Annotated in this window: 57 protein-coding genes (2 of these 57 only partly in view); 46 read left to right on the top strand and 11 right to left on the bottom strand. The window is 57.1% G+C overall.

The genetic code is table 11. The annotated features are described in order from the left end of the window. From rbsC to kup, 4 genes are all read right to left on the bottom strand, one after another. Positions 1-507, bottom strand: partial view of a ribose ABC transporter permease gene (gene rbsC, locus AFK63_RS18580; protein ID WP_038866443.1) — the 5' portion only. It extends 459 nt beyond the left edge of the window; 507 of the gene's 966 nt are visible here — the first part of the coding sequence; the start codon lies at positions 505-507; its stop codon lies off the left edge, out of view. Between the two features lie 7 nt (positions 508-514). Further along, positions 515-2,020, bottom strand: coding sequence for a ribose ABC transporter ATP-binding protein RbsA (gene rbsA, locus AFK63_RS18575; protein ID WP_038866440.1), 1,506 nt, complete (start codon positions 2,018-2,020; stop codon positions 515-517). A gap of 7 nt (positions 2,021-2,027) precedes the next feature. Further along, a complete protein-coding gene (rbsD, locus tag AFK63_RS18570) occupies positions 2,028-2,447 on the bottom strand; it encodes a D-ribose pyranase (RefSeq protein WP_038866439.1) in 420 nt (139 codons plus the stop codon). 182 nt (positions 2,448-2,629) lie between these two features. Beyond that, positions 2,630-4,501 carry a low affinity potassium transporter Kup gene (gene kup, locus AFK63_RS18565; protein ID WP_038866437.1) on the bottom strand — a complete coding sequence of 624 codons (1,872 nt, stop codon included), beginning with the start codon at positions 4,499-4,501 and terminating at the stop codon, positions 2,630-2,632. A gap of 220 nt (positions 4,502-4,721) precedes the next feature. Between kup and ravA the strand changes: the two genes are divergently transcribed. Then, positions 4,722-6,221: an ATPase RavA gene (gene ravA / locus AFK63_RS18560; protein WP_038866434.1), complete on the top strand. Its 1,500-nt coding sequence runs from the start codon at positions 4,722-4,724 to the stop codon at positions 6,219-6,221. Continuing rightward, a complete protein-coding gene (viaA, locus tag AFK63_RS18555; RefSeq protein ID WP_038866432.1) occupies positions 6,215-7,666 on the top strand; it encodes an ATPase RavA stimulator ViaA in 1,452 nt (483 codons plus the stop codon). Before ravA ends, viaA begins: the two co-directional genes overlap by 7 nt. 2 nt (positions 7,667-7,668) lie before the next feature. On the opposite strand, the gene asnA is transcribed toward viaA, so the two are convergent. After that, the gene (gene asnA / locus AFK63_RS18550) at positions 7,669-8,661 is read right to left on the bottom strand and encodes an aspartate--ammonia ligase (protein ID WP_038866430.1); all 993 of its coding nucleotides are present in this window, start codon (positions 8,659-8,661) and stop codon (positions 7,669-7,671) included. A 153-nt stretch (positions 8,662-8,814) separates the two neighbouring features. Between asnA and asnC the strand changes: the two genes are divergently transcribed. The 22 genes from asnC to AFK63_RS18440 all read left to right on the top strand — a co-directional run bounded on the left by asnC (position 8,815) and on the right by AFK63_RS18440 (position 31,209). Continuing rightward, positions 8,815-9,273: a transcriptional regulator AsnC gene (gene asnC / locus AFK63_RS18545; RefSeq protein WP_004386178.1), complete on the top strand. Its 459-nt coding sequence runs from the start codon at positions 8,815-8,817 to the stop codon at positions 9,271-9,273. Between the two features lie 89 nt (positions 9,274-9,362). Then, positions 9,363-9,803 carry an FMN-binding protein MioC gene (gene mioC / locus AFK63_RS18540; RefSeq protein WP_038866428.1) on the top strand — a complete coding sequence of 147 codons (441 nt, stop codon included), beginning with the start codon at positions 9,363-9,365 and terminating at the stop codon, positions 9,801-9,803. Between the two features lie 380 nt (positions 9,804-10,183). Beyond that, complete coding sequence (mnmG, locus tag AFK63_RS18535; RefSeq protein ID WP_038866425.1) at positions 10,184-12,073, top strand: tRNA uridine-5-carboxymethylaminomethyl(34) synthesis enzyme MnmG; 1,890 nt, start codon at positions 10,184-10,186, stop codon at positions 12,071-12,073. Positions 12,074-12,130: 57 nt separating this feature from the next. Next, the gene (gene rsmG, locus AFK63_RS18530) at positions 12,131-12,754 is read left to right on the top strand and encodes a 16S rRNA (guanine(527)-N(7))-methyltransferase RsmG (RefSeq protein ID WP_038866423.1); all 624 of its coding nucleotides are present in this window, start codon (positions 12,131-12,133) and stop codon (positions 12,752-12,754) included. A 611-nt stretch (positions 12,755-13,365) separates the two neighbouring features. Next, positions 13,366-13,746 (top strand): F0F1 ATP synthase subunit I, encoded by a 381-nt coding sequence (gene atpI / locus AFK63_RS18525; RefSeq protein WP_038866421.1) that lies wholly within the window; start codon positions 13,366-13,368, stop codon positions 13,744-13,746. Between the two features lie 8 nt (positions 13,747-13,754). Next, positions 13,755-14,573 (top strand): F0F1 ATP synthase subunit A, encoded by an 819-nt coding sequence (gene atpB, locus AFK63_RS18520; protein ID WP_038866419.1) that lies wholly within the window; start codon positions 13,755-13,757, stop codon positions 14,571-14,573. 50 nt (positions 14,574-14,623) lie between these two features. After that, positions 14,624-14,863, top strand: a complete 240-nt coding sequence (gene atpE / locus AFK63_RS18515; protein WP_000429386.1) for a F0F1 ATP synthase subunit C — start codon at positions 14,624-14,626, stop codon at positions 14,861-14,863. A 64-nt stretch (positions 14,864-14,927) separates the two neighbouring features. Then, a complete protein-coding gene (atpF, locus tag AFK63_RS18510) occupies positions 14,928-15,398 on the top strand; it encodes a F0F1 ATP synthase subunit B (protein ID WP_004386171.1) in 471 nt (156 codons plus the stop codon). A 14-nt stretch (positions 15,399-15,412) separates the two neighbouring features. Then, positions 15,413-15,946 (top strand): F0F1 ATP synthase subunit delta, encoded by a 534-nt coding sequence (gene atpH, locus AFK63_RS18505; protein WP_038866416.1) that lies wholly within the window; start codon positions 15,413-15,415, stop codon positions 15,944-15,946. A 12-nt stretch (positions 15,947-15,958) separates the two neighbouring features. After that, positions 15,959-17,500, top strand: coding sequence for a F0F1 ATP synthase subunit alpha (atpA, locus tag AFK63_RS18500; protein ID WP_024551308.1), 1,542 nt, complete (start codon positions 15,959-15,961; stop codon positions 17,498-17,500). 50 nt (positions 17,501-17,550) lie between these two features. After that, complete coding sequence (gene atpG / locus AFK63_RS18495; RefSeq protein ID WP_004386168.1) at positions 17,551-18,414, top strand: F0F1 ATP synthase subunit gamma; 864 nt, start codon at positions 17,551-17,553, stop codon at positions 18,412-18,414. Between the two features lie 26 nt (positions 18,415-18,440). Continuing rightward, the gene (gene atpD, locus AFK63_RS18490; protein ID WP_007677766.1) at positions 18,441-19,823 is read left to right on the top strand and encodes a F0F1 ATP synthase subunit beta; all 1,383 of its coding nucleotides are present in this window, start codon (positions 18,441-18,443) and stop codon (positions 19,821-19,823) included. A gap of 20 nt (positions 19,824-19,843) precedes the next feature. After that, the gene (locus AFK63_RS18485; RefSeq protein WP_038866414.1) at positions 19,844-20,263 is read left to right on the top strand and encodes a F0F1 ATP synthase subunit epsilon; all 420 of its coding nucleotides are present in this window, start codon (positions 19,844-19,846) and stop codon (positions 20,261-20,263) included. Between the two features lie 645 nt (positions 20,264-20,908). Then, entirely contained in the window at positions 20,909-22,279 is a 1,371-nt protein-coding gene (glmU, locus tag AFK63_RS18480) for a bifunctional UDP-N-acetylglucosamine diphosphorylase/glucosamine-1-phosphate N-acetyltransferase GlmU (RefSeq protein WP_038866411.1), read from the top strand. Positions 22,280-22,502: 223 nt separating this feature from the next. Continuing rightward, positions 22,503-24,332: a glutamine--fructose-6-phosphate transaminase (isomerizing) gene (glmS, locus tag AFK63_RS18475; RefSeq protein WP_038866409.1), complete on the top strand. Its 1,830-nt coding sequence runs from the start codon at positions 22,503-22,505 to the stop codon at positions 24,330-24,332. Positions 24,333-24,415: 83 nt separating this feature from the next. Further along, positions 24,416-25,033 carry a hypothetical protein gene (locus AFK63_RS18470; RefSeq protein ID WP_038866406.1) on the top strand — a complete coding sequence of 206 codons (618 nt, stop codon included), beginning with the start codon at positions 24,416-24,418 and terminating at the stop codon, positions 25,031-25,033. 252 nt (positions 25,034-25,285) lie between these two features. Beyond that, positions 25,286-26,326 (top strand): phosphate ABC transporter substrate-binding protein PstS, encoded by a 1,041-nt coding sequence (pstS, locus tag AFK63_RS18465; protein WP_038866405.1) that lies wholly within the window; start codon positions 25,286-25,288, stop codon positions 26,324-26,326. A 139-nt stretch (positions 26,327-26,465) separates the two neighbouring features. Next, positions 26,466-27,425, top strand: a complete 960-nt coding sequence (gene pstC / locus AFK63_RS18460; RefSeq protein ID WP_038866403.1) for a phosphate ABC transporter permease PstC — start codon at positions 26,466-26,468, stop codon at positions 27,423-27,425. Continuing rightward, a complete protein-coding gene (gene pstA / locus AFK63_RS18455; RefSeq protein ID WP_038866400.1) occupies positions 27,425-28,315 on the top strand; it encodes a phosphate ABC transporter permease PstA in 891 nt (296 codons plus the stop codon). The genes pstC and pstA overlap by 1 nt, the downstream gene beginning before the upstream one ends. 50 nt (positions 28,316-28,365) lie before the next feature. After that, a complete protein-coding gene (gene pstB / locus AFK63_RS18450) occupies positions 28,366-29,139 on the top strand; it encodes a phosphate ABC transporter ATP-binding protein PstB (RefSeq protein WP_007734335.1) in 774 nt (257 codons plus the stop codon). A 58-nt stretch (positions 29,140-29,197) separates the two neighbouring features. Then, positions 29,198-29,923: a phosphate signaling complex protein PhoU gene (gene phoU / locus AFK63_RS18445; protein ID WP_007754112.1), complete on the top strand. Its 726-nt coding sequence runs from the start codon at positions 29,198-29,200 to the stop codon at positions 29,921-29,923. Positions 29,924-30,066: 143 nt separating this feature from the next. Continuing rightward, positions 30,067-31,209: an alpha/beta hydrolase-fold protein gene (locus tag AFK63_RS18440; RefSeq protein ID WP_404825878.1), complete on the top strand. Its 1,143-nt coding sequence runs from the start codon at positions 30,067-30,069 to the stop codon at positions 31,207-31,209. A 137-nt stretch (positions 31,210-31,346) separates the two neighbouring features. Here AFK63_RS18440 and yieH read toward each other — a convergent pair whose 3' ends face one another. Beyond that, the gene (yieH, locus tag AFK63_RS18435; protein WP_038866388.1) at positions 31,347-32,012 is read right to left on the bottom strand and encodes a 6-phosphogluconate phosphatase; all 666 of its coding nucleotides are present in this window, start codon (positions 32,010-32,012) and stop codon (positions 31,347-31,349) included. 169 nt (positions 32,013-32,181) lie between these two features. Here yieH and AFK63_RS18430 point away from each other — a divergent pair, with 169 nt between their 5' ends. Continuing rightward, positions 32,182-33,519, top strand: a complete 1,338-nt coding sequence (locus AFK63_RS18430; protein ID WP_038866386.1) for an NCS2 family permease — start codon at positions 32,182-32,184, stop codon at positions 33,517-33,519. Positions 33,520-33,554: 35 nt separating this feature from the next. On the opposite strand, the gene AFK63_RS18425 is transcribed toward AFK63_RS18430, so the two are convergent. The 3 genes from AFK63_RS18425 to AFK63_RS18415 form a co-directional block, all read right to left on the bottom strand. Further along, positions 33,555-34,121 (bottom strand): NADPH-dependent FMN reductase, encoded by a 567-nt coding sequence (locus tag AFK63_RS18425; protein ID WP_038866384.1) that lies wholly within the window; start codon positions 34,119-34,121, stop codon positions 33,555-33,557. A gap of 29 nt (positions 34,122-34,150) precedes the next feature. Continuing rightward, a complete protein-coding gene (locus AFK63_RS18420) occupies positions 34,151-34,900 on the bottom strand; it encodes a 4'-phosphopantetheinyl transferase family protein (protein ID WP_038866382.1) in 750 nt (249 codons plus the stop codon). 228 nt (positions 34,901-35,128) lie between these two features. Then, on the bottom strand, positions 35,129-35,989 hold the full coding sequence (locus tag AFK63_RS18415) for a LysR family transcriptional regulator (protein ID WP_038866379.1): 861 nt from the start codon (positions 35,987-35,989) through the stop codon (positions 35,129-35,131). Positions 35,990-36,230: 241 nt separating this feature from the next. Between AFK63_RS18415 and AFK63_RS18410 the strand changes: the two genes are divergently transcribed. The 21 genes from AFK63_RS18410 to AFK63_RS18310 all read left to right on the top strand — a co-directional run bounded on the left by AFK63_RS18410 (position 36,231) and on the right by AFK63_RS18310 (position 54,531). Continuing rightward, positions 36,231-36,977, top strand: a complete 747-nt coding sequence (locus tag AFK63_RS18410) for a 2OG-Fe dioxygenase family protein (protein WP_038866377.1) — start codon at positions 36,231-36,233, stop codon at positions 36,975-36,977. After that, positions 36,961-37,443 (top strand): GNAT family N-acetyltransferase, encoded by a 483-nt coding sequence (locus AFK63_RS18405; protein ID WP_038866369.1) that lies wholly within the window; start codon positions 36,961-36,963, stop codon positions 37,441-37,443. Before AFK63_RS18410 ends, AFK63_RS18405 begins: the two co-directional genes overlap by 17 nt. Then, positions 37,425-38,147, top strand: a complete 723-nt coding sequence (locus tag AFK63_RS18400; protein WP_038866366.1) for an AzlC family ABC transporter permease — start codon at positions 37,425-37,427, stop codon at positions 38,145-38,147. The genes AFK63_RS18405 and AFK63_RS18400 overlap by 19 nt, the downstream gene beginning before the upstream one ends. After that, the gene (locus AFK63_RS18395; RefSeq protein WP_038866364.1) at positions 38,123-38,449 is read left to right on the top strand and encodes an AzlD domain-containing protein; all 327 of its coding nucleotides are present in this window, start codon (positions 38,123-38,125) and stop codon (positions 38,447-38,449) included. Before AFK63_RS18400 ends, AFK63_RS18395 begins: the two co-directional genes overlap by 25 nt. A gap of 94 nt (positions 38,450-38,543) precedes the next feature. Further along, a complete protein-coding gene (locus AFK63_RS18390; RefSeq protein ID WP_038866362.1) occupies positions 38,544-39,980 on the top strand; it encodes a methionine--tRNA ligase in 1,437 nt (478 codons plus the stop codon). Then, a complete protein-coding gene (locus tag AFK63_RS18385; RefSeq protein ID WP_038866358.1) occupies positions 39,977-40,441 on the top strand; it encodes a hypothetical protein in 465 nt (154 codons plus the stop codon). The genes AFK63_RS18390 and AFK63_RS18385 overlap by 4 nt, the downstream gene beginning before the upstream one ends. Continuing rightward, positions 40,432-40,902 carry a GNAT family N-acetyltransferase gene (locus AFK63_RS18380; RefSeq protein ID WP_038866356.1) on the top strand — a complete coding sequence of 157 codons (471 nt, stop codon included), beginning with the start codon at positions 40,432-40,434 and terminating at the stop codon, positions 40,900-40,902. The genes AFK63_RS18385 and AFK63_RS18380 overlap by 10 nt, the downstream gene beginning before the upstream one ends. Then, complete coding sequence (locus AFK63_RS18375) at positions 40,890-42,143, top strand: alpha/beta hydrolase (RefSeq protein WP_038866354.1); 1,254 nt, start codon at positions 40,890-40,892, stop codon at positions 42,141-42,143. Before AFK63_RS18380 ends, AFK63_RS18375 begins: the two co-directional genes overlap by 13 nt. 4 nt (positions 42,144-42,147) lie before the next feature. Further along, positions 42,148-43,785, top strand: a complete 1,638-nt coding sequence (locus AFK63_RS18370; RefSeq protein WP_038866351.1) for an amino acid adenylation domain-containing protein — start codon at positions 42,148-42,150, stop codon at positions 43,783-43,785. Beyond that, entirely contained in the window at positions 43,763-44,410 is a 648-nt protein-coding gene (locus AFK63_RS18365) for a cupin domain-containing protein (protein WP_050568189.1), read from the top strand. The genes AFK63_RS18370 and AFK63_RS18365 overlap by 23 nt, the downstream gene beginning before the upstream one ends. After that, positions 44,410-45,459, top strand: a complete 1,050-nt coding sequence (locus AFK63_RS18360) for an NAD(P)/FAD-dependent oxidoreductase (protein WP_038866349.1) — start codon at positions 44,410-44,412, stop codon at positions 45,457-45,459. The genes AFK63_RS18365 and AFK63_RS18360 overlap by 1 nt, the downstream gene beginning before the upstream one ends. Then, on the top strand, positions 45,456-46,370 hold the full coding sequence (locus AFK63_RS18355; protein ID WP_038866347.1) for an ABC transporter substrate-binding protein: 915 nt from the start codon (positions 45,456-45,458) through the stop codon (positions 46,368-46,370). The genes AFK63_RS18360 and AFK63_RS18355 overlap by 4 nt, the downstream gene beginning before the upstream one ends. Next, a complete protein-coding gene (locus AFK63_RS18350) occupies positions 46,367-47,242 on the top strand; it encodes an alpha/beta hydrolase fold domain-containing protein (protein WP_038866345.1) in 876 nt (291 codons plus the stop codon). The genes AFK63_RS18355 and AFK63_RS18350 overlap by 4 nt, the downstream gene beginning before the upstream one ends. A gap of 7 nt (positions 47,243-47,249) precedes the next feature. Next, a complete protein-coding gene (locus AFK63_RS18345) occupies positions 47,250-47,648 on the top strand; it encodes a rhodanese-like domain-containing protein (RefSeq protein ID WP_007732908.1) in 399 nt (132 codons plus the stop codon). 94 nt (positions 47,649-47,742) lie between these two features. Beyond that, positions 47,743-48,120, top strand: a complete 378-nt coding sequence (locus AFK63_RS18340) for a nuclear transport factor 2 family protein (protein WP_038866342.1) — start codon at positions 47,743-47,745, stop codon at positions 48,118-48,120. 12 nt (positions 48,121-48,132) lie between these two features. Further along, on the top strand, positions 48,133-49,473 hold the full coding sequence (locus tag AFK63_RS18335) for a SidA/IucD/PvdA family monooxygenase (RefSeq protein ID WP_038866339.1): 1,341 nt from the start codon (positions 48,133-48,135) through the stop codon (positions 49,471-49,473). A gap of 33 nt (positions 49,474-49,506) precedes the next feature. After that, the gene (ectB, locus tag AFK63_RS18330) at positions 49,507-50,799 is read left to right on the top strand and encodes a diaminobutyrate--2-oxoglutarate transaminase (protein ID WP_038866337.1); all 1,293 of its coding nucleotides are present in this window, start codon (positions 49,507-49,509) and stop codon (positions 50,797-50,799) included. Between the two features lie 10 nt (positions 50,800-50,809). Next, on the top strand, positions 50,810-52,024 hold the full coding sequence (locus tag AFK63_RS18325; protein ID WP_038866335.1) for an NAD(P)/FAD-dependent oxidoreductase: 1,215 nt from the start codon (positions 50,810-50,812) through the stop codon (positions 52,022-52,024). Between the two features lie 9 nt (positions 52,025-52,033). Continuing rightward, positions 52,034-52,297, top strand: coding sequence for an acyl carrier protein (locus tag AFK63_RS18320; protein WP_038866334.1), 264 nt, complete (start codon positions 52,034-52,036; stop codon positions 52,295-52,297). A gap of 1 nt (position 52,298) precedes the next feature. Further along, the gene (locus tag AFK63_RS18315; RefSeq protein ID WP_038866332.1) at positions 52,299-53,252 is read left to right on the top strand and encodes a hypothetical protein; all 954 of its coding nucleotides are present in this window, start codon (positions 52,299-52,301) and stop codon (positions 53,250-53,252) included. Between the two features lies 1 nt (position 53,253). Then, positions 53,254-54,531 carry an MFS transporter gene (locus AFK63_RS18310; protein WP_038866330.1) on the top strand — a complete coding sequence of 426 codons (1,278 nt, stop codon included), beginning with the start codon at positions 53,254-53,256 and terminating at the stop codon, positions 54,529-54,531. An 86-nt stretch (positions 54,532-54,617) separates the two neighbouring features. Here AFK63_RS18310 and mnmE read toward each other — a convergent pair whose 3' ends face one another. Together mnmE and yidC are read right to left on the bottom strand one after the other, a co-directional pair. Next, the gene (gene mnmE / locus AFK63_RS18305) at positions 54,618-55,982 is read right to left on the bottom strand and encodes a tRNA uridine-5-carboxymethylaminomethyl(34) synthesis GTPase MnmE (RefSeq protein ID WP_038866327.1); all 1,365 of its coding nucleotides are present in this window, start codon (positions 55,980-55,982) and stop codon (positions 54,618-54,620) included. A 105-nt stretch (positions 55,983-56,087) separates the two neighbouring features. After that, a protein-coding gene (yidC, locus tag AFK63_RS18300; protein WP_038866325.1) for a membrane protein insertase YidC crosses the window boundary here: on the bottom strand, positions 56,088-56,578 show its final stretch. The gene runs 1,159 nt beyond the window's last position; only the last 491 of its 1,650 coding nucleotides appear in the window; the start codon falls outside the window, past its right edge; the stop codon is at positions 56,088-56,090.

Below are 56,578 nucleotides of genomic sequence, written 5' to 3'. Positions count from 1 at the left end.
CGGACGGCCAATGCCGAACCAGCCAAACAGGTCGCCATTTTCGTTAAAGCCGGTGCTGACAGGGCTGCCGTTGGTGTATTCAAGCGTCACCCCGCGCAGCAACAGCATCATCACCAGCGTGGCGATAAACGCCTGCACGCGGCCTTTCGCCACGATCGCGCCGGTTACCGCGCCGATAGCCGCGCCAAGCGCGAGGGCGGCGGCCACCGCCACCAGCGCGTTGACCTCAATACCGACGAGCGAGGCGGCAACCGCCCCGGTTAACGCCAGCAGGGAACCGACGGACAGATCGATACCCGAGGTGAGGATCACCAGCGTCATTCCGACCGCCATGATGGCGTTCACCGAGGTCTGCTGGAGAATGTTGAGCAGGTTATTAACGGTAAAGAAATTGGGGCTCAGGGTGGAGACAATCGCAATCAGCACCAGCAGGGCTATCAGCGACTTCTGCTCCATCAGCCACGCTTTTGTGAAAAAGCGACGAGTCGCAACGGTCTGGGTAGTCATACGTCTTTTACTCCTGGGTCACGCGATTGAGCTTGCCGACAGCCGCCGCCATCAGCAGTTCCTGGGTGGCCTGCTCGCGTGTGAATTCACCGCCGAGATGCCCTTCATGCATCACCATGATGCGATCGCTCATCCCCAGCACTTCCGGCATCTCCGAGGAGACCAGGATGATGCTCAGCCCTTCGGCTTTGAACTGGTTAATGAGCTGATAAATTTCTTTTTTGGCGCCGACGTCCACGCCGCGTGTCGGTTCATCAAGGATCAGCACTTTCGGGCGCGTCATTAATCCGCGGGCGATCGCCACTTTCTGCTGGTTACCGCCAGACAGCAGGCCTATAGCCTGATCCATTGAGGGCGTTTTCACGTTAAAAAGGCGGATAAAATCGCTGACGGCCTGCTGTTCATCTTTATGCTTCAGACTGCCGACATCGCGGCTGAAATAGCGCAGTGCGGTCAGCGACATGTTTTCTTTCACCGACATGCCGAGCACCAGCCCGTCGCGCTTACGATCCTCGGAAATATAAACGATGCCGTTCGCCAGACCATCCTGCGGCGAGCGCGTCACCACGTCGCGGTTATCCAGCGTGACGCTGCCGCCCGTGCGCGGCAGCGCGCCGTACAGCACTTTCATCAGTTCGGTTCGCCCGGCACCCATCAGCCCGGACACGCCCAGAATTTCTCCCCGGCGCAGCGTAAAGCTCACGCCGTTCACGCCAGGGCCGCTCAGGTTGTCGACTTTCAGGCGGATCTCGCCCGGCGCTTTGTCGAGATGGGGGTACTGATCTTCCAGCTTACGGCCGACCATCATTTCGATAAGCGTCTCTTCCGTCAGGGAACTGACTTCACGCTCGGCGATAAACTGGCCGTCACGCATGACCGTCACGTCATCGCAGATCTCAAAAATCTCTTTCATGCGGTGAGAGATATAAACGATGCCGCATCCCTGCGCTTTTAGCTCGCGGATGGCTCGGAACAGGGAATCCGTTTCGGTATCGGTCAGCGCGTCGGTCGGCTCATCCATGATGATGACTTTCGACTCAAAGCTCAGCACCTTAGCGATTTCCACCATCTGCTGATCGCCAATCGACAGTTCGCCCACCAGACGGCGGCTGTTAAAACGCAGGTTGAGCTTCGCCAGCAGTTTATCCGCCTCGGCATACATTCTTTTCCAGTCGATTTTGCCAAAGCGGCTGACAAACTCGCGCCCCAGAAAGATGTTCTCCGCAATGGAGAGTTGCGGGATCAGGTTTAACTCCTGATGAATGATGCCGATACCGGCTTCCTGGGAGGCTTTCGGGCCGCTGAAGGCGGTCTCCTGACCAAGCCAGACCAGCGAGCCGGCGTCACGGGTATAAATACCGGTGAGCACTTTCATCAGCGTGGATTTACCGGCGCCGTTTTCTCCCACCAGCGCCATAACGCGCCCGGCATAGACGTTCAGCGTCGCGCCAGAGAGCGCCTTAACGCCGGGGAAGGATTTATCGATGCCTTTAAGCTGGAGTAATGGTTGCATGACGGCCTCAGAACGTGACGCCGGCGCAGAGAATGATATTCGCAAACGGGGAACACTCCCCGCTGCGAATGACCGCCTGACTGTCTGCGGTTTTTTGTTTGAACTGTTCATGGGTAACGTAATGAACAGCGATGGTATTTCCCTGGTGCTGCTGCAGCTGCCCGATATGGCCGAGCAACGTTTCGTGGAGTTGCGGATTATGCTGTTTAATCTCTTCTGCAAGGATTGCCGCTTCTACCTGCATTTCACGTGTCACGACATCGACGACCTGTAAAAAACCCGGCACGCCCTGGGTCAGCGCGAGATCGATACGTTCAGTCGTGGACGGGATCGGCAACCCGGCGTCGCACACCACAATGGTGTCGGTGTGGCCAAGACGCGAGATGACGGATGAAATGCCGGAATGAAGAACGGTGCCTTTTTTCATTTTATGCTCCATTAGCGAAACGTTTCGCTGATGGGGAGTTTATCCGGCAGAAAGAACAATAAACAAACATCACGTAACGAAACTGTGATCGTCATCGAAACGTTTCGCTTAAGGTAAAAAAGCGCGCGCGTTCGCCCATAAAAAAACGCCTTCCGGTGGCCGGAAGGCGTTTCGCTTAAGGATTAAATCTCTACCTGCGTTCCCAGTTCGATAACACGGTTAGGCGGGATCTCAAACTGATCCGGCGCCCGAAGCGCGTTGCGCTGTAGCAGCAGGAATAGCTTGCCGCGCAGGCGTAAATACCAGGGCCGCTTGTCGCCGATAATGAGCGACTCATGCGACATAAAGAAGGAGGTTTCCATCATCCGGCAGCTTAATCCCTCAAGCCCGCAGCGGTGGAACACCTCTTCCACATTCGGCGTTTCACGCCAGCCGTAGCTCGCCACCACGCGCCAGAACGTCGGCGACAGCTGTTCGAGCGTCACGCGTTTGACGTTATGAACGTAAGGCGCGTCTTCGGTACGCAGCGTCAGGAGGATCACACGTTCGTGCAGCACTTTGTTGTGCTTGAGGTTATGCAACAGCGCGAACGGAATAACGTTCAGCGCGCGGGACATATACACTGCCGTGCCCGGCACGCGAACCGGCGGCGATTTTTCCAGCGAGGTAATCATTGCATCGAGCGAATTGCCATGCTCGTGCATCCGGCGCAGCAGGCGGAAACGCTCGCTTTTCCAGGTCGTCATAATGATGAACATTACCAGACCCAGGCTTAACGGCAGCCAGCCGCCGGAGAAGAGTTTTTCAAGGTTCGCCGAGAAAAGCGGCACATCGACGCACATAAACGCCACCAGCATCAGCCCCACCAGAATGCGGTTCCAGTGCCAGTTTTTACGCGCTACGGTAGTAAAGAGAATTGAGGTCAGCACCATCGTGCCGGTTACTGCGATACCGTAAGCCGCCGCAAGATTACTGGAGTGCTCGAAGCTGACGATAACAATCACCACGGCGAAATAGAGCATCCAGTTCACCACCGGAATATAGATCTGGCCCGATTCCATTTCCGATGTATGAATAATGCGCATCGGCGACAGATACCCCAGACGCACCGCCTGACGGGTCAGGGAAAAGACGCCGGAAATCACCGCCTGCGAAGCGATAACCGTCGCGAGCGTCGCAAGGATGAGCATCGGGATAAGCGCCCAGTCCGGCGCCAGCAGGAAGAACGGGTTCTTGATAGCCTCAGGCGTTTTGAGCAGCAGCGCGCCCTGGCCGAAGTAGTTCAGCACCAGCGACGGCAGCACCACGGAGAACCACGCCACGCGGATAGGCAGTTTGCCGAAGTGCCCCATATCGGCATACAGCGCTTCCACGCCGGTAATCGACAATACCACAGCCCCGAGTGCGGCAAACGAGACGGCTTTATATTCCAGGAAGAAATGCACCGCCCAGGCCGGGTTCAGCGCCTGTAGCACTTCCGGGTTGCCCATAATGCCCCGCGCGCCCAATACGGCCAGGATCAAAAACCAGGCGAGCATAATTGGCGCGAAGAGTTTCCCCACCATGCCGGTGCCGTGCTTCTGAATAATAAACAGCAGCGTCAGCACGACAATCGAGAGCGGAACGATATAAGGATCCAGCGAAGGCGCGGCGATTTCCAGACCTTCTATGGCCGACATCACTGAAATAGCAGGCGTAATCACCACCTCGCCATAAAAGAAACTGCCGCCGATAAGCCCGAGGATCACCAGCACCGACGTCATGCGCGCCGAGGTATTGCGACCGGCAAGCGACATCAGCGTCAGAATACCGCCTTCGCCGGCGTTATCCGCGCGCATCACGAACGTCAGGTATTTAAAGGAGACAACAAAAACCAACAGCCAGAAAATTAATGAAAGAAAGCCAAAAACAGCGTCCCGTTCCACGCCAAACCCAAACTGGCCGGAAAGACACTCTCGTAACGTATAAAGCGGACTGGTGCCGATATCGCCGTACACCACCCCGATGGCCGCCAGCGTAATCGCAGGCAACGATTGCTTATTCTCAGTGCTCATAGACTAGTCTTCGTTGAAATCCCGTGTGCGCTTAGTCCCTTGGCCCACAAAAAGCGCACAGTATGCACGATTCGTTAAAAAATCGTACCCCTCAATCACCGACTCTTTACCCAAATCAAGCCAAATAGATAATGGCATCAATCCATTATCAGCATGAATATGAAACGTCTATACTCGCACCAGAAACCAGGCGGCGTAGTCAGAATGCAGAGTAACTATTATGGCTCAACCCAATTTATTGGCGGAAAGAATTTCACGTCTCAGCGCAGCGCTGGAAAAAGGGCTGTTTGAACGCAGCCACGCTATCCGTATGTGCCTGCTGGCGGCGCTGAGCGGCGAGAGCGTCTTTTTACTCGGCCCGCCCGGCATTGCCAAAAGCCTGATAGCCCGACGGCTGAAATTCGCGTTCCAGCACGCCCGTGCTTTTGAATATCTGATGACGCGATTCTCCACGCCGGAAGAAGTGTTCGGGCCGCTCTCCATTCAGGCTTTAAAAGATGAAGGCCGTTATGAACGTCTGACGGCGGGTTATCTGCCGGAGGCGGAAATCGTGTTTCTGGATGAAATCTGGAAAGCTGGCCCGGCTATCCTGAACACCTTGCTGACCGCCATTAACGAACGTCGCTTTCGCAACGGCGCGCATGAGGAAAAAATCCCGATGCGCCTGCTGGTCACCGCCTCCAACGAACTGCCGGAAGCGGACAGCAGCCTTGAGGCGCTCTATGACCGTATGCTGATTCGCCTGTGGCTTGATCGGGTGCAGGAGAAAAACAGCTTTCGCGCGATGCTGGTCAGCCAGCAGGACGAAAATGAAAACCCGGTGCCGCCGGGGCTACAGGTCAGCGATGACGAGTATCAGCAATGGCAGACCAGTATCAGCAACGTCAAACTGCCGGACCCGGTGTTCGAGCTGATATTCACCCTGCGCCAGCAGCTTGATGCGCAGGCGAACGCGCCGTATGTCTCCGATCGTCGCTGGAAGAAAGCTATCCGCCTGTTGCAGGCCAGCGCCTTTTTCAGCGGTCGCGACGCCGTGGCACCCATCGACCTCATCCTGCTGAAAGATTGCCTGTGGCATGATGCCAGCGCGATGTCATTAATGCAGCAGCAAATAGCGTTGCTGATGACCTCCCATGCCTGGGGCCAGCATGCGATGCTCAACCGTCTGGGCGCTATTACCCAGCGCCGGATGCAGTTAGAGCAGCAGCACAGCGATAAAACGGCGCTGCGCCTTGAGAAGCAAAGCGGCATGTTCAGCCGCCGCCCGCAATACCAGTTGCCTGCGAACCTCACGGAGCCAACATTAACGCTGCTGCTGCAAAAGCCGCTTAAGCTGCATGATATCGACGTTATCCATGTGGCCTTTGCGAGAGAGGCGCTGGAAACGTGGCTGCAAAAAGGCGGCGAGATCCGCGGCAAGCTGAACGGTATCGGCTTCGCCCAGGCCCTGAATCTGGAAGTGGACGCCAGCCAGCATCTGGTGTTGCGCGACGTAAGCCTTCAGGGCACGCGGCTGTCGCTGCCGGGCGCGGCCTCAACGAGCGGCCTGCCGGAGGAGATTAAACAGCAGTTGGAAGAGCTGGATAACGAGTGGCATCTGCAACACTCGCGCTTCAGCGAACAGCAAAAATGCCTGTTTGTTGAAAGCGACTGGTTAGGGCGCATTGAGGCCAGCCTCCAGGATGTGGGCGAGCAGATTAAACAGGCGCGCCAATGCTGACAGCGGATTCACTGAATCTCATTCTGGCTATCAGTGAAGGCGAGATGATTGAAGAGATCGTGATTGCGCTGCTGGCCTCGCCGCAACTGGCGGTATTTTTTGAAAAGTTTCCCAGGCTTAAACATGCGCTGACGCAGGATATTCCGCGCTGGCGCGAACAGCTCAAAACCCGGCTGAAAGAGGCGCACGTGCCGCCGGAACTGGAAGAAGAGGTGATCGGCTATCAGAAAAGCCAGCTTCTCTCTACCAGCCAGTTTATCGTCCAGCTGCCGCAAATCAGCGCGCTGCTTAGCCGCCTCGGCTCGCCCTTTGCCGAGCAGGCTGCCCGCCTTATCGCCGATAACCCCCATTTCACACCTGCCCTGCATACGCTGTTTTTGCAACGCTGGCGGCTGAGCCTGGTCGTACAGGCCACCACTTTTAATCAGCAATTGCTGGAAGAGGAGCGGGAACAACTGCTGAGCGAAGTGCAGGAGCGTATGACCCTGAGCGGCCAGCTCGAACAGGTGCTGGTGGAGAACGAGCATTCCGCCGGGCGGCTCTGGGACATGAGCGACGGCAAGCTGCGGCGCGGCGATTATCAGCTCATCGTGAAATATGGGGACTTCCTGGCCAACCAGCCGGAGCTTTTACAACTCGCCGAACAACTGGGGCGCTCCCGCGAAGCGAAATCCGTACCGAAAAAAGAAGCGCCGCTGGAAACCTTCCGCACACTGGTACGTGAGCCCGCCTCGGTGCCGGAGCAGGTCGATGGCTTACAGCGCAGCGACGACATTCTGCGCCTGCTGCCGCCGGAGCTTGCGACGCTTGGCATTACCGAACTGGAGTATGAGTTTTACCGGCGGCTGGTGGAAAAACAGCTGCTGACCTACCGGCTACAGGGCGACGCCTGGCGCGAAAAGGTGATGCAGCGGCCGGTGACGCGACAGGATTACGACGAGCAGCCGCGCGGGCCGTTTATCGTCTGCGTCGACACCTCAGGCTCGATGGGCGGCTTTAACGAACAATGCGCCAAAGCGTTTTGCCTGGCGCTGATGCGCATTGCGCTCGCGGATAATCGTCGCTGCTTTATTATGCTGTTTTCGAGTGAAGTGGTGCGCTATGAACTGTGCGGGCGGGACGGGATCGAGCAGGCGATCCGCTTTCTGAGTCAGCGCTTTCGCGGCGGCACCGACCTGGCGAGCTGTTTTCGCGCCATCGCCGAAAAACTCCAGGGCGGCGAGTGGTTTGACGCCGATGCGGTGGTGGTTTCCGATTTCATCGCCCAGCGGCTGCCGGATGACGTGGTAAGCCAGGTCAAGACGTTACAGCAGATCCATCAGCACCGCTTTCATGCGGTGGCGATGTCTGCTCATGGCAAGCCCGGTATCATGCGCATTTTCGATCATATCTGGCGCTTTGATACCGGGATGCGCAGCCGTCTGGTGCGCCGGTTACGACGCTGACGTTACAGCAGTTCGGCAACCGCGGCCTGCACCTGCTCCGGCCATACGCCGCACTGCACCTGACCGATATGCGGCAGTTGCAACAACAGCATGGTCAGACGCGACTGCCCGATACCGCCGCCGATCGTCTGCGGCATCTCACCGTTGAGCAGCGCCTGATGCCACTCCAGCGCAAGGCGATCCTGATCGCCCGTGAGAGCAAGCTGACGTTTAAGCGCATCAGCATCCACGCGGATCCCCATTGAGGAGATCTCAAACGCGTCTTCCAGCTGCGGGTTCCAGACCAGAATATCGCCGTTAAGCCCCGCAAAACCGCCTTTGGTCGGCGTTGTCCAGTCATCATAATCCGGCGCGCGTACGTCGTGGCGTTTGCCGTCGGCGAGCTTACCGCCAATGCCAATCAGGAAGACCGCGCCAAGCTCCTTCGCTATCGCGCGCTCGCGACCTTTCGCATCCAGTTCAGGGAAACGGCGTTGCAGGGTTTCGCTGTGCACAAAGTGGATGGCGTCTGGCAGAAACGGCGTCAGGCCAAAGCGCTCCGCCGCCGCGAGCTCGGTCGCCTTGATAGCCGACCAGATGCTTTCCACCGTCTGCTTCAGCGTGCCGAGGTGACGCTCACCGTCGCCCATCACGCGCTCCCAGTCCCACTGATCCACATACACAGAGTGTACCGGCGAGAGCCTGTCTTCATCCGGGCGCAGCGCTTTCATATGCGTGTAAAGCCCTTCGCCAGCGCTGAAGTCGTGCTGGCCTAGCGTTTTACGCTTCCATTTCGCCAGCGAATGGACGACCTCAAACTGCGCCTGCGGCAGCGTTTTGACATTGACCTGTACCGCTTTCTCACAGCCGGAAAGGTTATCCTGCGTCCCGTCGCCGACACGGCTGAGGATCGGCGCCTGAACTTCAAGCAAGCCGAGTTTTTCCTCAAGCTGGCGGGAAAAGTGGGCTTTTACAAAGCTAATCTGGCGCTGGCGAGTGATGTATGCGGTTTTCATTATCGGGGGCTCCTGTACCTCTGTTGCTTTTGATTAAGCAATAAAAAAGGGGGTACACTCAATAATCCTCAATAAAAAAGGCCACTCACATTTTAATTCGCTAATATAGGCGGTATGAAAATAACGATTACTGAATAATTATAAGGAAAACGTATGGAAAATTATCAGATCGATAATCTGGACCGCGGCATTCTGGAGGCGCTGATGGCGAACGCGCGCACCGCCTATGCTGAGCTGGCCAAACAGTTTGGCGTAAGCCCAGGCACCATTCACGTGCGCGTCGAGAAAATGAAGCAGGCGGGAATTATCACTGGCGCGCGTATCGATATCAGTCCGAAACAGCTTGGCTATGACGTCTGCTGCTTTATCGGCATTATCCTCAAGAGCGCGAAGGATTACCCGGCTGCGCTCGAAAAGCTGGAAAGCCTCGATGAAGTTACCGAAGCCTATTACACCACTGGCCACTACAGCATCTTTATTAAGGTCATGTGTCGATCGATAGACGCGTTGCAGCAGGTGCTTATCAACAAGATCCAAACAATTGATGAAATTCAGTCCACCGAGACATTGATCTCGCTGCAGAACCCGATCATGCGTACCATCCGCCCGTGACGGCTATTTTTAATACCCATATTATCCACAGGTAGATCCCAGCCCCTTCACAGCGTACAATACGCGTCGTTTACTCAAGGCGGACATCCATGACAGACATTACCCTGATCAGTGGCAGCACTCTTGGCGGCGCGGAATACGTGGCGGAACACCTGGCTGAAAAGCTGGAAGACGCCGGTTATAGCACCGAAACGCTGCATGGCCCGCTTCTTGACGATCTTAAGCCTGCCGGTATCTGGTTGCTGGTGAGCTCCACGCATGGCGCGGGCGATCTGCCAGACAACCTGCAACCTTTATATGACGCACTGGCTGAACAACGTCCCGATCTCAGTAACGTTCGCTACGGCGCTATCGGTATCGGCAGCCGCGAATACGACACATTTTGCGGCGCTATCGAAAAGCTCGACGTGGTACTGACGGAATGTGGGGCTAAACGCGTCGGCGAACCGCTTAAGATCAACATTCTCGATCATGATATTCCGGAGGATCCGGCGGAAGTGTGGCTGGGATCCTGGAAAAATTTACTCTGATAGGCGGAAAGATCGCCATTCAGCTGTGGATAAAAGTGCTTAAAAGCTTGGATCAACCCGTAGTTATCCAAGGTATAAGTGTTGTTCGTTTTTTGAGTTGTGTATAACCCTCATTTCTGATCCCAGCTTATACGGTCTGGGATCACCGATCATTCACAGCAAGCGATCCCGGATAACCTTTTGATCCCAAATGGGCGATCAGGGTTATCCACAAGGGATGTCGATCCTAATAAGAGATCACAATAAAACAGATCCTTTAAATAAAAGATCTTCTTTTTAATACCAACGATCCCGGCGCTTTCTCACCAGGCTAAAGTTGAGTAGAATCCACGCCCCGGGCTAGCTAACCCTCTTTCGCACAACCGCGAGGTCATACCAACATGTTTTATCCGGATCCTTTTGACGTCATTATCATTGGCGGGGGTCATGCAGGTACCGAGGCCGCAATGGCCGCTGCACGCATGGGTCAGCAGACCCTGCTTTTGACACACAATATCGACACGCTGGGACAGATGTCCTGTAACCCGGCGATCGGCGGTATTGGTAAAGGACATCTGGTTAAGGAAGTGGATGCCCTCGGCGGGCTGATGGCGACGGCGATCGATCAGGCCGGTATTCAGTTTAGAATACTAAACGCCAGTAAAGGCCCGGCGGTTCGCGCCACTCGCGCTCAGGCGGATCGCGTGCTGTACAAGCAGGCCGTACGTACCGCGCTGGAGAATCAGCCGAACCTGATGATCTTCCAGCAGGCGGTAGATGACCTGATCGTGGAAAACGATCGTGTCGTGGGCGCCGTCACGCAGATGGGCCTGAAATTCCGCGCCAAAGCGGTGGTGCTGACGGTCGGTACTTTCCTCGATGGCAAAATTCATATCGGGCTCGATAACTACAGCGGTGGCCGCGCAGGCGATCCGCCTTCCGTACCGCTGGCGCGTCGACTGCGTGAATTGCCGCTGCGCGTCAGCCGTCTGAAAACCGGGACGCCGCCGCGTATCGACGCGCGTACTATCGATTTCAGCGTGCTGGATCAGCAGCATGGCGATAACCCGATGCCGGTCTTTTCGTTCATGGGATCAGTCAGCCAGCACCCGCGTCAGGTGCCGTGCTACATCACGCATACCAACGAAAAAACCCATGATGTAATCCGCAGCAACCTCGATCGCAGCCCCATGTACGCGGGCGTCATCGAAGGGATCGGCCCGCGCTACTGCCCGTCGATCGAAGATAAAGTGATGCGTTTTGCCGATCGTAACGCGCACCAGATCTTCCTGGAGCCTGAAGGGCTGACCAGCAACGAAATTTATCCGAACGGCATCTCGACGAGTCTGCCGTTTGACGTGCAGATGCAAATTGTCCGTTCCATGAAAGGGATGGAAAACGCGAAGATTGTGCGTCCGGGTTACGCCATTGAGTACGATTTCTTCGACCCGCGCGACCTGAAACCGACCCTTGAGAGCAAATACATTCAGGGGCTGTTCTTCGCCGGCCAGATTAATGGCACTACCGGTTACGAAGAAGCTGCGGCGCAGGGGCTGCTGGCGGGCCTGAACGCCGGGCGTTACTCCGCCGAGAAAGAGGGCTGGGCACCGGGCCGTTCTCAGGCCTACCTTGGCGTTCTGGTGGATGATCTCTGCACGCTCGGTACCAAAGAGCCATACCGCATGTTTACCTCGCGTGCGGAATATCGGCTGATGCTGCGCGAAGACAATGCGGATTTACGTCTGACCGAAGCTGGTCGCGAAATGGGCCTGGTTGATGATGCGCGCTGGGCGCGTTTCAACGAGAAGCTGGAAAATATCGAACGCGAGCGCCAGCGTCTGAGAAGTACCTGGGTGACGCCGTCTTCGACCACCGTGGAAGAGATCAACGCAACGCTCACCGCGCCGCTTTCCCGCGAGGCCAGCGGCGAAGATCTGCTGCGTCGTCCGGAAATGACCTATTCTCAGTTGACCATGCTCGCGGCTTTCGCCCCGGCGCTGGAAGACGCGCAGGCGGCGGAGCAGGTTGAGATCCAGGTGAAATACGAAGGTTATATCGCCCGCCAGCAGGATGAGATCGAGAAACAGCAGCGCAACGAAAGCACGCTGTTGCCAGCGACACTTGATTATCGCCAGGTGAATGGCCTCTCGAACGAGGTCATCGCCAAACTCAACGATCACAAACCGGCGTCGATTGGCCAGGCGTCCCGTATTTCCGGGATAACGCCCGCCGCGATTTCTATTTTGCTGGTCTGGCTGAAGAAACAGGGGCTACTGCGCCGCAGTGCCTGAGTCAACACGCTTTTCGGGCCAGCCTTTGTCTGGCCCTTTTTACATGGAAAAACCGTTGTGCTGAATACACTGACCCGCCTGCTGGATGATGCAGGGATTTCGCTGCCCGAACACCAGAAGGCGCAGCTGGTGGCCTATGTCGATATGCTGAACAAGTGGAACAAGGCCTATAATCTTACGTCCGTGCGCGACCCGAACGAGATGCTGGTGCGCCATATCATGGACAGTATCGTGGTCGAGCCGCATCTGAATGGCTCGCGCTTTATCGATGTCGGCACCGGTCCTGGGCTTCCAGGCGTGCCGCTGGCTATCGTGCGCCCTGACAGCCACTTCACTTTGCTGGACAGCCTCGGCAAGCGCGTGCGCTTTTTACGTCAGGTGCAACACGAGCTGAAGCTGGCAAACATCACACCTGTGCAAAGCCGTGTGGAGGATTTCCCCGCCGAGCCGCCGTTTGACGGCGTCATCAGCCGCGCATTCGCGTCGCTCTCCGATATGGTGAACTGGTGTCATCATCTGCCGGGTGAGCGGGGCCGTTTTTATGCGCTAAAAGGCCAGCGTCCTGATGATGAAATCACCGCGCTGCCGGCCAGCTTTGCTGTTGAAAATATCGTCAGACTGACGGTTCCCCGTCTCGATGGCGAACGGCATCTGGTTATCCTTAAAGCAAACAGAACTTAATATTTATCAAAAAAAGCAGAAATAAGCCGCGGGCCGTGTGTTGGAAAAAAGCGCAGGCCCGATCGGTATAACAACATTTTATTTCACTTTTTATTAACTTGTTTGCAGCTTAAACATAACGAAGCACCCTTTGCACCAAAAAAACAATAGTCACGCACGAAAATATAAGGGCGCTATATTCAGCGTGAGACATGATAACGGGGCGTGAATTGTTTCCCGTAGATGTCAATAAAAGGTTTTAATCGTGTTTCGGGGTGTTTTAGAAAAATTATGCGTTAAAGAGTTTTAAATACAGATAGTTATTAGGTTCGCATTCCTAAATGACCTGACAAGGTCTGCGCAGTAATTGTTTATAATGTGATCTCGTGCACGCTTTATTCGCAAGGTTCAGGCGCAATTTGCCGTTTTCGCTTTTGCTTTGAGGTTTGCAGGAAAGTTGCAAAAACACGGCCCTGAAAATTATTTAAACATTTATTCACCTTTTGGCTACTTATAGTTTGAAATCACGTGCTCGCCCCGTATAATTTGAGCGCTTTTTGAGGCTTGACTCAGAGCGTCAAAGAACGTTTTATACGACACGCGACATACCTCAAAGGGAGCAGTAGCAAAAAATGTCTGCGTCGCTTATGAGCAAAAAAGTGGCCCGCAAGCTTCTGCTCATCCAGTTACTCGCGGTGCTTGCAGCAGGATTGCTGTTTTGCCTCAAAGACCCTTTCTGGGGCCTCTCTGCATTGAGTGGAGGGCTGGCAGTGTGGCTGCCGAATGTGCTGTTTATGAATTTTGCCTGGCGTCATCAGGCGCATACACCCGCTAAAGGCCGCGTGGCCTGGTCTTTCGCTCTTGGCGAAGCGTTTAAGGTGGTTGCGACCTTTACCCTGCTGGTGGTGGCGCTGGCGTGTTTGAAGGCGGTTTTTTTGCCGCTGATGATGACGTGGGTTTCGGTGCTGGTTGTGCAGATACTGGCGCCAGCTGTAATTAACAACAAAGGGTAAGAGGCATCATGTCTGCAGGAGAAATCTCGACGCCGCAGGATTACATAGGCCACCATCTGAATAACCTTCAGATTGACCTGCGTACATTCTCGCTGGTGGATCCGCATAACCCCCCGGCCACCTTCTGGACGCTGAATATCGACTCCATGTTCTTCTCGGTGGTGCTGGGCCTGTTATTCCTGGTTCTGTTCCGTAAAGTCGCGAAGCACGCGACCAGCGGCGTTCCGGGCAAATTCCAGACAGCGGTAGAGCTGGTTATCGGCTTTGTGCATGGTAGCGTGAAAGACATGTACCACGGCAAAAGCAAGCTTATTGCTCCGCTGGCCCTGACGATTTTCGTCTGGGTATTCCTGATGAACCTGATGGATTTGCTGCCTATCGACCTGCTGCCGTACATCGGCGAGCATGTGTTTGGCCTGCCTGCCCTGCGCGTGGTGCCGTCTGCTGACGTGAACATCACCCTCTCTATGGCGCTGGGTGTATTTATCCTGATTCTTTTCTACAGCATCAAAATGAAAGGCGTTGGCGGCTTTACCAAAGAGCTGACGCTGCAGCCGTTCAATCACCCGGTATTTATCCCGATCAACTTGATTCTGGAAGGTGTGAGCCTGCTGTCCAAACCGGTTTCTCTCGGTCTGCGACTGTTCGGCAACATGTATGCCGGTGAGCTGATTTTCATTCTGATTGCGGGTCTTCTGCCGTGGTGGTCACAGTGGATTCTGAATGTGCCGTGGGCCATTTTCCACATCCTGATCATTACGTTGCAGGCCTTCATTTTCATGGTTCTGACGATTGTCTATCTGTCGATGGCATCTGAAGAGCACTGATTTTTTACTCAACACTACTGCGTTTTAACTGAAACAAACTGGAGACTGTCATGGAAAACCTGAATATGGATCTGCTGTACATGGCTGCCGCTGTGATGATGGGTCTGGCGGCAATCGGTGCTGCGATCGGTATCGGCATCCTCGGGGGCAAATTCCTGGAAGGCGCTGCGCGCCAGCCTGATCTGATTCCTCTGCTGCGTACTCAGTTCTTTATCGTAATGGGTCTGGTGGATGCTATCCCGATGATCGCTGTGGGTCTGGGTCTGTACGTGATGTTCGCTGTCGCGTAGTAAACGAAATTGTCTGAATTAACAGGCAATATCAGAACATTAACCAGATAAGAGGCATTGTGCTGTGAATCTTAACGCAACAATCCTCGGCCAGGCCATCGCGTTTGTCCTGTTCGTTCTGTTCTGTATGAAGTACGTATGGCCGCCAATTATGGCTGCCATCGAAAAACGTCAGAAAGAAATTGCTGACGGTCTGTCTTCTGCAGAACGCGCTAAAAAGGATCTGGAGCTTGCACAGTCCAACGCGACCGACCAGCTGAAAAAAGCGAAAGCGGAAGCCCAGGTGATTATTGAGCAGGCGAACAAACGTCGCGCTCAGATCCTGGACGAAGCGAAAGCTGAAGCAGAGCAGGAACGTAACAAAATCGTGGCGCAGGCCCAGGCCGAAATCGAAGCCGAGCGTAAACGTGCCCGTGAAGAGCTGCGCAAGCAGGTTGCTATCCTGGCTGTTGCTGGCGCCGAGAAGATCATTGAACGTTCCGTGGATGAAGCTGCTAACAGCGACATCGTGAATAAACTGGTCGCTGAACTGTAAGGAGGGAGGGGCTGATGTCTGAATTTGTAACGGTAGCTCGCCCCTACGCCAAAGCAGCTTTTGACTTTGCCGTCGAACACCAAAGCCTCGACCGCTGGCAGGATATGCTGGCGTTTGCCGCTGAAGTGGCCAAAAACGAACAGATGGCTGAGCTTCTCTCTGGCGCCCTGGCGCCAGAAACGCTCGCTAAGTCGTTTATCGCAATCTGTGGTGACCAGTTAGACGCCAACGGCCAGAACCTGATTCAGGTGATGGCAGAAAATGGTCGTCTGAAGGTGCTTCCTGATGTTCTTGAGCAGTTCATTCAGTTACGCGCAGCCCTTGAGGCTACCGTTGAAGTCGAAGTGACTTCTGCCAGCGCGCTGAGCGATGAACAGCTTGCGAAAATCAGCGCCGCGATGGAAAAACGTCTGTCACGCAAAGTGAAGCTGAATTGCAAAATTGATAAGTCTGTAATGGCAGGCGTTATCATCCGTGCGGGTGATACGGTCATTGACGGCAGCGTGCGCGGCCGTCTTGAACGCCTCGCAGACGTCTTGCAGTCTTAAGGGGACTGGAGCATGCAACTGAATTCCACCGAAATCAGCGAACTGATCAAGCAGCGCATTGCTCAGTTCAATGTTGTGAGTGAAGCTCACAACGAAGGTACTATCGTTTCTGTAAGTGACGGTGTTATCCGTATCCACGGCCTGGCCGATTGTATGCAGGGTGAAATGATCTCCCTGCCGGGTAACCGTTACGCTATCGCACTGAACCTGGAGCGCGACTCCGTAGGTGCCGTAGTCATGGGGCCGTACTCTGACCTCGCCGAAGGCATGAAGGTGAAATGTACTGGCCGTATTCTGGAAGTGCCGGTTGGCCGTGGCCTGCTGGGCCGCGTTGTAAACACCCTGGGTGCGCCGATTGACGGTAAAGGTCCGGTAGAACACGATGGCTTCTCGCCAATCGAAGTTATCGCACCGGGCGTTATCGACCGTCAGTCCGTAGACCAGCCTGTACAGACCGGTTATAAGTCCGTTGACGCCATGATCCCAATCGGTCGTGGCCAGCGTGAGCTGATCATCGGCGACCGTCAGACCGGTAAAACCGCAATGGCTATCGACGCCATCATTAACCAGCGCGATTCCGGTATCAAATGCGTGTACGTGGCTATCGGCCAGAAAGCGTCCACCATTTCTAACGTGGTTCGTAAACTGGAAGAGCATGGCGCGCTGTCCAACACTATCGTTGTAGTCGCGACCGCGTCTGAATCCGCTGCGCTGCAATATCTGGCACCGTATGCCGGTTGCGCCATGGGCGAATACTTCCGCGACCGCGGCGAAGACGCGCTGATCGTTTACGATGACCTGTCCAAACAGGCTGTCGCTTACCGTCAGGTTTCCCTGCTGCTCCGTCGTCCGCCAGGACGTGAAGCATTCCCGGGCGACGTGTTCTACCTCCACTCCCGTCTGCTGGAGCGCGCATCCCGCGTTAACGCGGAATACGTTGAGAACTTCACTAAAGGTGAAGTGAAAGGTAAAACCGGCTCCCTGACCGCACTGCCGATCATCGAAACCCAGGCGGGTGACGTTTCTGCGTTCGTTCCGACCAACGTAATCTCCATTACCGATGGTCAGATCTTCCTGGAAACCAACCTGTTTAACTCCGGTATTCGTCCGGCGGTTAACCCGGGTATCTCCGTATCCCGTGTGGGTGGCGCTGCTCAGACCAAGATCATTAAGAAACTGTCCGGGGGTATTCGTACCGCGCTGGCGCAGTATCGTGAACTGGCGGCGTTCTCTCAGTTCGCTTCCGATCTGGACGAAGCCACCCGTAAACAGCTGAGCCACGGCCAGAAAGTCACTGAACTGCTGAAGCAGAAACAGTACGCGCCGATGTCTGTTGCACAGCAGGGTCTGGTACTGTTCGCGGCAGAACGCGGTTACCTCGAAGATGTGGAACTGGCGAAAATCGGCAGCTTCGAAGCCGCTCTGCTGGCTTACGCTGACCGTGACCACGCTCCGCTGATGCAAGAGATCAACCAGAACGGTGGCTATAACGATGAGATCGAAGGCAAGCTGAAAAGCCTCCTCGACTCCTTCAAAGCAACCCAGTCCTGGTAACGTCTGGCGGCTTGCTGTAAGGCAAGCCGCAAGGCATTGAGGAGAAGCTCATGGCCGGCGCAAAAGAGATACGTAGTAAGATCGCAAGCGTCCAGAACACGCAAAAGATCACTAAAGCGATGGAGATGGTCGCCGCTTCCAAAATGCGTAAATCGCAGGATCGCATGGCGGCCAGCCGTCCTTATGCAGATACCATGCGCAAAGTGATTGGTCACCTTGCTACCGGTAATCTGGAATATAAGCACCCTTACCTGGAAGAACGCGACGTTAAACGCGTGGGCTACCTGGTGGTGTCGACTGACCGTGGTCTGTGCGGCGGCTTGAACATCAACCTGTTCAAGAAACTGCTGGCGGATATGAAAGCATGGTCCGATAAAGGCGTTCAGTGCGATATCGCAATGATCGGCTCCAAAGGCGTTTCTTTCTTCAATTCAGTAGGCGGCAACATTGTGGCGCAGGTCACCGGCATGGGAGATAACCCTTCCCTGTCAGATCTGATCGGCCCGGTAAAAGTTATGCTGCAGGCTTATGATGAAGGCCGTCTGGACAAGCTTTACGTGGTCAGCAACAAATTTATTAATACCATGTCTCAGGCTCCGACTATCACTCAGCTGCTGCCGCTGCCGGCATCAGAAGACGATGAGTTGAAGCACAAATCCTGGGATTACCTGTACGAACCCGATCCGAAGGCGCTGCTGGATACCCTGCTGCGTCGCTATGTCGAATCGCAGGTTTATCAGGGTGTGGTTGAAAACCTGGCCAGCGAGCAGGCCGCACGAATGGTGGCGATGAAAGCCGCAACCGATAATGGCGGCAGCCTGATTAAAGAGCTGCAGTTGGTGTACAACAAAGCTCGTCAGGCCAGCATTACTCAGGAACTCACCGAGATCGTCTCGGGGGCCGCCGCGGTTTAACCAGGTTATTTCGTAGAGGATTCAAGATGGCTACTGGAAAGATTGTCCAGGTAATCGGCGCCGTGGTGGACGTCGAGTTCCCTCAGGATGCCGTACCGAAAGTGTACGATGCCCTTGAGGTAACGAATGGTAATGAGCGTCTGGTGCTGGAAGTCCAGCAGCAGCTCGGCGGCGGTATCGTACGTACCATCGCGATGGGCTCTTCCGACGGTCTGCGTCGTGGTCTGCCTGTTGCAGACCTTGAGCACCCGATCGAAGTGCCGGTAGGTAAAGCGACGCTGGGTCGTATCATGAACGTCCTGGGTCAGCCTATCGACATGAAAGGCGATATCGGCGAAGAAGAGCGTTGGGCGATTCACCGCGCGGCGCCGTCCTATGAAGAGCTGTCCAGCTCTCAGGAACTGCTGGAAACCGGCATCAAAGTAATCGACCTGATGTGTCCGTTCGCGAAGGGCGGTAAAGTCGGTCTGTTCGGTGGTGCGGGCGTAGGTAAAACGGTAAACATGATGGAGCTGATCCGTAACATCGCGATCGAACACTCCGGTTACTCCGTGTTTGCAGGCGTGGGCGAACGTACCCGTGAAGGTAACGACTTCTACCACGAAATGACCGACTCCAACGTTCTGGATAAAGTATCCCTGGTTTACGGCCAGATGAACGAGCCGCCGGGAAACCGTCTGCGCGTTGCGCTGACCGGTCTGACCATGGCTGAGAAATTCCGTGACGAAGGTCGTGACGTTCTGCTGTTCGTCGATAACATCTATCGTTACACCCTGGCCGGTACTGAAGTATCCGCACTGCTGGGCCGTATGCCTTCAGCGGTAGGTTATCAGCCGACCCTGGCGGAAGAGATGGGCGTTCTGCAGGAACGTATCACCTCTACCAAAACCGGTTCTATCACCTCCGTACAGGCGGTATACGTACCGGCGGATGACTTGACTGACCCGTCACCAGCCACCACCTTTGCGCACCTTGACGCAACTGTGGTACTGAGCCGTCAGATTGCTTCTCTGGGTATCTACCCGGCCGTTGACCCGCTTGATTCCACCAGCCGTCAGCTGGATCCGCTGGTGGTTGGCCAGGAGCACTACGACACCGCTCGCGGCGTACAGTCCATCCTGCAGCGTTACCAGGAACTGAAAGACATCATCGCCATCCTCGGTATGGACGAACTGTCTGAAGAAGACAAACTGGTGGTAGCTCGTGCGCGTAAAATTCAGCGCTTCCTGTCCCAGCCGTTCTTCGTGGCAGAAGTATTCACCGGTTCCCCGGGCAAATACGTTTCGCTGAAAGACACCATCCGTGGCTTTAAAGGCATCATGGAAGGCGAATACGATCATCTGCCGGAGCAGGCGTTCTACATGGTTGGCTCCATTGATGAAGCCGTGGAAAAAGCCAAAAAACTTTAACGCCTTAATCGGAGGGTGACATGGCAATGACTTACCACCTGGATGTCGTCAGCGCAGAGAAAGAGATGTTCTCTGGTCTGGTCGAAAAAATCCAGGTTACGGGTAGCGAAGGCGAGCTGGGGATTTACCCGGGCCACGCGCCGCTGCTCACCGCCATTAAGCCTGGTATGATCCGCATCGTGAAACAGCACGGCCACGAAGAGTATATCTATCTCTCCGGCGGCGTGCTGGAAGTGCAGCCGGGCAACGTAACCGTGCTGGCTGACACCGCGATTCGCGGCCAGGATCTCGACGAAGCGCGAGCCCTGGAAGCGAAACGTAAAGCGGAAGAGCATATCCGTAGCTCCCACGGTGACGTGGACTACGCTCAGGCTTCCGCTGAGCTGGCCAAGGCGATCGCCAAACTGCGCGTTATCGAGTTGACCAAAAAAGCGATGTAACACCGGCTTGAAAGTTAAAAGCCAGCCAGGGCGACCCGGCTGGCTTTTTTTATTTCCGCCGCATGAGATATGAAAAGCTGTTTTATAATTTTTGTGATTTGAGTCACAAAATATTGATCGGTTCAAAAAAGCAGCGTAGACTTGGTTTTGTGAGACGGGTCACATTTCAATCGCGGAGAGCCTGTGAAACTTATCAATAAAATTATTTCTTATTTCAATAACATGAGCGTATCTTTCGGTACTTTCAATCTGTAATCTTCCTTTGTTGCCAGCGCCTTTCAGCGCATGGCAAACCTGGAAAGGGTCGCCAGAGCGCGGCCTTTTTTGTTTTTGTACGCCACTCTTCTCTTCTGCACTTCCATTTCTCCCTTAATTCAACACCATCCGGTGGATTTTCGTCCGTTTTTACAGCGCTTTATTCCAGACGCAAAAAAACAGCATCTCTTTGTTTTCTTAAGCGATAAAATTAGCAGAGACACCCTTTAAGTTCTTTTTAGCGTTTTGGCATGCATTCAGCGCCTGCATAACATGGTAAAAAAGGATAAAAGCGGCGATTTGCCAGCAATCCGTTTTATGCTGAAAAATATGTAGAATTTCGGGCGCTAAATCGCTTTACTTCACTCACTTTCATAAGACAGGACGACTATGTCTAGCCATGCTATGAGCGTTGTGATCCTTGCCGCTGGCAAAGGCACACGCATGTACTCCGATCTTCCAAAAGTGCTGCATACCCTGGCCGGGAAGCCGATGGTGCAGCATGTTATCGACGCCGCAAAGCATGTCGGCGCGCAAAATATTCATCTGGTTTATGGGCATGGCGGCGATCTGCTGCAAAACACCCTGAAAGACGCCTCGCTCAACTGGGTGTTGCAGGCAGAACAGCTTGGTACCGGTCACGCGATGCAGCAGGCCGCGCCGTTCTTCAGCGATGATGAAGACGTGCTGATGCTCTACGGTGACGTGCCCCTGATCTCGGTCGAGACCCTGCAACAACTCTGCGCGGCGAAACCCCAGGGCGGCATCGGTCTGTTGACCGTCAAGCTTGACGACCCGACCGGCTATGGTCGCATCACTCGCGAGAACGGCAAGGTCTCCGGCATTGTTGAGCATAAAGATGCCAGCGATGAACAACGCCAGATCAATGAAATCAATACCGGCATTCTGGTTGCCAACGGCGCGGACCTGAAGCGCTGGCTGGGGCAGCTCAATAACAACAATGCGCAGGGTGAATACTACATCACTGACATCATCGCGATGGCCTGGAATGAAGGCCGTGAGATAGCGGCAGTGCATCCGCAGCGTTTAAGCGAAGTGGAAGGTGTAAACAACCGTTTGCAGCTGTCGCGACTTGAGCGCGTCTATCAGGCCGAGCAGGCGGAAAAACTGCTGCTGGCGGGCGTCATGCTGCGCGACCCGGCGCGTTTCGATTTGCGCGGTACGTTGAAGCATGGGCGGGATGTCGAGATCGACGCTAACGTCATTATTGAAGGCGATGTCGTACTGGGCGATCGCGTGAAGATTGGCGCGGGCTGTGTAATCAAAAACAGCACTATTGGCGATGACTGCGAGATAAGCCCCTACAGCGTGGTAGAAGACGCGCGTCTCGACGCCGCCTGCACTATCGGGCCGTTCGCGCGTCTGCGTCCGGGCGCCGAGCTACTGGAAGGCGCACACGTCGGCAACTTCGTCGAGATGAAAAAAGCGCGGCTGGGCAAAGGTTCTAAAGCGGGTCACCTGACCTATCTGGGCGACGCGGAGATTGGCGATAACGTCAATATCGGCGCGGGCACGATCACCTGCAACTACGATGGCGCCAACAAGCACAAAACCCTTATCGGCGACGACGTGTTTGTCGGCTCCGACACCCAACTGGTGGCGCCGGTGACCGTCGCCAAAGGCGCGACCATCGCCGCCGGCACCACCGTCACGCGCAATATTGCGGAGAACGAGCTGGTGCTCACCCGTGTGCCGCAGGTGCATAAGCAGGGCTGGCGTCGCCCGGTGAAGAAAAAGTAACAACACGGCGGGGGCGCTACGCTTGTCCGCGCTGTTATTGCGTTTGCCTGACAGGTCTGACGGCCATCAGGCAAACCCGGGTGAGGAGATAACAATAATCTCCCCCCACAAGCAGTACCTATAACGATAACCCCACTCTCTACAAGGCTCGGGGCGCCCGGAAAACGGGTAAACACAGGTCGTCGACAACGCATGGCGAAATGCCATTGTCAGGAACTTAATTATGTGTGGAATTGTTGGCGCAGTCGCGCAACGTGATATTGCTGAAATCCTTCTCGAAGGCTTACGTCGTCTTGAGTACCGCGGTTATGACTCCGCCGGTCTCGCGGTCGTGGACAGCGCCGGGCATATGACCCGCCTGCGCCGTCTCGGCAAAGTGCAGATGCTGGTTCAGGCGGCGGAAGAACATCCGCTGCATGGCGGCACGGGTATTGCCCACACCCGCTGGGCGACCCACGGCGAACCGTCTGAAGGCAACGCGCATCCGCATGTCTCCGGGCATATCGTGGTGGTGCATAACGGCATTATCGAAAACCACGAGCCGCTGCGCGAGCTGCTGAAAACGCGCGGCTACGAATTTGTCACCGAAACCGATACTGAAGTGATCGCGCACCTGGTGCACTGGGAGCTGGAGCAGGGCGGCACGCTGCGTGAAGCCGTACTGCGCGCCATTCCTCAGTTGCGCGGCGCTTACGGCACCGTCATCATGGATAACCGCGATCCGAGCGTCCTGCTGGCCGCCCGTTCCGGCAGCCCGCTGGTGATTGGCCTTGGCATGGGCGAGAACTTTATCGCCTCCGATCAGCTGGCGCTGCTGCCGGTGACTCGCCGCTTTATTTTCCTCGAGGAGGGCGATATCGCCGAAGTCACGCGCCGTTCGGTCGCGATTTTCAATACCCAGGGCGACGCGGTTTCCCGTCCGGAAATCGAATCCAGTGTGCAGTATGACGCCGGCGATAAAGGCATCTACCGCCACTACATGCAAAAAGAGATCTACGAGCAGCCGAACGCGATTAAAAACACGCTCGCTGGGCGCATCAGCCACGGCGAAGTGGATTTAAGCGAACTCGGCCCGAACGCCGATGAACTTCTGTCTCAGGTCGAGCATATCCAGATTGTCGCCTGCGGTACCTCGTACAACTCCGGCATGGTCTCTCGCTACTGGTTTGAAGCGCTGGCAGGCGTACCGTGCGATGTCGAAATCGCCTCGGAATTCCGTTATCGCAAATCTGCCGTGCGCCGCAACAGCCTGATGATCACGCTGTCGCAGTCCGGCGAAACCGCAGATACGCTGGCGGCGTTGCGTCTGTCCAAAGAGCTGGGCTATCTTGGCTCGCTGGCCATCTGCAACGTGCCGGGCTCGTCGCTGGTGCGCGAGTCTTCGCTGGCGTTGATGACCAAAGCCGGTACGGAAATCGGCGTGGCGTCTACTAAAGCGTTTACCACTCAGCTGACCGTTCTGCTGATGCTGGTGGCGAAACTCAGCCGCCTGAAAGGCGCGGACGCGTCCATCGAGCACGATATTGTTCACGGTCTGCAGGCGCTGCCAAGCCGTATCGAGCAGATGCTCTCTCAGGACAAACGCATTGAGGCGCTGGCGGAAGATTTCTCCGACAAGCACCACGCCCTGTTCCTTGGCCGCGGCGATCAGTATCCGATCGCGCTGGAAGGCGCCCTGAAGCTCAAAGAGATCTCTTACATTCACGCCGAGGCGTATGCGGCAGGTGAGCTCAAGCACGGCCCGCTGGCGCTGATCGATGCCGATATGCCCGTTATCGTGGTGGCGCCGAACAACGAACTGCTGGAAAAGCTGAAGTCCAATATCGAAGAAGTCCGCGCCCGTGGCGGCGTGCTGTACGTCTTCGCCGATCAGGATGCCGGTTTCAGCAGCAGCGACACCATGAACATCATCCCGATGCCGCATGTTGAGGAGGTTATCGCGCCGATTTTCTACACGGTTCCGCTGCAGCTGCTGGCGTACCACGTCGCACTGATCAAAGGGACCGACGTTGACCAGCCGCGTAACCTGGCGAAGTCTGTCACCGTGGAATAATCCTTTTTCACGCGTATGCTTCTCTGAAGAGGTTGCCGTCCGGCAGCCTCTTTTTTTATCAACATCAGGGAAATGGATGTGTTATGTCGTTTATGCAGCGCTTGGCCGGCATGCGGTTTTACCAGCTCATCATCTATAGCGCTGAAGTGGATGACGATATCGCGCATCGCAGGCTGCATCAGCTGAAGCTCAAAATGGCGCAGCGCCAGCATCTGCCGAAAGCCCGCTTCATCGGCACCTCGTCGTTTTATCATGTGCTGGTGGGCAGCACCTACATGATGCTCTTTAGCGCGGCACTGAATGTCGCGGCGCTGCGCCCGCCCTTTCCGCCGCTCTGGATTTTTGGCGGAGTTCTCTGGCTGATACTGCTGATGGCGGTTGCGTTTATGGTTGAAAAAGGGCGCCGCAGCGGGCTTAAGTTGCTTCTCTTCGCCTGGGTATTCCATCTGTCGTTAAGCGGAGCCGCACTGGGTGTCGGGCTGGTGCGCTGGCCTTTTTCGTGGGTGTTCTGGTTATGCTGGGGCGGGGGCGTTTTGATGGTGTGGCTGGCCTGGCGGATGATGAACAGTCGCGAAATGTTTACGCTCGTTCACTGGTGTCTGGCGAATAAAATGCGTCGCATCCATACCAAAGAACTTCAACGCCCATCAGAAAAACGTGCGTTGAAGCGAAGAAAAAACCGTGAAATGCGGAACAGATAATGCGCACGCATTTATGACAAATCGCCGTTTTAGACTACTTTTACTGTGTCATAAAAAGAAAATTTTTCCTTCATCTCTGTGTCATAAAACTGCGTAATTTATTGAATTAAATATATTTTATTTAAGCTAAACTCGCGGGTCCGGCGCTGTCATAAAACTGTCATAATTCGTACATTTATCTGTCACCAAACTGTCCTATTTTGCTCACCGTAGCCACGAAACAATAAATTACGAACACCAGCAGGAGACATTATGAAAGTTATGCGTACCACCGTCGCAACTGTTGTCGCCGCGACCTTTTCCCTGAGCGCTTTCTCCGCTTTCGCGGCAGCAAGTCTGACTGGCGCGGGCGCAACATTCCCGGCGCCGGTGTATGCCAAATGGGCGGATACCTACCAGAAAGAAACGGGTAACAAGGTAAACTACCAGGGTATCGGCTCCTCCGGTGGCGTGAAACAAATCATTGCTAACACTGTTGATTTTGGTGCTTCTGACGCACCGCTTTCCGACGAAAAATTACAGCAAGAAGGTCTTTTCCAGTTCCCGACCGTGATCGGCGGCGTGGTGCTGGCGGTTAACCTGCCAGGCTTCAAGTCTGGCGAACTGGTGCTGGATGGTAAAACCCTCGGCGACATCTACCTTGGCAAAATCAAGAAGTGGGATGACGAGGCTATCGCCAAACTGAACCCGGGCAAAAAACTGCCTTCGCAGAACATCGCTGTGGTGCGCCGCGCTGACGGTTCCGGTACTTCCTTCGTTTTCACCAGCTACCTGGCGAAAGTGAACGAAGAGTGGAAATCGAAAATCGGCTCTGGCTCTACCGTTAACTGGCCGACCGGCCTTGGCGGTAAAGGTAATGACGGCATCGCCGCGTTCGTACAGCGTCTGCCGGGCTCTATCGGCTACGTCGAATACGCTTATGCCAAGCAGAACAACCTGACCTACACCAAACTGGTTTCTGCTGACGGCAAGCCGGTCGCGCCGACCGAAGAGAGCTTCTCTAACGCCGCCAAAGGCGTGGACTGGAGCAAATCCTTCGCCCAGGACCTGACCAACCAGAAAGGCGACGACGCGTGGCCTATCACCTCCACCACCTTCATTCTGGTTCACAAAGAGCAGAAGAAACCTGAGCAGGGCGCCGAAGTGCTGAAGTTCTTCGACTGGGCCTACAAGTCAGGCGCGAAACAGGCTAATGACCTGGATTACGCCTCTCTGCCGGACAGCGTGGTTGAGCAGGTTCGCGCCGCATGGAAAACCAACGTGAAAGACAGCAGCGGTAAAGCGCTGTATTGATCGAGATTTACCGATGATGGCGGGTGGCGCTTCGCTTATCCGCCCTACAAAAATCCGGTAACATACTGTTTTTTGTAGGCCCGGTACGCATCACGCTGCCGGGCATCATTCAAAACAGAGTTTAACTGAAGAGTGAAATATGGCTGCCACCAAGCCTGTATTTAACCCCCCAGGTAAAAAGGGCGATATGATCTTCAGCGCGCTGGTCCGACTGGCTGCGCTGATTGTGCTATTGCTGCTGGGCGGAATTATTGTGTCGCTGATCTTCTCTTCCTGGCCGAGCATGGAAAAATTTGGTTTTTCCTTCCTCTGGAATAAGGAATGGGACGCGCCGAACGAAACCTTTGGCGCGCTGGTGCCGATTTACGGCACGCTGGTGACCTCTTTTATTGCGCTGCTGATCGCGGTTCCCGTGAGCTTCGGCATCGCGCTGTTCCTGACCGAACTGGCACCCGGCTGGCTGAGACGCCCGCTGGGCATCGCTATTGAACTGCTGGCGGCTATCCCGAGTATCGTGTACGGCATGTGGGGCCTGTTTATCTTCGCGCCGCTGTTCGCGACCTGGTTCCAGGAGCCGGTCGGCAATGTGCTCTCCAACATTCCGTTTATCGGCGCGCTCTTCTCCGGCCCGGCGTTCGGTATCGGCATTCTGGCGGCAGGCGTTATTCTCGCCATCATGATTATTCCTTACATCGCCGCGGTAATGCGTGATGTGTTCGAACAGACCCCGGTGATGATGAAAGAGTCGGCTTACGGTATCGGCTGCACCACCTGGGAAGTTATCTGGCGCATCGTGCTGCCGTTCACCAAAAACGGCGTCATCGGCGGCGTAATGCTGGGGCTTGGCCGCGCGCTCGGTGAAACGATGGCGGTCACTTTTATCATCGGCAACACCTACCAGCTCGACAGCGCCTCGCTCTTTATGCCGGGCAACAGCATCACTTCCGCGCTGGCGAATGAGTTTGCCGAAGCGGAATCGGGCCTGCACGTCGCGGCGTTGATGGAGCTTGGCCTGATCCTCTTTGTGATCACCTTTATCGTCCTGGCCGTTTCACGACTGATGATTATGCGTCTGGCGAAAAACGAGGGGGCGCGCTAATGGCGACTATCGAACTGCAAACCCCTACGGCGCTGGCGGAATCACGCCGTAAAATGCAGGCGAAGCGGCGCATGAAAAACCGCATCGCTCTCACGCTCTCGATGGCGACGATGGCGTTCGGCCTGTTCTGGCTTATCTGGATCTTATTCTCCACGGTATCACGCGGTTTCGACGGCATGTCGCTGGCGCTGTTCACCGAAATGACGCCGCCGCCGAACACCGCGGGCGGCGGGCTGGCGAACGCCCTTGCGGGCAGCGGCCTGTTGATCCTTTGGGCGACGGTTATCGGTACGCCGCTTGGCATCATGGCAGGGATTTATCTGGCGGAATATGGCCGGAAGTCGTTCCTCGCTGAAGTCATCCGCTTTATCAACGACATTCTGCTCTCCGCGCCGTCTATCGTGGTGGGGCTGTTCGTCTACACCATCGTGGTGGCACAGATGGAGCACTTCTCCGGCTGGGCGGGCGTTATCGCGCTGGCGCTGCTGCAAGTGCCGATTGTAATCCGCACCACCGAGAACATGCTCAAGCTGGTGCCGGACAGCCTGCGTGAAGCGGCTTACGCGCTTGGCACGCCGAAGTGGAAGATGATCTCCGCCATTACGCTTAAAGCGTCCGTGTCAGGCATTCTGACCGGCGTGCTGCTGGCTGTGGCGCGTATCGCGGGCGAAACCGCCCCGCTGCTCTTTACCGCGCTCTCTAACCAGTTCTGGAGCACGGATATGATGCAGCCTATCGCCAACCTGCCGGTGACGATTTTCAAATTCGCCATGAGCCCGTTCGCCGAATGGCAACAGCTGGCCTGGGCTGGCGTGCTGATTATCACCCTTTGCGTTCTGCTGCTGAATATCCTGGCGCGCGTGCTGTTCGCCAAACGTAAACACGGTTAATTTTTTGACGGCGTGGCGTATCGCGACGCCGGATAAGGAAAACGATTGAGATGAGTATGGTTAATACGACCCCGAGCAAGATTCAGGTTCGCGATTTGAACTTCTACTACGGGAAATTCCATGCCCTGAAAAACATCAGCCTGGATATCGCCAAAAACGAAGTGACCGCCTTTATCGGTCCGTCCGGCTGCGGTAAATCCACGCTGCTGCGCACCTTCAACAAGATGTTCGAGCTCTATCCGGAGCAGCGCGCAGAAGGCGAAATCCTGCTGGATGGCGAAAACATTCTGAACCACGCCCAGGACATCGCGCTGCTGCGCGCCAAAGTGGGCATGGTGTTCCAGAAGCCGACGCCGTTCCCGATGTCCATTTACGACAACATTGCCTTCGGCGTGCGCCTGTTTGAGAAGCTCTCCCGCGCCGATATGGACGAGCGCGTGCAGTGGGCGTTGACCAAAGCCGCATTATGGAATGAAACCAAAGATAAACTGCACCAGAGCGGGTACTCTCTCTCCGGTGGTCAGCAGCAGCGTCTGTGCATCGCACGCGGTATCGCGATTCGCCCTGAAGTGCTGCTGCTTGATGAGCCGTGTTCCGCGCTGGACCCGATCTCCACCGGCCGTATCGAAGAGCTCATCACCGAGCTTAAGCAGGATTACACCGTGGTTATCGTGACGCACAACATGCAGCAGGCGGCGCGCTGTTCCGATCACACGGCGTTTATGTACCTCGGCGAGCTGATCGAGTTCAGCAATACAGACGATCTCTTCACCAAGCCGAAAATGAAACAAACCGAAGACTATATTACCGGTCGCTACGGTTGATATGCCCTGATATCTCATGTGGGCCGCTTTTGAATTTATCGGGCATGTGGAGTGCTAAATGGATAATCTGAATCTGAACAAACATATTTCCGGTCAGTTCAACGCTGAACTGGAATACATTCGCACCCAGGTGATGACGATGGGTGGGCTGGTAGAGCAGCAGCTCTCCGATGCGATCACCGCCATGCACAACCAGGACAGCGAACTGGCCAAACGCGTCATCGACGGCGATAAAAAGGTCAACATGATGGAAGTGGCGATCGATGAAGCGTGCGTGCGCATCATCGCCAAACGCCAGCCGACCGCAAGCGATCTGCGCCTGGTGATGGCCATCATTAAAACTATCGCCGAGCTGGAGCGCATCGGCGACGTGGCGGATAAAATCTGCCGCACCGCGCTGGAAAAATTCTCCCAGCAGCATCAGCCGCTGCTGGTCAGCCTCGAATCGCTGGGTCGCCATACCGTACAGATGCTCCACGACGTGCTGGACGCCTTCGCGCGTATGGATCTTGATGAAGCGGTACGTATTTATCGCGAAGATAAAAAAGTGGATCAGGAGTATGAAGGCATCGTGCGTCAACTGATGACCTACATGATGGAAGATTCCCGCACCATTCCAAGCGTGCTGACCGCGCTGTTCTGCGCCCGCTCTATCGAGCGTATCGGCGACCGCTGCCAGAATATCTGCGAATACATTTTCTATTTCGTGAAGGGCCAGGATTTCCGCCACGTCGGCGGCGATGAGCTGGATAAACTGCTCGCCGGTAAAGATCCGAAAGAATAAGCCTGCCGCCCTCGCCGCGCGCGAGGGCTTTTTTGGGGCAAAGATCGCCCCTTTTGCGGATTTTACTCAATACTATAAGGGGTTACCGAGCCCGTTATAAAAAGGACAAATCCGTGAAATTACCTTCCCGTACCGCTCTCGCTATCGCCGCCCTGATAGGCTGCGCCAGTTTGCCTGTCTACAGCGCGCCGCTACCAGCCACGCCCGACCCGTCCATTCCGGTCAGCCATTACATCACCCAGGTGAATCCGGATAAATCGATCACCTTCCGCCTGTTCGCGCCCGGTGCGCAGCGCGTGGCGGTAGTGCTCGGCGCGACGGCGGACAGTCAGGTATCGCATGAGATGCGCAAAGAGGCGAACGGCGTCTGGAGCTGGAAAAGCGCGCCGCTGAAGCCGGATCTGCATGAGTATTTCTTTGATGTTGACGGCTTTCGCTCCATCGATACCGGCAACCCGTATGTCAAACCGCAGCGTCAGCCCAATACCTCGCTAATTCTGGTGCCGGGCAGCATTATTGATGACCGGGCGGTGCCGCACGGCGAATTGCGCACGCTGACCTACCATTCCGGCGCGCTGAAATCGGAGCGTCGGGTATATGTCTGGACGCCGCCGGGCTACAGCCATGAAAGCGAGCCGCTGCCGGTGCTCTACTTCTATCACGGCTTTGGCGATACCGGGCTTTCCGCCGTGACTCAGGGCCGTATTCCGCAAATGATGGATAATCTGCTGGCGGAAGGAAAAATCAAGCCGATGCTGGTGGTTATCCCGGATACCGAAACGGATATCGCCGACGCGGTGCCGGAGAATTTCCCGCCTGCCGAGCGACGTAAAGACTTTTACCCAATCAACGCCCGCGCGGCGGATAAAGAGCTGATGAACGACATTATTCCGCTGATCGGGCAGCAATTTAACGTGCGTCAGGACGCGCAGGGGCGCGCGCTGGCAGGGCTTTCACAGGGCGGTTATCAGGCGCTGGTATCGGGTATGACGCATCTGCAGAGCTTTGGCTGGCTGGCGTCGTTGAGCGGCGTTACCACCGCCACGGTGCCAAACGACGATGTAACGAAGCAACTGTCCCGCGCGGACGAAGTAAACAGCCAGCTGCGTAACTTCACGCTGGTCGTGGGCGATAAAGATAGCGTGACGGGCCGGGATATCGCCGGGCTGAAAACCGAGCTTGAGCGCGACGGCGTGAAATTCGACTATCACGTCTATCCGGGGCTTGGCCATGAAATGGCGGTGTGGCGCCCGGCCTATGCCGAATGGGTGCAGAAGATCTTTTAACGGGAGTCAATGTCGAGCGGTGGGTGCGCTGACGCTTACCCACCTGTACGCCACATCCAACCGCATCTCGCAGGGCGGGTATGAAACACCCCCGCCATAACATTCAATACGCCTGGGCACCCGCGTTAACCCGAGGGTTAACGCGTCACCTCCCAGCCGCGCGCCCGCCACAATTCTGGCAGCTGCGCTAAATCAGTAAACACCGTCACATTAGGGTGTTCGAGCGGCGGGTTATGCGGGTCGGCGCAGAAATAAAACACCTGCATCCCGGCGGCGATACCGGCTTTCGCGCCCGCGGCGGAATCATCCACCAGAATACAGTGCTCCACATTCACCTGCATCGCATCGGCGGCAAAATGCATCAACGCCGGGTCGGGCTTCCAGCGCTGGATATCGTAGCCGCTAAATAGCTTGTCCGTGAAATACCCTGACATGCCCGTTTTGCCGAGAGACTGCTGCATTTTGCTCACCGGGCCGTTCGAGACGATGCACATCGGCACATTCATCTTCGCAAGGAGCGCCGCCGCGCCTGGGATCTCTTCCAGCTCGGCGTCGAAAAGACGCGCAACTTCTGCGCGGTAAACAGGTTCGAGCTCGGCTTTTTGCAGGTTCACGCCATATTCGTCATTGATCGTGTCAATGATTTCGTAGAGCTTTACGCCTTTGAAGCGTTTAAAAACCTCGTCCAGCTCAAGCGTAATGCCCGCCCGGGCAAACATATGCACATAAGCGCGGGAGCAGATAACTTCGCTATCCACCAGCGTGCCGTCGCAGTCGAAAAATACCGCTTCAATTCGGGACATGCCGTTTCCTGTTGTTGCAAGTTGAACGTTTACTCTAAGCGCTTTGCGTCACGCAATCGATGCCGTATAAGCAAATTCAATGAAAAAAAGTGTGCGACGACCATCAACACGGAGGCGTTTTGGTATAGGATAGCGACGAATTTTTCCCCTCCTTGTACGGAATTAGAGAATGAGCCAACAACAGACGTCCCAGGCCGAAGGGCAGGGATTGCTTGAGCGCGTGTTCAAATTACGCGCGCACGGCACCACGGCCCGCACCGAGGTCATTGCCGGGGTCACCACCTTCCTGACGATGGTGTATATCGTTTTTGTTAACCCGCAAATCCTCGGCGCGGCTGGCATGGACACCAGCGCGGTATTCGTTACGACCTGTCTTATCGCCGCCTTCGGCAGCATTCTGATGGGCCTGCTGGCGAACCTGCCGGTGGCGCTGGCGCCTGCGATGGGCCTGAACGCCTTCTTCGCGTTCGTGGTGGTTGGCGCGATGGGCCTCTCCTGGCAGGTGGGCATGGGCGCGATTTTCTGGGGCGCGGTTGGCCTGCTGCTGCTGACGATTTTCCGCGTGCGCTACTGGATGATCGCCAATATCCCGGTAAGCCTGCGTATCGGCATCACCAGCGGTATCGGTCTGTTTATCGGCATGATGGGGCTTAAAAACGCAGGCGTTATCGTCGCGAACCCGGAGACGCTGGTCGCTATCGGCAACCTCACCTCCCACACCACGCTGCTGGGCGTTCTGGGCTTCTTTATCATCGCCATTCTCGCCTCGCGCAATATTCACGCGGCGGTGCTGGTCTCTATCGTTGTGACCACGCTGCTGGGCCTGGCGTTTGGCGACGTGCAGTTCAAAGGCGTCGTGTCAGAGCCGCCGAGCGTGATGACGGTGCTCGGCCATGTCGATCTCGCGGGCTCGCTGGATATCGGCCTCGCGGGCGTGATTTTCTCGTTTATGCTGGTAAACCTCTTCGACTCCTCCGGCACGCTTATCGGCGTAACCGATAAAGCCGGGCTTGCAGATGAAAGCGGCAAGTTCCCGCGCATGAAGCAGGCGCTGTATGTGGACAGTATCTCGTCCGTCGCGGGCTCGTTTATTGGCACCTCTTCCGTGACCGCGTATATCGAATCCTCGTCCGGCGTCTCCATTGGCGGGCGCACCGGCCTTACCGCCGTCGTTGTCGGCCTGCTGTTCCTGCTGGTGATTTTCCTGTCGCCGCTCGCAGGTATGGTGCCGCCTTACGCCGCCGCTGGCGCGCTGATTTACGTGGGCGTGCTGATGACTTCCAGCCTGTCGCGCGTGAAGTGGGACGACCTGACCGAAGCGGTGCCGGCATTTATCACCGCCGTTATGATGCCGTTCAGCTTCTCCATCACCGAAGGTATCGCGCTCGGCTTTATCTCCTACTGCGTGATGAAAATTTTCACCGGTCGCCTGCGCGATCTGAACGCCTGCGTGCTGGTCGTGGCGCTGCTGTTCCTGTTGAAAATCGTCTTTATCGACGCGCACTAATTAAAAAGGCCAGCGAATCGCTGGCCTTTTTACGGTTAGCGGCGCACCCGCCGGATGTAATCCGCAAATGCGGTCAACTGCCCCGTCAGGTGATCCCGCGTGCTCTGGTCCACCACTTCGCCCGTCTGCGTGTCCACTTTGTTCTGAATCGCCCCGCCCATAAACTCCGGCTTGTTCATCACCATTGCATCAAGGAAGACCAGGATCTGGCGCAGATGATACTGACAGCGCGCGCCGCCGATGGCGCCCATTGAACTGGTCTGAATCAAGACCGGCTTACCGGCGAGCGGCTGGTCCGGCAGGCGTGACAGCCAGTCGATGGCGTTTTTCAGCCCGCCCGGCACCGAATAGTTATATTCCGGCGTGACAATCACTACGCCATCCGCCTGGCGGATCTGCTCTGCTATCGCTTCCACCGTTTGCGGAAACCCCTCTTCCTGCTGAATATCAGCGTCATAAATCGGGATATCGCGAATGGAAGGCAACTCGGCGACCGTCATACCGGCAGGGGCCAGTTTCGGCAGCGTGCGGGCTACCATCGCGTTAAATGAGCCTTTGCGCAGGCTGCCAATCAGTGTTACGACGTTTAGTGTTTCAGACATAGAAAACCTCCGGGAAGTGTAAACGCAGATTAGTTGATAATCATCGCCTTTTCCGAGGGCAGGCTGGTAAAGCGCATCAGACGCGTATCCGGGCTGGTGCTGCGTTTACGCATATCCGGCAGGCTGTGCCAGCCCTGCACGCTGTCATATTCCCACAGGTAGAGTTTTTCGATGGCGGGCGACACCGCGACCGTCCAGATCAGCACGTCTTCGGCATCGCAGGCCGCCTCCACCAGCGGGAACTGCGCCACGCGCAGCTTGCCGGAGCCCGGCAGGAGCTGGAATTGCTGGCCGTCGTCGTTCTGCTGGCCTGTCAGCTTCAGCAGGCTGCGACGCAGCGTCACCAGTTGAGTGCGCGCTTCCATCGGGTCGTTTTGATTATCTATCCAGATCGTTTCATTTTTACTGAGCGTATGGCCGGTCTGCGGCGCGAGCGGGTGCGTAAAGGTACGCGTGGCGGGCTGTAGTTCCATATCGAGCCCGCAGCAGCCTTCCGTCGTGATCGCCACACCCAGCATGTTGCCGGTATAGGCGAGGGAGAAATCGGCGAGCCCGGCGTCGGCAAAGCGCGGACGGCCCTGCTCATTCACCACCACATCGGGCAGTACGGGAATGCCATAAAGCATGAAAACCAGCTCGGCCAGCAGCGAGCGCGACGCCAGGAAGCGGCTGCGGCGATGTTCCGGCAGGTTTTGCGCGGCTTTCAGCGCGTCGGCGGAGAGCCGGGGGGAGATACCAGGTTCGGGGCCAAGCATCCCTCTTGCAAAGTGCGTTGCCATTTTTCGCTCCGTGATAATGGTCAGTGACTGTTAGTTATGGAAATTACGAATGCGTAATCTGCAACTAATCAGTCCGATAATGTTTAGGTTTTAATGCCTAATTCGGATACTGAAAAGAGGGCTACACGGACATTTACAAAACTCTCACTCGCTACCGTCCACGCCCCGGTAAAAAGGCGCTTTCCGGGGCCGCCAGCGGAGGCTGGCGAGGGCTGCCAGCAGCACGGCTTATGCGGTCAGTGGGATCTCAGGCAGATGCACCACATTGTTATAGAACGACTCCAGATCGTGCTCAGTCAGGATCGGCTCTTTCATTATCAGATGCACATCCAGAATATCTTCAAAGCCCGGCAGAATGGTCAGGCCGTTCGCCTGCGCCAGATCCTGGGAAATAATTCCGATGCTGCTAAAGCTTTTCATCAGCGACACGGTAATCAGTTCGCTGCCGGAGAAAATCACGCTCGCCTCCTGCAGTAGCGGTTTATGCCGGGCGGTGAATTTATCGAAGCTTGCCGAATAAGGGCATTCCGCCAGCGGCTGAACCAGCGTCGAGGCCGCCGCCGCGTTTTCTGCCGAGCAGGCGGCGATGACTTTGATATGCAGGCCGGTTAATTTAATACTGTAAAAGCCCGGCGGCACGTTCCCGCCCAGCACCACCGCGATATCGGTTTCATCTTTCGATATTTTCACCAGGTTTTCCGGCGATTCCGACGTACTGAAAATCACGCTGTAATCGCTCAGTTTGTCGATCATAAAGTTGATGATTTTCTTGTTGGTATCGACAGAAAAGGTGCTGTTTAAGGCGATGCGAATCGGCGTAGAGGTGCTCTTTTTAAGCTGTTCGGCTTTCAGGCGCAGATGCTCAGAGGTTTTAACGACATTCATAATATACGGCAGCAAATGCTTGCCTTCCGGCGTCAGCACCGCGCCTTTATTGGTGCGGTTGAATATTTTAAATCCGAAATATTCCTCCGCTTTGTTAATCTGCGCCGCCAGCGCCTGAATGGTGAGGCTGGCTTCTTCCGCAGCACAGGTTAATGACCCAAGCTGCGCGGTTTTTAGCAGATTTCTCAATACTTTAATATCCATGACCACCTCCTGACGTGCCGGTCATTCCTTTATATCACGGCCATAAGAATTATCAATTGATAGCCAGACGTTACGCTGGTTGAAAACACCAGCTTCCCCATTTTTTTTGGTCGGATAGTCCTCAAATACCCCTGATTAAAATGGTTATTAAGGCGCCTGAAAAAGAATTGAATATAAATAACTTAATTAGCTGGTAGGTTGAATCGAGACCAACCTAACCCTTCGGATGAATATAGAATATATGTTACAGCTCAATAAAAACATCGGCGACGACCTGAGAAAAAATAAAGCGGTAAATGTTCTGGGTTCTGATTTTTCACTTTCCGGCGGATTTAGCGATTTCGTTAAATTCACCCAAAGCTGGGAAACCATGGGCGTGGATAAATTCTACGGGCAGGCCGATCGCGGCACGCGTTATCGCCGCTATAGCGATTTTGACTATAACCCGGTCACCAAAACATTAACGCCGCTCGGCCATCGCGCTTATGAACAGTCCGTCGAGCACAATAAATATGTCGGCGGTATTGAACGTCACTTTGATGATATTACCACTGAGGTATTACATTCTCCGGTATTACGTTCGCTGGTGGAGCTGGATTTCAACGTTTATAAAGAAGTGCTGCCGCCGGAATTGCATAATGAAATCTGGCAGTGCCAGATCCATCAAATCCGCATTGAAATTAAGCCTGGCTGCGAACTGGAGATCACGCCGGAGGGTATCCACTGCGACGGTTATCCGTTCAGCGGCGTGCATTTCTGGGGCCGTCATAACGTTGAAGGCGCTATGAGCCAGGTCTTTAAGAAAGATGGCACGCTGGTGGATTCCGGAACGTATCGTAATATTCTGGATACCACTTTCTTCCTCGATCGCGAAATGCTGCATTACGTCACTTCGGCGTTTAATCCAACAGATAACGCGATGGGCTTTCGCCAGATTATCGCCGTTTCGTTTTCAAGACCGGGGACGGAATATGATATCATCAAATAATCTTCAGCTTATTTCCTCTGACGCCGATAAAAGCGCCGCGCCGGAAGGGCTGATTATTTCTAAAGCTACATTAAATGACGCCTGCGATATCGTCAGCTTTTTAAAATTCTTTAAAGAGGTGGCCTTTTGTGAATGGCAGGATGAAGAGCATATTCGCAAAATCGTCGCGGCAGAAAATGCCCGCTGTTATTTAGCCAAAGATGAAAGTGGCGCCCTGGTGGGCGCCATTATTGGCGGTATGCTGGGCACCCGCGCCACGTTAAATCACATCGCGATTTCGCCGATTTTCCGCAAAAACAAGATTGGCACTGTGCTGACAAAAACCATTCTGAATGATTTTTATCTTAGCGGTATTAAACGTGTCTTTCTGTTTATTGAAGATAAAAACCAGGTCGCGTTCAATTTCTGGCGCTCCCAGGGGTTTCAACCGACCACAGGAGAAACGACGTGCGAACTGGATCTTTAAAAAACCTGAATTACGCCGAGCGTAGCGATTTTAAAGAGAGCCTGATTAACGCCTCGCCAATCATGGCGGGGTATTTCGTCGTCGCGTTTGTTTTCGGCGTGATGTGCCTGAACGCCGGGCTGCCGGTCTGGTTCCCGGCGGCGATGTGCCTGTTCGTTTACGCGGGCACCTCGCAGTTTGCCGCACTGACGCTCCTTACCTCGGGCGCCTCGCTGCTGCCCATCGTGCTCTCGACGCTGCTTATCAATTCCCGACACATTTTAATGTCGATGTATATGTCGAAGAAAATCGGCCCGGTCGGTATGTCAGCGTTTAAAAAATCGCTCTACGCGTTCGGCCTGACGGATGAATCCTTCGCGATGCACAGTCAGCGTCTTGAGAGCCGCATCGCCACTACGGCGAGCTATCTGCTGAGCTTCAACGCTTTTTGTCATCTGTCATGGATAGCGGGCGGATTCGCGGGGGCGGTGGCCTCGGAATATCTGGCGAAATTTATCAGCTTCCGGCTCGATTACGCGCTGACGGCCATGATGCTCTTTGTGCTGGTAGCGCTGTGCAACACCACCGGTAAACGCATCGTCGCGCTGGTCTCCATCGCGACCACTATCGGCATGAATTTTATCCATATTTCACCGCTCAACGTCTTTGTGGCGACGGCGGTCGGCTGCGGAGTGGGCGTATGTCTCAAGAAATCTTCCTCCTGATTGTCATCTTCTCAATGATGGCGGTGACGTTCGCTATCCGGCTGGTTCCGCTGCATCTGCGCCCGGAGCGCACGCCGCGCGTTATTAACGCGGTGATTGAGTACATTCCGGCGGCGGTCATTTCCAGCATTACGATCCCGGCGCTGTTCTTTCCGCAAAACGCCGGGTTCAGTCTGTATAACGCCAGCGTTCTGGCAGCGGTTCCGGTCGTATTAACCGCGTGGTTTACCAAAAATTTGATTGTCAGTGTGGTGGTGGGCGTTATCTGTCAGGTTCTCGCCAGCCATTTTCTTTTTGGGTAATTCGGTTTCGTTTTCAGCAGTAATTACGTTGTCGCCTGGTGTCAACGGGCGACGGGTTCAGGCTTGCTTTATCACGGATTCAGGGTAATTCCCGATGGCGAAATATATTGTGACGATAACCCCGCCTACGCCGAACGGCGATCTGCATCTGGGGCATCTTTCCGGGCCATTTCTGGCTGCGGATGTGATGCGCAGAGCGCTGCGCGACCGCGGGCATGACGTCTTATTTGTCTGCTACAGCGATGATTATCAAAGTTACTTACCCCGCAAAACCAGCGTGCTGATGCGCCAGCCGTTCGACTATGGCCGGCTGATGCGCCGCGCCATGAGCCTCTCGCTTGAGCTTGCGGATATCCATCTCGACCACTTTATGCAGGCTGCCGACAGCAGCGCTTACCGGCTTTCCGGCGAGCACTACGCCGCCTGCGTGTCGCATCAGGTATCGCTGCGTCCGGCGAAAACCTTCCACTGCGCGGCCTGCGATCTCTATGGCTATGAAGGCTTTGGCCGCACCAACTGCAACTGGTGCGGCACCTCGTCTGACACCAGCCAGTGCGAACACTGCGCCCGCGTGCCGGATGTCGAACAGATAGAGACCATGACGTGTATGTCCTGTCAGGGGCCGATGACGCCCGTGCGCGTGAAGCTACACGTCTGGGATATCGGGCAAAACTATCCGGCAGTTGCCGCGGCGCTGCGTCCGCGGCCGCAGCGCGCCTGCCTGACGCAATTCCTTGACGAGGTGCTGGCCGACACCGGCGCGCAGTGGCACATCACGCGCCCCGGCGACGCGGGCCTGCCGGTCGCCGCGCTCGATTACTACCCGCTCCATACCTGGTTTTTAGGTATGGCGGGCTACCGCGCGAGCGTGATGTCTTATCTTGAGGAAAACCCGGCGCGCGGCAGTTTTGCCGAATGGTGGTCGCCGCAGACGGAGCTGGTGCACTTTCTGGGGTTCGATTGCTCATACAGCCATGCCGTCGCCTACAGCAGTCAGCTGCTGGCCGATGACACCGGGCCGCGTCCCGGCGCGTTTCTGACCAACCGTTTCCTGAAGCTGGATGGCGAGGATTTTTCCACCAGCCGTGGTCACGCCATCTGGATAAAAGATCTCACAGGGCTTTATCCCGCCGATGCGATCCGCCTCTATTGCGCGCGCTACGCCCCGGAAACCGAAGTGAAAAACTTCAGTCGCGCCGATTTCCAGCACTGGTATCAGACGCAGTTTCTGCCGCTGACCACGCATATCGCCGATGCGGCGCCTTTCACCGCTTCGCTGTCGCCTGCGCAGGAGGCGCAACTGCTTGACCATCCGGCGCGCCTTAAATGGCTTGAGGCTTCCACGCTGAACGCGTTTTCCATTTCCGCAATGGCGGAGGCGCTGCTGGAACTGGCAACGTTTATCCAGGCGACGCCTGCGTTCGCCACATCGGCGCAGGCGTGGGAAGTGCTGGCGGAGATGGCTTCGCCGCTCTGTCCGGGGCTTGCGCAGAGCATGCAGCATTCGGTTAAGCGGAGCATTGCGGCATGAACCCGTTTCTCTATCAACCGCGCAACGCCGGGTTTCACGGCGTGCTGGAGCTCGACGCCCGGCGGCTCAAGATTTACCGCATCGCAAGCCAGGAACAGGCAGAGGTGCCGCTGCCAGAACGCGAGCGGCAACGCGCGCTGTTACGCGAGGCGCTGAGCGAAGACCGCTGGCCGACCGATCATCAAATTGGGTTTGCGATTTTTCACTTTGCCAATGACGGCGTTTATCTGCTGGTCAGCAGCTGGTGCGACGCCAATATGTTGCGCCACCAGGTCTTCACGATATCGCCGCAGGGCAGGCTTGAGCCGCTGGATGCCAGCCGCATCGTCGCCTGCGTCTGGGAACTCGCGATTATCTGGCACGAACGCAATCTCTGGATCCAAGAGGCGATGGCGCAGGCAGAACTCAGCCCGGCCGGCGTACAGCGCTACCTTTCGCAAGGATATGAAGGATGGGTCTGATGATTCGCCGGTTGCAGCCGGAAGATTTAACCCAGCTGGTGGCGCTGTGCGCCGACCATGCCGCCTACGAAAAGCTCGACTATGTGCCGGATAACCAGGCGGAGCGGCTTCAGCAGGCGGTGTTCGGCGAACCGGCGCGGCTTTATGTCTGGGTCGTCGCCGACGGGCAGCAGTTGCGCGGTTATCTCTCCGCCACGCTCGATTACTCCACCTGGTCGGCAGCGCCGTTCGCCTATATGGATTGTCTCTATTTACAGGCGCCGATGCGCGGCCAGGGATGGGGCCGCAAGCTGTTAGCAACGCTTGCGGCGTTCGCCGAAGAAAACGGCTGCCGCCAGATCCAGTGGCAGACGCCGCCGGACAATCTGTCGGGCATCGGGTTTTATCAGGCCATCGGCGCGCACTCGCTGCCAAAAAGCCGGTTTCATCTCAATAAGGGCGTCGGATTATGGGAAAGCTAAGCGCGTCGCTTATCGACAACCTGCTGGAGGAGCTGACCGCCCGTGACGAGCAGGCGTTAAGCCGCCTGCGCCTGTCGCTGTCGCCAGACGCCATTGATGCGGCGTTGCTGGCGCGCAGCCCGGTCACGCGCAAACTGCCTGAGCCGACGCGCAGGGAAAGCATCGCGCGCCTGCATATGTCGCTTCAGGGGGCGCATGGCGAGGAGATTGCCGATACGCCGCTGTTTACGCTGCTGCTGGACGGCCTTGCCGACGCGCTGCTGGCCGACGCCGGGCTGAATACGCTGAAACCCGCGCCGGACGTCGCGAGCCTCTCCCTGCCGCACGCGCTGGAAACCCTGTTTGAGCGCCATGAAACGGCTCGCGGCGCGGTGTACATCAGCAAGCAGCAGGGCACGCCGCTGGTGGTAATCGGCGCGCTGGGAATTCCGCTCCAGGCATGGCAGCGGCTGGTGGCGGAGCCGCAGGGCTGGCGGCTGATCCTGCCTGAGCTGCCGTGCGGTACGCTGCTGGAGGGCGGGATGCGCAGCGAGGCGGACGTGCATGAGTACGCCGATATCCTCACGGAACAGCTCGCCGCCCTGACGCTTCCCGCGCGGCCCTGGCTGCTCGGCTGGTGCAATGGCGGACGTATCGCGCTGGAGCTGGCGCGCCGCCTGCGTGAGCGCGTCGAGGGTCTGTTTTTACTCTGCCCGACGCTTCGCGACGCCAGCGCGCCGCAGGATGGCAGCGCGTATGAGAACAAACTTCAGCAACTGTTCAGCCTGGTGCTCGGCAACCCGAAAACCGCGCCGTCAGTCGCGGTCATGGCCAGCAAACTGCTGGCGGCCCCGGACACCTCGCGCCTGCACGGCGCGGATTATCTGGCGGCGCTGCGCGGTTTGCCGCGCCGGTCGATGGCGGGCGCGCTGAGCGTGCCGATGCAGGATGCCGGGGCGCTCCTTAATTACGCCAGGCGCACCGCCAAAGATGAAGCCTTCGCCCGCGGCCGTGATTATCACCATCTGCCGATGCCGGTTTATCTGATTCAGGGCGCGGATGACCCGGTGGTATCCAACACGCAGGCGAGGCGCTGGCTGCGCGAGCGGCTGACGACCTTCGACACGTTTCAGATAACCGGCGCCGGCCATGTTCCGCAGGATTTGCAGTTTCCCTGGCTGATGGCGCTACTGAACCATGCCCGGCAGGGCCAGCGCTCGTCGTTGCCGCGCCGCGTTATTCACTATCATGGAGAGCATTAAGACGATGCCAGTTTCCCCTTACTGGGCTTATCAGGCGGATGCCGCGCAGACGCGCGACTACGCGCCCGGCGAGCTGTTCGCTTACGGCGTTGCCCTGCACCCCGATAAGCTTGCGATTAACGACGGCAAGCGCCACTACACCTTCGCCCAGCTGGAAGCGATGGCGACACGTCTCGCCCACTGGCTGGCGGCGCAGGGCGTCAGCGCGGGCGGCAGAGTGCCGGTGCTTTCACAGAAACACGCGCTGATGCCGGTTATCGCCGCGGCCTGCTGGAAGCTTGGCGCCGTCTATGTGCCGCTTGATGGTCAGCTGCCGGAAAACCGCCTGCGCAAGCTGCTGGCGCGTCTCTCCGGGCGCGTCGTGCTTTCGCTCAGCCGTGCGCCGCTGGCGGACACCGGTACCTGGCTTAGCGGCGAGGCGCTGATGACCGTTTGCGAAACCGGGCAGGCGCCGCCGCTCACCTGCGCCGTTCCGCATGATGACGATACGGCCTATATCATTTTTACTTCCGGCTCGACCGGCGAGCCGAAAGGCGTCGAAATCAGCGTCGGCAGCATGAAGACCTATTTTCGCGCGCATAACGAGGTGCTGCGTTTTACGCCTGATTCGCGCGTATTCAGTTTGTCGCCGTTTCACTTCGACGTATCCATCGAAGATACGCTGCTGCCGCTCTCGCTGGGCGCTTATGTTTACCAGTTCGCCAGCCTGCACGCCGGGCCGGTTATGCGCGCGGCGATCGCTCGCGAGCAGATAACCCATCTGATTGCCGTGTCGACGCTGCTGACGCTGATTACCGAAGGCGGAAAACAGATTTCGGCTGCGCATTTCGCGTCGCTGCAAATGGTGATGACCGGCGCGGAAGTCTGCGATCCGAAAATCATTAACCTCTGGAAGCAGAACCTGCCGGGTATTCGCCTCATCAATGCTTACGGCCCGACGGAAACCACGATCGTCTGCCTCTGTTACACCATCACGCAGGCGGATCCCCAGCGTGTCACCAGTTGGCCCATCGGTGAACCACTGCGGGATGTCGAATGCCTGGTGCTGGGCGATAACGGCGAACCTGTGCCGCCGGAAACGCCTGGCGAACTGTGCATCGGCGGGCCACTGGTGATGAAAGGCTATCTCGGGCAGCCTCAGGAAACCGATAAGGTCATTTTCGTGCGCGACGGCGTGCGTTACTACCGCACCGGCGACATCTGTCTGATGCAGACAGATGGCAACGTGCGCTATATCGGGCGACGCGACGACGAGGTCAAAATCGCCGGGCGACGCATCCACCTGGGCGAAATCCGCCAGAAATGCCTCTCAAGCGCTGGCGTGGAGCGCGCCGCCGTTCGCGTGATGGAAGTGCGCGGCAAAGCGCACATCGCGGTGGTGCTGACCGGCAAAAACGTGGCGCGGCTGCCGCATATCGAAGAGTACCTGCGAAGCGAGCTGCCGCATTACATGCTGCCGACCATCTGGGGCTGGGCGGATGACGTTAACCTCAGCTCCACGGGTAAAACCGACGAACGCACCCTGCTCGATCAACTTTTTAGCGCGGCGAACGCAACCCCGAGCCGCTATTTTCAGCGCCCGGAGGGCGACACTTTTATCCCGTTAAACGGAGTGGGCTATGAATCAGCAATCCCCCTTTGAACACGTTGAGCAGGCAATCCGCGCAAGCGTCGCCGCCATGCCAGCCGTTCCGCTGGAGGCGCATACCGAGCTTTACACGCTGGGCGTCGACTCGCTCACCACCATCAATATTCTGCTGGCGCTTGCCGAAACCTATCAGGTGTCGCTGGAACAGTTTGTCGATGAGATCGGCACGCTCGCGACGGTCGGCGATTTAACCGCGCTCGCCGGAACGTTCGCCGCTGCGGCAACGCCCGCGCCGGGCGCGCAGGTGAAGTTTTTTAGCGAGCAAACGCTGCATTATGAATATGGGCTGGACGGCATACGCACCTTTCCGTGGGAGGGCGTTAACACGCCGATAGGCTCCGGGTACTGCATCGTGCGGCCCATGACCGAAACGCTGCGTCATGTGAATCAGCCCGCCGATGAAGATGAGCTGTTTATCGGTATCGAAGGGCACGCCACGGTGATTATTGATGACCGGGCGTATCCGTTTACCAAAGGCGATCAGATTTTTATCCCGCGCGGCAGCAGCCATTTTGTACGTAACGATGGCGATGCGCCGTTCCATTTCTTCACCATCTGGTGGAACCAGGCGGGCGCGCGGGCGTATCTGGATCGCGAAACCGGCACGGGGGCGCGTTAATGAGCCCGACGCGGGATCTCATCATCATCGGCGCGGGGCTTGCGGGCAGCGCGCTTGCGGCGAACGCCAGCCGTCTCGGCCTGCGTGTGCTGGTGCTTGACGCTACCACGCCGGGCGCAGGGGGCGCGACGGCCCACTCGCGCGGCATCGTGCGCGTTTACGATCAGCATCCGGTGCTGATGGAAATGAACCGCGACGGCGTGGCGGAGTGGGCGCGCACGGCGCAGCGCTGGCCTGGCGTCTTTACCCGCTGCGGCGTGCTCTATCTGCTGAAAGAGGAACATCACGATAACGCCCGGAGCGCCATTGAAGATTTTTCCGGCGACGACTATCCGATGGCGCTTATCGAACCGGCGCGCGCGCGGCACATGCTGCCCGCGCTGACGCCAGACGCGGGCGACATCATTTTATGGGAGCCGCTGGGCGGGTATGTGAATCCGCGCTTCGCCTGTCAGGCGTTTATCGCCGAGGCGCGCCAGCAGGGCGCTCAGGTGCTGGAAGGCACCAGCGTCAGCGCGGTCAGCCAGACCCGGGAAGGCGCGAGCGTAACGGCGGGAAGCCAGACCTTTACCGCCCGGCTGGCGGTAGTGGCGGCGGGCGCCAGCAGCGTCACGCTCGCCGCGAACAGCACGGTGTTCAGCCGCACCATTCCGCTCAGCAGTCTGTATAGCGCCACGGGCGACGCGCCCGGCGTCTGCCTGCTGGATGAGCGCAGCGGCGGGTATATTCGCCCTGACGGCCGCGACGTCGCGTTCGTCGGCGGCGCGCCGCAGCATGACGCCGCGAGGCCGGAGCAACTGCAATGGAGCAAAGCGAACCAGCGCTATCACCAGAAGCTGACGCAGCGCCTGCTGCCCGGCAGCGAGTTAAGCGTGGTCGACGGGCGTGAAGGTTATGACGGGTATACCCACGATTTGCTGCCGGAAATGCGTCTTGAAAAAGGCGAGGCCATTGCGCTGTTTTGCGGCTTTTCCGGGCGCGGCGCGAAATATATTCCCGCCGCCGCCCGCCGCTTCAGCGAAAGGATAAAGGAGCGACTCTACCCATGAAACGTATCGCCTGCGTGGCCTGTCTCGATCCGAAATTTTCCATCCATACGCACACGTTTTTACGCGCGGTAGTCCTGGCGCGTCACAGCCTGCTGGGGTCTGATGTGCAGCTCCGGCTGTTTGACGATAGCGCCAGCCGGGAAGGCGCGCTACGCGCGGCGCGTGAGGTGCTGGCCTGGGCGCCGGATGCGGTCGTCGGACATTTTGCGTCCTCGACCGCTGACGCCGCCGCGCCGCAATACGCCGCCCAGGGCGTGCCGCTGTTTTTACCGGCCGCGACCGCCAGTCACCTGACGCGTAACGCCACCACCTGGCGGTTATGCGACAACGATGCGGATTACGTGGCCTGGCTGGGCGAGCTGATTGCGCAGGCGCAATGGGCGATCGCGCCGCCGGAGCATGACGGTTCGCTGCACGGGATTAGCGTCGCGGAGCAACTGGCGGACTGTCTTGATCTGACGCCCTACGGCGCGACCCGAATTTTCTCCGGGCGTTACGCGGCATCGGTTCGCTATGCCATTCGCTGGGCGCATACCGACCTGCCGGGCAGGCTGATCCTCACCGATGACGCCGGCTCGACGGCGCTGGTGCCGGATCTGCTGGCGCACGGCGTCGACCCCGACCAGCACGACATTCTGATTGCGGGCATTTGTCCACACCCTGCGGGTGAAACCGCGCGGCGCGTCCGCCAGGCGTGGCGGCGACGCTGGGGCGGCGAGCCGGGAACGTATCTGTGGGAAACGCTGGCGGCGTTGCAGACCGCGGCGCGCTACCCGGAACTGCCTGCCCGGACGGTGCTGGGGCCGCTGCGCTTTGACGAACAGCGGGAAAGCCGCCCGTCCAGTTTCCGGCTCTGGCGCGTGACGCGCCGCGGGCTGATGGCCTGGCAGCCTGTTACGGAGGCGGTATGACGCAGACGCAACCGCTGGCAAAAGATTTCGCCAGCCTGCTGGCCGTGCGCAATGTGATGATGTCCGCCCGCGTGACGAACGAAACCGACTATGGCCGCGCGCGCGTGGCGCGCTGGATTTCAGGCCTTTCCGCGCCGCTTGCCTGCGACATGCGCGAGGAGGCGGGCGTCCGGCGCTTTTATCCGGAGGTGGTGCGCAATCCGCAGCCGATTTTTTATCTCCACGGTGGCGGGCTGGTCTATTACTCGACGGCGACGTTCGCGCCATTTTTAAGCGCGCTGTGCCAGCAAACCGGGCGTGAGGTTTATGCGTTCGATTACCCGAAAGCGCCGGAGACGCCAATGCAGGATTGCGTTGACGCGCTGGAAAGGCAACTGGCAGAGTGGGTAACCCCTGAGCGCCGTCCGGCGCTGGTGGGTGACAGCGTCGGCGGCCTGCTGGCGCTCTGGTTCGCCAGCGGCCCGTTCGCGGGCGCGTTTTCCAGCCTGCATTTGATTTATCCGGTGCTGGCTTGCCACCACAATTTCGCGTCGTTTGACGAATTCGGCGAGGGCTATCTGCTGGACGCGCAGACAATGCGCGGGTTCGCCCGCCACTGGCTGTCGTGGTGCGGCGAGCAGCGGTTCGATCCGCTCAGCCCGGGCTTCGCATACCGGGCGTTGCCTTCCTGTACGGTGCATACCGCCGGATATGACGTTCTGAAGGATGAAGGCCTGGCGTTTGTCGCTCAGGCCCGCGAGCAGGGATGTTCGCTAACGCATTATCACCACCCCACGATGCCGCATGATTTCTGTCTGTACGCGGGGAAACTACCAAGCGCACAGCGTGCTGTGGATGTCATTGCAGACGCGCTAACCAACCGAACGGAGTAAGAAAGCTATGTCAAACCTTGAACAGCTGGCGTATTACCAGAAAAAACTCTCCTTTGAAGCCGATTCATGGGATCTCTATCTCGCGCTGAAAGCCGGGGAAAATATCGTGGTCGTGGATGGTCGTAGCGAAGAGGCGTACCAGCGTGAGCATATTCCGGGCGCGATTAACCTGCCGCATAAAGCGCTGTGCTTTAACAACACTACCGAGCTGGATAAATCCAAAGTGTATATCTGCTATTGCGACGGCATCGGCTGTAACGGCTCGACCAAGACCGCGATGAAGCTGCTGACGCTGGGTTTCCAGGTGAAAGAGCTTATCGGCGGGCTGGACTGGTGGAAACGCGACGGTTACGCCACTGAAGGTCATCAGGGCCGCGACGGCACACCGGTAAGCTGCGGCTGCTGATAATACCCTGAAGGCGGATAAGCCTCGCTTCTCCGCCCCTTATTAAAAATAACGCTTTTTTCAGGAATTAATCACTAATTCTGACGGGGTTGCTATGTCCGCAAATAATGCTCAGCGGGTTGCTGCGGTGTGCGAAAAATTCCGCACGCTGGATATGGAAATCATTATGTCCTGTTTTACGAAAGATGTGACGGTGAATTATAACCAGCTGGAAACGCTGCACGGCAAAGCGGCGTTAAATGAATTCCTGACGCCGCGCTACCGGGTGCTCGGCGATTACCGGCTGGATAAAAAAATTATTATGGAAGAGGGCGATCGCGTCTGCGTTGAAGTGCGCGCGAACTATGTCAATAAAAATACGCAGGTCGCTTTTCAGAGCCGTATTTTTGAAGTTCTGGTGTTTAAAGAAGATCTTATTTCCCACTGGGATTATATCGGCCACAGCGAAGAAATTATTTCCTGGTCAATTTAATGGAGCGCGCAAATGACCACGCAAATGAATGATGCCGGGAACACTCCTGGTAATGAAACGGAATACGATATTATCGGCATTGGTTTTGGCCCGGCGAATATTGCGCTGGCGATTGCATTAGAAGAGTTTGGCTTTAAAGGAAAATGCCTGTTTCTGGAGCGTCGTGACGGCCCCTGCTGGCAACCGCAAATGCTGCTGTCGGGCAGCGATATCCAGAATCATCCGGCGCGCGATCTGGTGACGCCGCGCAACCCGCGTAGCCGCTATACCTTTCTCAACTTTCTGTTTGAGAAGAACCGGTTGTTTGAGCATCTCAACCTGGGGCTCGAATTCCCCCTGCGCCGGGAGTTTGCGGAATATGTCACCTGGGTGGCGCAGGCGTTTTCGCATCAGGTGAAATATGGGCAGAATGTCACCAGAATCAGCCTTGATAAAAGCGTGGAGCCGCAGCGCTATCAGGTGGAAACCGCCGACGGCGCCGTATGGCGCGCCCGCGCGCTGGTGGTGGCGCCGGGCCGCACGCCGCTTATCCCGGAAGTCTTCACCCACGCCAGCCGTGAGCGGGTTTTCCACCTGACCTCGTATCTGGAAAGCCTGGAGATGCTCAATGCGCGTCGTCCGCTGCGCCGGATTGCGGTCGTCGGCGGCAGCCAGAGCGCGGTGGAAATCCTGCTGCATCTGCGCCAGAGCTGGCCGCAGGTGGAGGTTATTAATATTCAGCGCGGCTATGGGTTTCGCCTGAAGGATACCAGCCCGTTTAGCGAACATGTCTATTTCCCGGAGTTCGTGGATTACTACTTCTCCAGCTCTGCGGCGGCGAAGCAAAACATCAACCGTCATCTGCATTACACCAACTACTCCTCGGCGGATAAAGACGTTATTCACCAGCTCTATGTTGGCCTGTATGAAGACAAACTCGCCGGCCAGCAACGGGTGCAGATCCTCGCTAACCAACAGATAACCGGCTATCACGAAATGGCGTCGGGCTGCACGCTGCATCTGACCGACAGCCATACCCACCGCCTGCAAACCGTAAGCGACCTGGACGGCGTCGTGCTGGCGACCGGTTTTCGCAATCTCGGCAACGGCGAGAGCGAAGAGCTGTGCCCACCGCTGTTAAGCGAGCTCTACCCGATGATTGAAACCCAGGAGAGCGGCTTTTTGAAAATCAACCGCGACTACAGCCTGAGCTCCCGGCCCGGTTGCGCGCTGCCGCCGCTGTTCCTTAACGGCCTGTGTGAATCCTCGCACGGCTATGGCGATGCGGGATCTTTCAGCCTGTTATCGCTGCGTGCGAAGGATATCTGGCTGTCGCTCTCGCCGCTGCTGCAGGAGCAGGAAGTACCGGTCTGACTTTCTCTTTTTTCTCTGGAAACGGTAAAAAATATGACTACGCATGAGACGCTTTTCGATGTTTTTGCCCGCCATGAGTCCTCGGCGCGCAGCTACTGCCGCAACTTTCCGGTGGTGTTTCAGCGCGCGAGCGGAAGCTATCTGTATGACGCGCACAATAACGCCTGGCTCGATTTTTTAAGCTGCGCCGGGGCGGTGAACTACGGCCATAACCCCAACGCCCTGAAGCAGGCGCTGCTGGAATATGTGGCCAATGACGGCATTCAGGCCGCGCTGGATCTGCATTCCGAAGCCAAGATGGCGTTTATCCTCGACTTTAACCGGCTGATCCTGACGCCGCGCGCGCTGGATTACCGGATGCAGTTTACCTCCCCGACCGGCACCAGCGTGGTGGAGTCGGCCATCAAGCTTGCCCGCAAAACCCGCGAGCGCGCCACCATCGTGGCGTTTACCAATGGCTTTCATGGGATGTCGTCAACGGCGCTGGGACTGACCGGCAATCGCGATAACCGCCAGCCGTGGGCTGACGCGCATGTTTTTCGTCTGCCGTATGAGGGCTATCTCGATGGTCTGGATTCTGTCGCGTATCTGGAAAGGCTGCTGACGGATAACAGCTCCGGGCTCGACGTGCCGGCGGCGGTTATCCTGGAAACCGTTCAGGGCGAAGGGGGCGTGAATGTCGCCTCCGCCGGGTGGCTGCAACGGCTGCGCGAGCTGACACGGCGGCACAACATTTTGCTGATCGTGGATGATATTCAGGCGGGCTGTGGGCGTACCGGCGAGTTTTTCAGTTTTGAGTTCGCAGGTATCGAGCCGGACATCGTCTGCCTGTCTAAATCGTTAAGCGGCTATGGACTGCCGTTCTCGCTGCTGCTCTATAAACCGGAGCTGGATCAGTGGAGCCCTGGCGAAGACAACGGCACCTTTCGCGGCAACACGACGGCATTCGTCACCGCCCGCGCCGCGCTGACCACCTTCTGGGCCGACGATGCGCTGAGCCAGCACGTATTTCAGCTTGAGAGCGTGGTGAAGCAGTGGCTGGCGGAAATCCATCTGCGCTTCGCGCCCTTTATCAAAGCGACCCGTGGCCGCGGGCTGTTTTACGGTATTGAGTTCCACCAGCCGGAACACGCCCGCGCCGTGTCGCGCGCCTGCTTTGAACAGAAGATGATTATCGAACGGGCAGGCGACCGCGACCAGGTGGTGAAACTGATGCCCGCGCTGACCATCAGCGAGGCGCAGCTGCGCGACGGGCTCGACATTCTGCAACGCGCGATGGAAGGCGTGCTGGCCGACGCGCTTCTTGACCAGCCGATCGCCGTATAAGGAGCCGACCATGACTTATGACGTGTTAATTGTCGGCGGCGGCGTGGGCGGAAGCGCCTGCGCCATCCTGCTGCGCCAGTTGGGAATGACGGTGCGCCTTATCGAAAAAATGCCGGACGCGCAGCGCTATAAAAAGCTCTGCACCCATTTTATCCAGCCCGCCGCGATACCGGTGCTGGAGCAGCTCAACATGGCGGCGCTTGCCAGCCCGCCTTACAGCGTGCGCACCAAAGCGGCGTTTATTACCGCCGCCGGGTATATCGACCCGGAAGGCGGCTATGGCCCGGCGAGCGAGGGCTATGCGCTGAATCTTGAGCGTTCGGTGCTGGACCCGGCGCTGCGCCAGCAGGCGGAAAACGCGGGCGTGGAGAGCGGATTTGGCGAGCGCGTGACGGCGCTTGAACGCACGCCGGACGGCTGGACGCTGACCATTGAGAAAGACGCGCAGTCTCAGTTGCTAAGAGGCCGGATGCTGGTGGCGGCCGATGGCCGCACCTCCGCCATCGCCCGACTGACGAGTAACGAGGCCGTAGCGCATGAAAATCAGCGCGCGACGTTCTTCGCGTATTGCTCGGGCATTGCAGCGCCGGCACAGGGGCGCTCGCTTTTTGCCCACAGCGCGGGCGGCATGGCGTTTCTCTATCCGCTGACGGGCGGGCGCACGCTGCTGTCGGCTTATGTGGATAAAGAGACGGCGAAACGCTGGCAGGAGGAGGGCGCGGAACAGGCGTTGCTGCGCTACTTCACGACCGTGCCGCAGATGCCGGACGTGCGTAACGCGCGCTTTGAGACGCCGGTTTACGGTTATCAGGATTACCCAAGCCTGGTACGCCAGCCGGTGCACGCGGATATCGCTTTTATCGGCGACGCGGCGCTTTCGCTCGACCCGATGAGCGGCGTGGGATGCAGCTTTGCGCTCCAGGCGGCGTCGATGCTTGCGGCATCGCTGGGCGAGCAGGCGAGCCTGCCGGCGGCGCTGAAGGCTTACGCGCAGCGTTTCAACGGATATTTCCCGGCCCACGCGCGCGGCATTATCGCCGATTCGCTGATAACCAAAGATGAAGCCCGCCAGCAGCAGCTGTATCAGGCGATTCTGGCGGATCCGATGCTGCAACGCCAGTACCGCGATCTGACCGGGCGTCTGCTGTCGCCGCCGGCGTTTCAGAATGCGTATCTGGTGAGTAAAGCGCGTCAGCGTACCGCCACGGCGCGGGCAGGCGCATAAGGAGAGAGGATGTCTGAGCAATCTGTCGCCGCGCTGGAGGCGGTGATTCTGGAAAAACTGGCGCTACAGCTGCCTGATAAAGGGCCGTTTGGCGCGCAGACCCCCTTCGCGTCGCTGGGCGTGGATTCGATAGGTGTGGTTATCCTGGTGGCGGAACTGGAGAGCGAGCTGGATTTTGTGTTCGACCCCGCCGATCTGGATATGACTCACTTTACGCATGCCGGGCGTCTCGCCTCGCTGTTACACAGTAAATACCAGCTCACAGGAGAGTGACATGATGACGGATATTCTCTATCCGCACGATGCGCAGCTCTATGACCGACGCTTTATGAACTGCGCCGAGCGTCACGCCGTGGTGTTTCTTAAAGAGCGCCGGGCGCAAACCGATCTGCTTTTTTACCGCGCGCTGGTAAGCAGCGATGAGATTTTTCGCCAGATTATCCAGCAAAAAAAGCCGAAATATAATTTTGTGAATGGCTGTTTCAGTGAACCGGATCTAAACGCGCTGGGTATTTATCCGCACGAACTACGCGGCGAATGTTTTGCGCAAATTAAGCCGGATATCGACGCGCTTATTCGGCAGCATGGATTTGTGCTCATTTCCGGTTCGGTATTTTATTTCCCGCACTGCCCGGAATACCGACAGAAACATTTACATCATCTGGTGGTGTTGAATGGCACAGATGAAGCGCATGGCCGTTATCAGGTCGCCGATGATAATCCGGCAAGCGTACTGTGCCAGTATCAATATGGATTACAGGACGTGGCGGGATTTTTTGATAATAACGGCGACCGACTGGCGCGCTGGTTTACGCTTGATAATTACAACAGCGACGAAGCGACTCACTATTTCCAACATGCGCTGCGCAATTACCTTAGCCATTATCAGGACAGCCAGCAGTTTTTATCCGACATTGAGGACTATCTGAAAGATAATTTTGAAGCACGTGAAATTAAATTGCAGTTATTACATGACGGATTCAGTTTACTATCAGGATCGCGAACGCTGTTCGCTCACTATTTATCGCTTCAGCATCCCGACCAGGACGCCATAACTGAACTGGCGCGCCAGCTCGGCCAGCAGGCGTTTATTCTGAAAAGCCTGGTGGTGAAAGCGCGCATTACTCAGCGGCTGGATATGGCCGATCTGGCGACGCGCGCCCGACAGTTTCAGGAGCAGGAAAGCGCTTTGTTACAGGCATTACGCACTCTGCTGCGAGGACATTGAGATGACCACAACGGTACAGAAAAAAGGCTACGGGGAGCTGCTGCGTGAAAAACGCTTCTTTCCGTTCTTTTACAGCCAGATCCTGACGAACCTGGGCGACGGGCTGTTTTCCGTTTCGCTTATCTATTACGCGCTGAAGATTGGCTCGTCTTCGGCGACGCTTGGGGCCATCGTGTTTGCCATCACGCTGACGCGCGGCCTGCTCGGGCCGCTGGGCGGCGTCATCAGCGACCGGCTTGACCGGCGCAGCTACGTCATTTGCCTCGAAGTGTTGCGCACCCTGAGCGTGCTGGCGATCCCGGCGCTGTATTATGCGGGCTGGCTTAACATTTACGGACTGTCGGCTATCGGCGTGTTTATCTCCACCCTGTTTGCGATTTCCGTGCCGGCGGCGAAAGCGCTGATCCCGACGCTTGCCGGAACCGAACGTCTGCAGCTGGCGAACGGGTTGATCCAGACGGTTACCTGGCCCGCGTTTTTCCTCGGCTCCGGCCTGCTGGCGCTGCTTCAGGACCGCATTCCTTCCCAGATGCTGTTTGTGGTGACGGGCGCGGTCTTCGGCGTTTCAAGCCTGCTGCTGTGGACGATGCCGAAGAGCGAACCGCGTCCCGCCCCCGCGAACCGCCTGACGCCGGGTGTGTTTTTCCAGGAGCTGCGCAACGGGTATCAGGTGTTGCATGTTGACCCGGTGATGCGCACCCGCGTCTGGCTGTATGGCGCGTTTACGTTCTTCTGGCGCGGCAGCCTGCAAATCTGCATCCCGATCCTTATCCTGCGCACGCTGGAAAGCCCGCCGTGGCTCTACGGCGCGCTGATGTTCGCCAACGGACTGGCGGAGCTGCTGGCGAATTTGTGGGTCGGGAAGCGGTTCTTCCAGCGTCCGCTGCTGTTTACCTACTCCTGCGAAGTGCTGCTCGGAAGCGGCCTGCTGCTGCTGGCGCTGAGCCTGTGGCTGCCGTTCACTTACCTCTGGCTGTTCTCGGCGGTTATTCTGATTGGCGTCGCGGCCGCGACCATTGATATCCCGCTGCTGACGGTTATCCAGAAGCAGATCCCGGCGGAACATGTCGGGAAGGTGATCAGCTACTGGTTTACCATCGGCTCCTGCGGCGGCGCGGCGGGCTCGCTGCTGCTGGGGATGCTGTTCGACCTGGTGCCGGTCGGCACCGGCATTATGATGACCGGCGCGGCATGTCTGTTTATCGGGCTCGCGTTTTACAGCTGGGCGCACAAGCGCAACACGTTTACGGAGGAGCGCGGCGTGGACGCGGTGGTGTGATGTCACGAGGCCGAAAGATTAAAAACCCGCATTAACAGCGCGTTAATGCGGGTTAGTGGATGCTTACTTACCGATGTGAAGCGGCGTTATTTACCGATACAGAAGCTTGAGAAAATGCGGCCCAGCAGATCGTCGGAGGTGAATTCGCCGGTTATCTCGCTTAACGCCTGTTGCGCCAGACGCAGCTCTTCGGCCAGCAGCTCGCCCGCCCAGGCACCCAGCAGCTGCGCTTTGCCCTGTTGCAGATGGTTGGCTGCCGTTTCCAGCGCCTGCAGATGACGGCGACGGGCCAGGAAACCGCCTTCCATGCTGGTGTCAAAGCCCATGCTCTGTTTCAGATGGCTGCGCAGCACGTCCACGCCGTCGCTGGTGCGCGCGGAGAGGCGAACAAGTGAGTGACCATTTACTTCGCTGATACCCGGCAGCTCGCCAGTGACGTCCGCTTTGTTACGCACGACGGTAATCGGCAGTGTCGCGGGCAGACGAGCGATAAAATCGGGCCAGATCTGCGCCGGGTCGGTGGCGTCGGTCGTGGTGCCATCTACCATAAACAGCACGCGATCAGCCTGTTCAATCTCCTGCCAGGCGCGCTCGATACCGATGCGTTCCACCTCGTCGCTCGCTTCACGCAAACCGGCAGTATCGATGATGTGCAGCGGCATGCCGTCGATATGAATATGCTCGCGCAGCACGTCGCGGGTGGTGCCGGCGATATCCGTGACAATCGCCGCCTCGCGGCCCGCCAGCGCGTTCAGCAGGCTCGATTTGCCCGCGTTCGGGCGCCCCGCAATCACCACTTTCATCCCTTCACGCAGCAGGCTACCCTGGCGCGCTTCGGCACGGACGGCGTCAAGATCGCCGATGACCTCATTAAGCTGCGCCTCGATTTTCCCGTCCGAGAGGAAATCGATCTCTTCATCCGGGAAATCGATAGCCGCTTCGACAAAGATACGCAGGTGGGTGAGCGCCTCGACCAGATGGTTCACGCGGGCCGAGAACGCGCCCTGTAAGGAGTTGAGCGCCGAACGGGCCGCCTGCTCGGAACTGGCGTCGATAAGGTCGGCGATGGCTTCCGCCTGGGCGAGATCGAGCTTGTCGTTAAGAAACGCGCGCTCGGAGAATTCGCCAGGACGCGCGATGCGCACGCCGGGAAGGGTGAGGATACGTTTTAACAGCAGATCGAGGATCACCGGGCCGCCGTGGCCCTGTAATTCCAGCACATCTTCGCCGGTAAAAGAGTTGGGGCCAGGGAACCACAGCGCGATCCCCTGATCGAGCGCCGTGCCGTCGGCGTCTTTAAACGGCAGGTAATCGGCATAGCGCGCTTTCGGCAGTTTGCCCAGCACCGCCTGCGCCACGTCCCGCGCCTGCTGGCCGGAGACGCGCAGAATGCCCACGCCGCCGCGTCCGGGAGGCGTCGCCTGGGCGACAATAGTGTCGTTATGGCTCATGGTTTGTCTCATGTCATACCAATAAAAAGGGCGGTCATCAGACCGCCCTTAACGTTATATTCCTTTGCCGGATGGCGGCTTCGCCTTATCCGGTTTACTACCGAATCAGGACTTCTTCTTCTCGCGGCTATGCAGACCGCGTTTTTCCAGACCGCGGTAGATCAGCTGCTGCTGAAGGATGGTCACCAGGTTGCTGACGATATAGTACAGCACCAGACCGGACGGGAACCACAGGAAGAAGACCGTAAAGATGACCGGCATAAAGGTCATGATCTTCTGCTGCATCGGGTCGGTCACGGTGGTCGGCGACATCTTCTGAATGAAGAACATGGTCGCGCCCATCAGGATCGGCAGAATGTAGTACGGGTCCTGCGCGGAAAGGTCATGGATCCACAGCGCGAACGGCGCGTGACGCAGTTCCACAGAGCCCATCAGCATGTAGTACAGCGCAAGGAAGATAGGCATCTGGATCAGCAGCGGGAAGCAGCCGCCCAGCGGGTTCACTTTCTCCGCTTTGTACAGCGCCATCATCTCCTGGCTCATACGCTGCTTATCGTCACCCAGACGCTCACGCATAGCCTGAATCTTCGGCTGCA

The organism is Cronobacter muytjensii ATCC 51329 (assembly GCF_001277195.1).
GTDB classification, from domain to species: domain Bacteria; phylum Pseudomonadota; class Gammaproteobacteria; order Enterobacterales; family Enterobacteriaceae; genus Cronobacter; species Cronobacter muytjensii.
This window is presented reverse-complemented; position numbering and strand designations above follow the sequence as displayed.

Excerpts from the sequence above, each read along its gene's own strand:
- rbsA (WP_038866440.1), bottom strand. The coding sequence starts at position 2,020 with ATGCAACCATTACTCCAGCTTAAAGGCATCGATAAATCCTTCCCCGGC.
- rbsD (WP_038866439.1), bottom strand. The coding sequence starts at position 2,447 with ATGAAAAAAGGCACCGTTCTTCATTCCGGCATTTCATCCGTCATCTCG.
- kup (WP_038866437.1), bottom strand. The coding sequence starts at position 4,501 with ATGAGCACTGAGAATAAGCAATCGTTGCCTGCGATTACGCTGGCGGCC.
- ravA (WP_038866434.1), top strand. The coding sequence starts at position 4,722 with ATGGCTCAACCCAATTTATTGGCGGAAAGAATTTCACGTCTCAGCGCA.
- viaA (WP_038866432.1), top strand. The coding sequence starts at position 6,215 with ATGCTGACAGCGGATTCACTGAATCTCATTCTGGCTATCAGTGAAGGC.
- asnA (WP_038866430.1), bottom strand. The coding sequence starts at position 8,661 with ATGAAAACCGCATACATCACTCGCCAGCGCCAGATTAGCTTTGTAAAA.
- asnC (WP_004386178.1), top strand. The coding sequence starts at position 8,815 with ATGGAAAATTATCAGATCGATAATCTGGACCGCGGCATTCTGGAGGCG.
- mioC (WP_038866428.1), top strand. The coding sequence starts at position 9,363 with ATGACAGACATTACCCTGATCAGTGGCAGCACTCTTGGCGGCGCGGAA.
- mnmG (WP_038866425.1), top strand. The coding sequence starts at position 10,184 with ATGTTTTATCCGGATCCTTTTGACGTCATTATCATTGGCGGGGGTCAT.
- atpI (WP_038866421.1), top strand. The coding sequence starts at position 13,366 with ATGTCTGCGTCGCTTATGAGCAAAAAAGTGGCCCGCAAGCTTCTGCTC.
- atpB (WP_038866419.1), top strand. The coding sequence starts at position 13,755 with ATGTCTGCAGGAGAAATCTCGACGCCGCAGGATTACATAGGCCACCAT.
- atpE (WP_000429386.1), top strand. The coding sequence starts at position 14,624 with ATGGAAAACCTGAATATGGATCTGCTGTACATGGCTGCCGCTGTGATG.
- atpH (WP_038866416.1), top strand. The coding sequence starts at position 15,413 with ATGTCTGAATTTGTAACGGTAGCTCGCCCCTACGCCAAAGCAGCTTTT.
- atpA (WP_024551308.1), top strand. The coding sequence starts at position 15,959 with ATGCAACTGAATTCCACCGAAATCAGCGAACTGATCAAGCAGCGCATT.
- atpG (WP_004386168.1), top strand. The coding sequence starts at position 17,551 with ATGGCCGGCGCAAAAGAGATACGTAGTAAGATCGCAAGCGTCCAGAAC.
- atpD (WP_007677766.1), top strand. The coding sequence starts at position 18,441 with ATGGCTACTGGAAAGATTGTCCAGGTAATCGGCGCCGTGGTGGACGTC.
- AFK63_RS18485 (WP_038866414.1), top strand. The coding sequence starts at position 19,844 with ATGGCAATGACTTACCACCTGGATGTCGTCAGCGCAGAGAAAGAGATG.
- glmU (WP_038866411.1), top strand. The coding sequence starts at position 20,909 with ATGTCTAGCCATGCTATGAGCGTTGTGATCCTTGCCGCTGGCAAAGGC.
- glmS (WP_038866409.1), top strand. The coding sequence starts at position 22,503 with ATGTGTGGAATTGTTGGCGCAGTCGCGCAACGTGATATTGCTGAAATC.
- AFK63_RS18470 (WP_038866406.1), top strand. The coding sequence starts at position 24,416 with ATGTCGTTTATGCAGCGCTTGGCCGGCATGCGGTTTTACCAGCTCATC.
- pstS (WP_038866405.1), top strand. The coding sequence starts at position 25,286 with ATGAAAGTTATGCGTACCACCGTCGCAACTGTTGTCGCCGCGACCTTT.
- pstC (WP_038866403.1), top strand. The coding sequence starts at position 26,466 with ATGGCTGCCACCAAGCCTGTATTTAACCCCCCAGGTAAAAAGGGCGAT.
- pstA (WP_038866400.1), top strand. The coding sequence starts at position 27,425 with ATGGCGACTATCGAACTGCAAACCCCTACGGCGCTGGCGGAATCACGC.
- pstB (WP_007734335.1), top strand. The coding sequence starts at position 28,366 with ATGAGTATGGTTAATACGACCCCGAGCAAGATTCAGGTTCGCGATTTG.
- phoU (WP_007754112.1), top strand. The coding sequence starts at position 29,198 with ATGGATAATCTGAATCTGAACAAACATATTTCCGGTCAGTTCAACGCT.
- yieH (WP_038866388.1), bottom strand. The coding sequence starts at position 32,012 with ATGTCCCGAATTGAAGCGGTATTTTTCGACTGCGACGGCACGCTGGTG.
- AFK63_RS18430 (WP_038866386.1), top strand. The coding sequence starts at position 32,182 with ATGAGCCAACAACAGACGTCCCAGGCCGAAGGGCAGGGATTGCTTGAG.
- AFK63_RS18425 (WP_038866384.1), bottom strand. The coding sequence starts at position 34,121 with ATGTCTGAAACACTAAACGTCGTAACACTGATTGGCAGCCTGCGCAAA.
- AFK63_RS18420 (WP_038866382.1), bottom strand. The coding sequence starts at position 34,900 with ATGGCAACGCACTTTGCAAGAGGGATGCTTGGCCCCGAACCTGGTATC.
- AFK63_RS18415 (WP_038866379.1), bottom strand. The coding sequence starts at position 35,989 with ATGGATATTAAAGTATTGAGAAATCTGCTAAAAACCGCGCAGCTTGGG.
- AFK63_RS18410 (WP_038866377.1), top strand. The coding sequence starts at position 36,231 with ATGTTACAGCTCAATAAAAACATCGGCGACGACCTGAGAAAAAATAAA.
- AFK63_RS18405 (WP_038866369.1), top strand. The coding sequence starts at position 36,961 with ATGATATCATCAAATAATCTTCAGCTTATTTCCTCTGACGCCGATAAA.
- AFK63_RS18395 (WP_038866364.1), top strand. The coding sequence starts at position 38,123 with ATGTCTCAAGAAATCTTCCTCCTGATTGTCATCTTCTCAATGATGGCG.
- AFK63_RS18390 (WP_038866362.1), top strand. The coding sequence starts at position 38,544 with ATGGCGAAATATATTGTGACGATAACCCCGCCTACGCCGAACGGCGAT.
- AFK63_RS18385 (WP_038866358.1), top strand. The coding sequence starts at position 39,977 with ATGAACCCGTTTCTCTATCAACCGCGCAACGCCGGGTTTCACGGCGTG.
- AFK63_RS18380 (WP_038866356.1), top strand. The coding sequence starts at position 40,432 with ATGGGTCTGATGATTCGCCGGTTGCAGCCGGAAGATTTAACCCAGCTG.
- AFK63_RS18375 (WP_038866354.1), top strand. The coding sequence starts at position 40,890 with ATGGGAAAGCTAAGCGCGTCGCTTATCGACAACCTGCTGGAGGAGCTG.
- AFK63_RS18370 (WP_038866351.1), top strand. The coding sequence starts at position 42,148 with ATGCCAGTTTCCCCTTACTGGGCTTATCAGGCGGATGCCGCGCAGACG.
- AFK63_RS18365 (WP_050568189.1), top strand. The coding sequence starts at position 43,763 with ATGAATCAGCAATCCCCCTTTGAACACGTTGAGCAGGCAATCCGCGCA.
- AFK63_RS18360 (WP_038866349.1), top strand. The coding sequence starts at position 44,410 with ATGAGCCCGACGCGGGATCTCATCATCATCGGCGCGGGGCTTGCGGGC.
- AFK63_RS18355 (WP_038866347.1), top strand. The coding sequence starts at position 45,456 with ATGAAACGTATCGCCTGCGTGGCCTGTCTCGATCCGAAATTTTCCATC.
- AFK63_RS18350 (WP_038866345.1), top strand. The coding sequence starts at position 46,367 with ATGACGCAGACGCAACCGCTGGCAAAAGATTTCGCCAGCCTGCTGGCC.
- AFK63_RS18345 (WP_007732908.1), top strand. The coding sequence starts at position 47,250 with ATGTCAAACCTTGAACAGCTGGCGTATTACCAGAAAAAACTCTCCTTT.
- AFK63_RS18340 (WP_038866342.1), top strand. The coding sequence starts at position 47,743 with ATGTCCGCAAATAATGCTCAGCGGGTTGCTGCGGTGTGCGAAAAATTC.
- AFK63_RS18335 (WP_038866339.1), top strand. The coding sequence starts at position 48,133 with ATGACCACGCAAATGAATGATGCCGGGAACACTCCTGGTAATGAAACG.
- ectB (WP_038866337.1), top strand. The coding sequence starts at position 49,507 with ATGACTACGCATGAGACGCTTTTCGATGTTTTTGCCCGCCATGAGTCC.
- AFK63_RS18325 (WP_038866335.1), top strand. The coding sequence starts at position 50,810 with ATGACTTATGACGTGTTAATTGTCGGCGGCGGCGTGGGCGGAAGCGCC.
- AFK63_RS18320 (WP_038866334.1), top strand. The coding sequence starts at position 52,034 with ATGTCTGAGCAATCTGTCGCCGCGCTGGAGGCGGTGATTCTGGAAAAA.
- AFK63_RS18315 (WP_038866332.1), top strand. The coding sequence starts at position 52,299 with ATGATGACGGATATTCTCTATCCGCACGATGCGCAGCTCTATGACCGA.
- AFK63_RS18310 (WP_038866330.1), top strand. The coding sequence starts at position 53,254 with ATGACCACAACGGTACAGAAAAAAGGCTACGGGGAGCTGCTGCGTGAA.
- mnmE (WP_038866327.1), bottom strand. The coding sequence starts at position 55,982 with ATGAGCCATAACGACACTATTGTCGCCCAGGCGACGCCTCCCGGACGC.